General features: G+C 68.3%; 51 protein-coding genes and 2 pseudogenes (1 of these 53 running past the window's edge). 10 read left to right on the forward strand and 43 right to left on the reverse strand.

Going from position 1 to position 56,825, the window contains the following annotated elements; genetic code table 11:
* The first annotated feature begins 709 nt into the window (after positions 1 to 709).
* Positions 710 to 2,827, forward strand: a complete 2,118-nt coding sequence (locus ACIA5G_RS52185) for an NACHT domain-containing protein (protein WP_395937741.1) — start codon at positions 710 to 712, stop codon at positions 2,825 to 2,827.
* Between the two features lie 372 nt (positions 2,828 to 3,199).
* Here ACIA5G_RS52185 and ACIA5G_RS52190 read toward each other — a convergent pair whose 3' ends face one another.
* The 29 genes from ACIA5G_RS52190 to ACIA5G_RS52330 form a co-directional block, all read right to left on the reverse strand.
* Positions 3,200 to 4,021, reverse strand: coding sequence for a hypothetical protein (locus ACIA5G_RS52190; protein WP_395937743.1), 822 nt, complete (start codon positions 4,019 to 4,021; stop codon positions 3,200 to 3,202).
* Positions 4,022 to 4,331: 310 nt separating this feature from the next.
* Complete coding sequence (locus ACIA5G_RS52195) at positions 4,332 to 4,691, reverse strand: hypothetical protein (RefSeq protein ID WP_395937745.1); 360 nt, start codon at positions 4,689 to 4,691, stop codon at positions 4,332 to 4,334.
* 45 nt (positions 4,692 to 4,736) lie between these two features.
* A complete protein-coding gene (locus ACIA5G_RS52200; protein ID WP_395937747.1) occupies positions 4,737 to 5,555 on the reverse strand; it encodes a hypothetical protein in 819 nt (272 codons plus the stop codon).
* Positions 5,552 to 6,040, reverse strand: coding sequence for a hypothetical protein (locus tag ACIA5G_RS52205; protein ID WP_395937749.1), 489 nt, complete (start codon positions 6,038 to 6,040; stop codon positions 5,552 to 5,554). Before ACIA5G_RS52205 ends, ACIA5G_RS52200 begins: the two co-directional genes overlap by 4 nt.
* Positions 6,041 to 6,053: 13 nt before the next feature.
* A complete protein-coding gene (locus ACIA5G_RS52210; RefSeq protein ID WP_395937751.1) occupies positions 6,054 to 6,284 on the reverse strand; it encodes a hypothetical protein in 231 nt (76 codons plus the stop codon).
* Positions 6,285 to 6,323: 39 nt separating this feature from the next.
* On the reverse strand, positions 6,324 to 7,067 hold the full coding sequence (locus ACIA5G_RS52215) for a hypothetical protein (RefSeq protein WP_395937753.1): 744 nt from the start codon (positions 7,065 to 7,067) through the stop codon (positions 6,324 to 6,326).
* Between the two features lie 37 nt (positions 7,068 to 7,104).
* Positions 7,105 to 7,608 (reverse strand): hypothetical protein, encoded by a 504-nt coding sequence (locus ACIA5G_RS52220; protein WP_395937755.1) that lies wholly within the window; start codon positions 7,606 to 7,608, stop codon positions 7,105 to 7,107.
* Between the two features lie 39 nt (positions 7,609 to 7,647).
* Positions 7,648 to 8,037, reverse strand: a complete 390-nt coding sequence (locus ACIA5G_RS52225) for a hypothetical protein (protein WP_395937757.1) — start codon at positions 8,035 to 8,037, stop codon at positions 7,648 to 7,650.
* Positions 8,038 to 8,094: 57 nt separating this feature from the next.
* Positions 8,095 to 8,886 carry a hypothetical protein gene (locus tag ACIA5G_RS52230; protein WP_395937759.1) on the reverse strand — a complete coding sequence of 264 codons (792 nt, stop codon included), beginning with the start codon at positions 8,884 to 8,886 and terminating at the stop codon, positions 8,095 to 8,097.
* 62 nt (positions 8,887 to 8,948) lie between these two features.
* Positions 8,949 to 10,694: a VWA domain-containing protein gene (locus tag ACIA5G_RS52235; RefSeq protein WP_395937761.1), complete on the reverse strand. Its 1,746-nt coding sequence runs from the start codon at positions 10,692 to 10,694 to the stop codon at positions 8,949 to 8,951.
* Between the two features lie 51 nt (positions 10,695 to 10,745).
* A complete protein-coding gene (locus ACIA5G_RS52240) occupies positions 10,746 to 11,906 on the reverse strand; it encodes an AAA family ATPase (RefSeq protein WP_395937763.1) in 1,161 nt (386 codons plus the stop codon).
* Between the two features lie 122 nt (positions 11,907 to 12,028).
* On the reverse strand, positions 12,029 to 12,349 hold the full coding sequence (locus tag ACIA5G_RS52245; protein ID WP_395937765.1) for a hypothetical protein: 321 nt from the start codon (positions 12,347 to 12,349) through the stop codon (positions 12,029 to 12,031).
* A 93-nt stretch (positions 12,350 to 12,442) separates the two neighbouring features.
* Entirely contained in the window at positions 12,443 to 12,772 is a 330-nt protein-coding gene (locus ACIA5G_RS52250) for a hypothetical protein (RefSeq protein ID WP_395937767.1), read from the reverse strand.
* Positions 12,773 to 12,806: 34 nt separating this feature from the next.
* The gene (locus tag ACIA5G_RS52255; protein ID WP_395937769.1) at positions 12,807 to 13,094 is read right to left on the reverse strand and encodes a hypothetical protein; all 288 of its coding nucleotides are present in this window, start codon (positions 13,092 to 13,094) and stop codon (positions 12,807 to 12,809) included.
* A gap of 33 nt (positions 13,095 to 13,127) precedes the next feature.
* Positions 13,128 to 13,292, reverse strand: a complete 165-nt coding sequence (locus ACIA5G_RS52260) for a hypothetical protein (RefSeq protein ID WP_395937771.1) — start codon at positions 13,290 to 13,292, stop codon at positions 13,128 to 13,130.
* Positions 13,293 to 14,227: 935 nt separating this feature from the next.
* Positions 14,228 to 17,200 (reverse strand): BTAD domain-containing putative transcriptional regulator, encoded by a 2,973-nt coding sequence (locus ACIA5G_RS52265; protein ID WP_395937773.1) that lies wholly within the window; start codon positions 17,198 to 17,200, stop codon positions 14,228 to 14,230.
* Complete coding sequence (locus tag ACIA5G_RS52270; RefSeq protein ID WP_395937775.1) at positions 17,200 to 17,616, reverse strand: hypothetical protein; 417 nt, start codon at positions 17,614 to 17,616, stop codon at positions 17,200 to 17,202. Before ACIA5G_RS52270 ends, ACIA5G_RS52265 begins: the two co-directional genes overlap by 1 nt.
* Before the next feature lie 31 nt (positions 17,617 to 17,647).
* Positions 17,648 to 18,097: a pilus assembly protein TadG-related protein gene (locus ACIA5G_RS52275; RefSeq protein WP_395937777.1), complete on the reverse strand. Its 450-nt coding sequence runs from the start codon at positions 18,095 to 18,097 to the stop codon at positions 17,648 to 17,650.
* Positions 18,094 to 18,564 (reverse strand): TadE/TadG family type IV pilus assembly protein, encoded by a 471-nt coding sequence (locus ACIA5G_RS52280; RefSeq protein WP_395937779.1) that lies wholly within the window; start codon positions 18,562 to 18,564, stop codon positions 18,094 to 18,096. The genes ACIA5G_RS52275 and ACIA5G_RS52280 overlap by 4 nt, the downstream gene beginning before the upstream one ends.
* On the reverse strand, positions 18,561 to 19,517 hold the full coding sequence (locus ACIA5G_RS52285) for a hypothetical protein (protein WP_395937781.1): 957 nt from the start codon (positions 19,515 to 19,517) through the stop codon (positions 18,561 to 18,563). The genes ACIA5G_RS52280 and ACIA5G_RS52285 overlap by 4 nt, the downstream gene beginning before the upstream one ends.
* 85 nt (positions 19,518 to 19,602) lie before the next feature.
* Positions 19,603 to 20,013 carry a TadE/TadG family type IV pilus assembly protein gene (locus ACIA5G_RS52290; RefSeq protein WP_395937783.1) on the reverse strand — a complete coding sequence of 137 codons (411 nt, stop codon included), beginning with the start codon at positions 20,011 to 20,013 and terminating at the stop codon, positions 19,603 to 19,605.
* 62 nt (positions 20,014 to 20,075) lie between these two features.
* Positions 20,076 to 20,273 (reverse strand): hypothetical protein, encoded by a 198-nt coding sequence (locus tag ACIA5G_RS52295; protein WP_395937785.1) that lies wholly within the window; start codon positions 20,271 to 20,273, stop codon positions 20,076 to 20,078.
* Positions 20,274 to 20,338: 65 nt separating this feature from the next.
* Positions 20,339 to 21,232: a type II secretion system F family protein gene (locus ACIA5G_RS52300; RefSeq protein ID WP_395937787.1), complete on the reverse strand. Its 894-nt coding sequence runs from the start codon at positions 21,230 to 21,232 to the stop codon at positions 20,339 to 20,341.
* On the reverse strand, positions 21,229 to 22,161 hold the full coding sequence (locus tag ACIA5G_RS52305; RefSeq protein WP_395937789.1) for a type II secretion system F family protein: 933 nt from the start codon (positions 22,159 to 22,161) through the stop codon (positions 21,229 to 21,231). The genes ACIA5G_RS52300 and ACIA5G_RS52305 overlap by 4 nt, the downstream gene beginning before the upstream one ends.
* Entirely contained in the window at positions 22,158 to 23,510 is a 1,353-nt protein-coding gene (locus ACIA5G_RS52310) for a CpaF family protein (RefSeq protein ID WP_395937866.1), read from the reverse strand. Before ACIA5G_RS52310 ends, ACIA5G_RS52305 begins: the two co-directional genes overlap by 4 nt.
* Before the next feature lie 8 nt (positions 23,511 to 23,518).
* A complete protein-coding gene (locus ACIA5G_RS52315) occupies positions 23,519 to 24,433 on the reverse strand; it encodes a carbon monoxide dehydrogenase maturation protein (RefSeq protein WP_395937791.1) in 915 nt (304 codons plus the stop codon).
* On the reverse strand, positions 24,433 to 24,924 hold the full coding sequence (locus ACIA5G_RS52320; protein WP_395937793.1) for a hypothetical protein: 492 nt from the start codon (positions 24,922 to 24,924) through the stop codon (positions 24,433 to 24,435). Before ACIA5G_RS52320 ends, ACIA5G_RS52315 begins: the two co-directional genes overlap by 1 nt.
* A gap of 325 nt (positions 24,925 to 25,249) precedes the next feature.
* Positions 25,250 to 26,269, reverse strand: coding sequence for a hypothetical protein (locus tag ACIA5G_RS52325; RefSeq protein ID WP_395937795.1), 1,020 nt, complete (start codon positions 26,267 to 26,269; stop codon positions 25,250 to 25,252).
* Positions 26,263 to 26,901, reverse strand: a complete 639-nt coding sequence (locus ACIA5G_RS52330; protein ID WP_395937797.1) for a hypothetical protein — start codon at positions 26,899 to 26,901, stop codon at positions 26,263 to 26,265. Before ACIA5G_RS52330 ends, ACIA5G_RS52325 begins: the two co-directional genes overlap by 7 nt.
* Before the next feature lie 18 nt (positions 26,902 to 26,919).
* On the opposite strand from ACIA5G_RS52330, the gene ACIA5G_RS52335 reads away from it, so the two are divergent.
* Entirely contained in the window at positions 26,920 to 27,570 is a 651-nt protein-coding gene (locus ACIA5G_RS52335; RefSeq protein WP_395937799.1) for a prepilin peptidase, read from the forward strand.
* Between the two features lie 372 nt (positions 27,571 to 27,942).
* Here the strand turns inward: ACIA5G_RS52335 and ACIA5G_RS52340 are convergent, their stop codons facing one another.
* The 4 genes from ACIA5G_RS52340 to ACIA5G_RS52355 all read right to left on the reverse strand — a co-directional run bounded on the left by ACIA5G_RS52340 (position 27,943) and on the right by ACIA5G_RS52355 (position 30,432).
* Positions 27,943 to 28,494, reverse strand: a complete 552-nt coding sequence (locus ACIA5G_RS52340; protein ID WP_395937801.1) for a hypothetical protein — start codon at positions 28,492 to 28,494, stop codon at positions 27,943 to 27,945.
* A 417-nt stretch (positions 28,495 to 28,911) separates the two neighbouring features.
* The gene (locus ACIA5G_RS52345) at positions 28,912 to 29,127 is read right to left on the reverse strand and encodes a hypothetical protein (RefSeq protein ID WP_395937803.1); all 216 of its coding nucleotides are present in this window, start codon (positions 29,125 to 29,127) and stop codon (positions 28,912 to 28,914) included.
* A 97-nt stretch (positions 29,128 to 29,224) separates the two neighbouring features.
* Entirely contained in the window at positions 29,225 to 29,731 is a 507-nt protein-coding gene (locus ACIA5G_RS52350) for a hypothetical protein (protein ID WP_395937805.1), read from the reverse strand.
* An 11-nt stretch (positions 29,732 to 29,742) separates the two neighbouring features.
* Complete coding sequence (locus ACIA5G_RS52355; RefSeq protein ID WP_395937807.1) at positions 29,743 to 30,432, reverse strand: hypothetical protein; 690 nt, start codon at positions 30,430 to 30,432, stop codon at positions 29,743 to 29,745.
* A gap of 1,454 nt (positions 30,433 to 31,886) precedes the next feature.
* Here ACIA5G_RS52355 and ACIA5G_RS52360 point away from each other — a divergent pair.
* A complete protein-coding gene (locus ACIA5G_RS52360; RefSeq protein WP_395937809.1) occupies positions 31,887 to 33,077 on the forward strand; it encodes a cytochrome P450 in 1,191 nt (396 codons plus the stop codon).
* A gap of 114 nt (positions 33,078 to 33,191) precedes the next feature.
* Here the strand turns inward: ACIA5G_RS52360 and ACIA5G_RS52365 are convergent, their stop codons facing one another.
* Complete coding sequence (locus ACIA5G_RS52365) at positions 33,192 to 35,474, reverse strand: ATP-binding protein (RefSeq protein ID WP_395937811.1); 2,283 nt, start codon at positions 35,472 to 35,474, stop codon at positions 33,192 to 33,194.
* A 650-nt stretch (positions 35,475 to 36,124) separates the two neighbouring features.
* Here ACIA5G_RS52365 and ACIA5G_RS52370 point away from each other — a divergent pair.
* Positions 36,125 to 38,383 (forward strand): tetratricopeptide repeat protein, encoded by a 2,259-nt coding sequence (locus ACIA5G_RS52370; protein ID WP_395937813.1) that lies wholly within the window; start codon positions 36,125 to 36,127, stop codon positions 38,381 to 38,383.
* A 27-nt stretch (positions 38,384 to 38,410) separates the two neighbouring features.
* Here the strand turns inward: ACIA5G_RS52370 and ACIA5G_RS52375 are convergent, their stop codons facing one another.
* The 5 genes from ACIA5G_RS52375 to ACIA5G_RS52395 are packed head-to-tail and all read right to left on the reverse strand — an operon-like array spanning position 38,411 to position 43,709.
* Positions 38,411 to 39,064, reverse strand: coding sequence for a class I SAM-dependent methyltransferase (locus ACIA5G_RS52375; RefSeq protein ID WP_395937815.1), 654 nt, complete (start codon positions 39,062 to 39,064; stop codon positions 38,411 to 38,413).
* The gene (locus ACIA5G_RS52380) at positions 39,061 to 40,062 is read right to left on the reverse strand and encodes an ABC transporter permease (protein WP_395937817.1); all 1,002 of its coding nucleotides are present in this window, start codon (positions 40,060 to 40,062) and stop codon (positions 39,061 to 39,063) included. Before ACIA5G_RS52380 ends, ACIA5G_RS52375 begins: the two co-directional genes overlap by 4 nt.
* Positions 40,055 to 41,119 (reverse strand): ABC transporter permease, encoded by a 1,065-nt coding sequence (locus tag ACIA5G_RS52385; RefSeq protein WP_395937819.1) that lies wholly within the window; start codon positions 41,117 to 41,119, stop codon positions 40,055 to 40,057. The genes ACIA5G_RS52380 and ACIA5G_RS52385 overlap by 8 nt, the downstream gene beginning before the upstream one ends.
* Complete coding sequence (locus ACIA5G_RS52390; protein WP_395937821.1) at positions 41,113 to 42,585, reverse strand: ATP-binding cassette domain-containing protein; 1,473 nt, start codon at positions 42,583 to 42,585, stop codon at positions 41,113 to 41,115. The genes ACIA5G_RS52385 and ACIA5G_RS52390 overlap by 7 nt, the downstream gene beginning before the upstream one ends.
* Positions 42,582 to 43,709 (reverse strand): BMP family ABC transporter substrate-binding protein, encoded by a 1,128-nt coding sequence (locus ACIA5G_RS52395; protein WP_395937824.1) that lies wholly within the window; start codon positions 43,707 to 43,709, stop codon positions 42,582 to 42,584. The genes ACIA5G_RS52390 and ACIA5G_RS52395 overlap by 4 nt, the downstream gene beginning before the upstream one ends.
* A 437-nt stretch (positions 43,710 to 44,146) precedes the next feature.
* Between ACIA5G_RS52395 and ACIA5G_RS52400 the strand changes: the two are divergent.
* Positions 44,147 to 44,938, forward strand: a pseudogene (locus tag ACIA5G_RS52400) (hypothetical protein); the annotation flags it as partial.
* A gap of 1,927 nt (positions 44,939 to 46,865) precedes the next feature.
* On the opposite strand, the gene ACIA5G_RS52405 reads toward ACIA5G_RS52400, so the two are convergent.
* The 3 genes from ACIA5G_RS52405 to ACIA5G_RS52415 are packed head-to-tail and all read right to left on the reverse strand — an operon-like array spanning position 46,866 to position 49,339.
* The gene (locus tag ACIA5G_RS52405) at positions 46,866 to 48,491 is read right to left on the reverse strand and encodes a DUF4407 domain-containing protein (RefSeq protein ID WP_395937826.1); all 1,626 of its coding nucleotides are present in this window, start codon (positions 48,489 to 48,491) and stop codon (positions 46,866 to 46,868) included.
* Complete coding sequence (locus ACIA5G_RS52410; protein WP_395937828.1) at positions 48,484 to 49,053, reverse strand: RNA polymerase sigma factor; 570 nt, start codon at positions 49,051 to 49,053, stop codon at positions 48,484 to 48,486. Before ACIA5G_RS52410 ends, ACIA5G_RS52405 begins: the two co-directional genes overlap by 8 nt.
* Before the next feature lie 25 nt (positions 49,054 to 49,078).
* Positions 49,079 to 49,339, reverse strand: coding sequence for a hypothetical protein (locus tag ACIA5G_RS52415; protein WP_395937830.1), 261 nt, complete (start codon positions 49,337 to 49,339; stop codon positions 49,079 to 49,081).
* Positions 49,340 to 50,223: 884 nt separating this feature from the next.
* Here ACIA5G_RS52415 and ACIA5G_RS52420 point away from each other — a divergent pair.
* The 4 genes and pseudogenes from ACIA5G_RS52420 to ACIA5G_RS52435 all read left to right on the forward strand — a co-directional run.
* Positions 50,224 to 50,457, forward strand: a pseudogene (locus tag ACIA5G_RS52420) (hypothetical protein); the annotation flags it as partial.
* Positions 50,458 to 51,748: 1,291 nt separating this feature from the next.
* Positions 51,749 to 52,717 carry a site-specific integrase gene (locus tag ACIA5G_RS52425; RefSeq protein ID WP_395937832.1) on the forward strand — a complete coding sequence of 323 codons (969 nt, stop codon included), beginning with the start codon at positions 51,749 to 51,751 and terminating at the stop codon, positions 52,715 to 52,717.
* A complete protein-coding gene (locus ACIA5G_RS52430) occupies positions 52,695 to 53,225 on the forward strand; it encodes a hypothetical protein (RefSeq protein ID WP_395937834.1) in 531 nt (176 codons plus the stop codon). The genes ACIA5G_RS52425 and ACIA5G_RS52430 overlap by 23 nt, the downstream gene beginning before the upstream one ends.
* A gap of 92 nt (positions 53,226 to 53,317) precedes the next feature.
* Positions 53,318 to 55,045: a hypothetical protein gene (locus tag ACIA5G_RS52435; RefSeq protein WP_395937836.1), complete on the forward strand. Its 1,728-nt coding sequence runs from the start codon at positions 53,318 to 53,320 to the stop codon at positions 55,043 to 55,045.
* 26 nt (positions 55,046 to 55,071) lie between these two features.
* Here the strand turns inward: ACIA5G_RS52435 and ACIA5G_RS52440 are convergent, their stop codons facing one another.
* A complete protein-coding gene (locus tag ACIA5G_RS52440) occupies positions 55,072 to 55,203 on the reverse strand; it encodes a hypothetical protein (RefSeq protein WP_395937838.1) in 132 nt (43 codons plus the stop codon).
* 3 nt (positions 55,204 to 55,206) lie between these two features.
* Between ACIA5G_RS52440 and ACIA5G_RS52445 the strand changes: the two genes are divergently transcribed.
* On the forward strand, positions 55,207 to 56,825 hold the 5' portion of the coding sequence (locus tag ACIA5G_RS52445) for a hypothetical protein (RefSeq protein ID WP_395937840.1). Its footprint extends 274 nt past the window's final position; only the first 1,619 of its 1,893 coding nucleotides appear in the window; the start codon lies at positions 55,207 to 55,209; its stop codon lies off the right edge, out of view.

Genomic DNA, 56,825 nt, shown 5'->3' on the forward strand with positions numbered 1-56,825 from the left:
GGAACTCACGGGGGTAGGGCTTGGGCACGATGACATCCTTCCAGGCGAGGCCGAAGCCTCACACGTGAGGTGTCAACCAGACCCTGGGCAGCCCCCTTCGATGTAGGGTGCCGCCGGAAGCCAAACATGGATCCGGTTCGAAGAACTCACGCAGCAGGTAACTGTGCACGCCCAGCCGACCACGCAAACCGACCGCATCGTACCGATCGCTCAGCCTAACAGCCTCGAGCGATGGCATGTGCCGACCTGCGCGTCGCCGTCCCGCCGCCCAAACCCCGCAGCCAGCCGGCGGCCGGCGGCCGCGCGGAGGATAGCACACCGTGATGGCCACCAGCGGTCACGTCGTCTCCGACGCGGGGAGGTGAAACCAGGCGGAGGTGGTGAGAACGGGATTGTCGGTGGAGGACGGACATCGCGATCGCTGTTCGCGTCGCTGAGGTGATCACCATCAGAGCGCGCCACTGGCGAGCAGGTCGCCTGAGATATGAGCCTTCGGCGTTCCTCTGAGCCTCTGTATCAACGCACTGACCTGGGATTTTCGCGCGGACCGGTGCGGGCCGGCACACGACCGACAGCGCTGCAGACAGTCCGCCGGTCCGCCTTGGAGCGAGCCAGATGCCCTCCGCATCTTTCCAGACGTACTCGCCGCAGGGAGCGACTCGATTCATCACCTCGCGGTGCCTGCCACCACGACTGCCAGAATGTCCCGATGAACTCGCGCGTCTGGTCGACGAAGTCAGCCGTCTTGGCTACATCCGGCTTCGCGGCCGTGACCGGCAGTCTCATCTGGTTGACGTGGTGGTTGCTGGGCAAAGGCAACGACGGAGCCGGCATCGCGAACGTCCTGGCGCTGCCGTTGACTGCGTTCGGCTTGATCGCCACGGCTTGGGGAATCAACGCACGGCCGCGAGCCGACAACCCGGAAGTGCTTGCTGCCGAGGCACGATCCGCCCTCGCGAAGATCATTACTGCCGAATCGCGCGCGCTGCAGCGTCTGCTCGGGGACAGCGGGGACACTCGGGCCGCCGACATTGGGTTCGCCCAGCCGGTACCGTCCGACATCCACTGGCGGACCGACGGCGGCGGTGCCGCAGGAACGTCAGCCACGATCAAAGATTTCTTCACTGGCCTCGCACGAGGTCGGTTGGTCATCCTCGGCGGACCCGGTTCGGGCAAGTCCGTGCTTGCTCTCCGCCTGCTGCTCGACCTCGCCAGGGCAGACCACGAGAAGGTGACGAGCCCCAGCTCAACGCTTCCGCGGATACGCCTTCCGTTCCGGGTGAGCCTCTCTGCCTTCTCCGCTGCTGCGGCCACCACGCCGGCCGACGTTCGCGATCGTCTCGATGAGTGGCTGGCGAACCAGCTCCAGGTCGTGCACGGAGTGCGGCTCGCCATCTCCCGTGAACTCGTCCGCGCCGGCTGGATCCTGCCGATTCTGGACGGCCTCGACGAAATGACCGAAGTCGGGGATGGCGTCGCAACTGTGCTGCGCGCGCTCAACCTCCCTCAAGGTCCCGATCGCTGGCCAGTCGTCCTCACCTGCCGGTCGGAGCGCTACACCCGAACCGCCGAGGACACCTGGCTGCAGGACGCGACGGTGGTGACGCTTCGTCCGCTCGAATCGCGTCAGGTCATCGAGTGGCTCATGTACCGCTTCCCCTCCCCCGGCAGACCCGACGGCGTACAACAACGCTGGCAACCTGTCGTCAACCGGATACGCCGGCACCCGAGGGGACGACTGGCGACCTGTCTCAGTTCCCCGCTGCATCTGTACCTCGCGACATCCGGTTACCAAGCCGCCCGCAGCAAGCCGCAGGAGCTGCTCGGACTCACGAGGGAGCAACTGGACAACCACCTGTTCGGTCAGCTCCTGCCGGCCGTGGTCGCACACCACCCGCGTCCGGACGGCCGCCACTACGCGGCTGACGACGCTCATCGCTGGCTGCGTACATTCGCCCAGCACCTTGCCCGTCTGGGCGCAAGCGGGCGCTCGAGCTCGGATTTGTACCTGGATCAGCTGCCGTTGGCAACCCGCAAGCGGCACACGAAACCGTGGTGGGTTGGCGTGACCGCGTTGTGGGTCGCCGGCTTCTTCCTCCTGACTCGGCTCTTGGACTCCGCCCTGCAGGTTTCCGGCACTCCGGTGAAGGAACTCGAAAACGCCGCCTGGATCGGCTTCCTGACAACGGCGGGACTCGGCGCCCACTACGCGTTGTACGGCACAGTCGGGCAGTGGCGTTTGCTGCGGATCGAGCCACGACAGGCGCTCACGCGGCCCGGTCTGCGCTCGCTGGCTCTGGGCATGGTGGTCGGTCTCACCGGGGCAGCCGTCTTCGCCCCCGGCGCCAGCGAGCTATTGGGCACAGACATCGGTGTGCCTCTCGGCCTTGCCGTCGGATTGGCGCTGGGCGTGACCCGCGGACTCAGCGCGATCCCGGCGGCCGCAGCCCGCCCGAGCGACCCGGTACGCCAATCGATGCTGCACGACCTGACTTTTCCCGCACTGTTCACGATCATCGTCACCATCTCGGCGGGGCCCGTGATCGGCTTCAGTTTCAGCACGATCGTCGTCGTGTTCCTGGCATTCGGATCGCAGTGGTCCCACTACCTCCTCGTCGTGGTGATCTTGGCTCGTCGAGGCGCGCTGCCGACGAGGCCTGCACGTTTCTTGGACTGGGCATACGAGGCCGGGCTGGTCCGGATGTCGGGGATCGCCGTGCAGTTCCGGCACCACGCGCTCCAGACCTATCTCCTGGCCGCGACCCGCGCACAACGAGGAGCTGCGGAGCCTCTCGAGCGCGGGGACGGATTAACTTCCGAGCGCTGAAAGGTCGCGTAATCGACCAACGAGCGCGTCGGTAAGCCCTTCACCCCGTGCGCGGTGCCCGGGAGTGTTCTCGCGCAGCGCCTTTTCCAATCCCACGGGTGCCCGCGACGGCGCCCAGCATGCTCGGCCGTCGTGAATAAAAAGCGCAAAGCGGCGGTGGCGCCGTACCAACTCCGGCGTGGGGCAGCTCTGCCAGCAGCACCCAGCTGTGTTTGCCGCGGAGGCGCTCGGTGACCGCGTGGGAGCGGACCGCCGAGCGCAGGTCCCGCACGACCCGGACGCGCAGCCTGTCGGCGCCGTGGCGGTAGAGGCGCTCGAGCATGTGGTGCTCGCCGTTGGTGGCGACTCGCTCGTCGACGCAGCGAGGTGCGGTCAAGCCTGCGTCCCCACGCCCGGCCAGGTCGGCCGGAACCCGTGCACCATCCCCTCGGATTTTCCGAGCGCAGGGCGGAAGATCCACTCGTCTCCATCGACGCGGTACGCGCCGTCCGAGCCCGGCTCGATCCGCCACGGCAGATAGCCGTCGCAAGCTCGCCGATGCTGGTGCACATGGACGAGGGTGTCGCGGTCGAAGTAGGCCAGCGGATGTTCGTCAGGGGCTCCCTCGTGGGCGTGGGCACAGAATGCGGCCACGGCCTCGGCGACTTCGGGCCGGAACACCGGGATGCACCGGTCGCCGTCCTGGTGGGGCTCGATGCGGGCGGGGAACGCGCTGCTGGGAAGGGCACTGGGAGCGCAGGTCACCAAGGTTTCGTTCACGCGGCGGTGGTAGCGACGCTCGAGCAGCACCGCGCGCTGGCGGGATAAGTGGGCGGGGGTGCGGGTAGGGCCGGACAAGAACCAGCGGCCCAGCTCCCCGAGCGGGTAGCGGCCATCGACGTCGGGCCCGATCTCGTGGCGGTGGCGCGCGGCGTTCCCTGTGAGAACAACCAGCAAGTCGCCTTCAAAGCGGGCCAGCGGGTACCAGTCCGGGTCGACGGGGTAGACCAGGTTGAGCCAAGCGCACATCGCTTCGGCGACCTCGCGGCGCAGTCGGGGCCGAACCCACAGGCCGTGGTGGCGGCGAGGCTCGATCACGGCGGGAAAGCTGGCTTGGCGCGGTTCGGCGTGGGCGGCGGGGACGAGTTCGATCCAGTACTCGCCGGCGGTGAGCGTGATGGCCGCCGACGAGTCACTGGTGGCGGGCGTGATCATCGAGCATCTCCTTCGGTGGCGGGGAGGTGGTCCTCGGGGCGGGTCCAGCGGTGCCTCGCGGGATCCCACGTGGCGGTGGCCATCAGGCGGTTGAGGTCGGGCATCCCGGATTCGAGCATCCAGCCGAACTCCTCGCACTCGACTTCCCCGGGCCACCGACCCGTCCAGACGTCCCGGGGACAGCGGCACGACGCTTCGCGCTGGTGCCCGGTGGCCAGACAACGGGCCACGTCACAGGCCTCGCGATGTGCCTGTCCGATGCCGACCCAACAGCTGGGACAGATCGGCTCCGGTGGCGTGCGGTGCGGTGTCACGAGGTGACCTTCGGCGTGTCGTGCAGTTCGGCGAGCATGTCGCTCCACTGGCGCGCCTCGGATCCGATGTGCACGTTGTTCAGCCGGAAGTTGTCGCCTTTGAGTCGGAGGTGGGTGGCGCTGAGCTCACCCCCGGCGATGAGGACCTCCGCGCACCGCAGATGGATTCCGGCCCATTCCAGGCATCGCCGGTAGTCGTCCATTTCGACGCCGTGGCCGCCGAGATCGAGGTACATGGCGCGGGCGCGGGCAAACAACGTCTCGGCGGCGAGATAATGCTCGGCCGCGCTGCGCGGTTCCGACCTCGCATCAGCCGTCGTGGCAGTCAGCGTCTGTAGTGAGTTGTCGTCGGTCATGGTGTTCTCCGTGATCGTCGTGGTGCAGAGTGGATGGCCGGGGCGTCAGCGGACGGTCAGGGCCGCCGTGGTGTGGCGGTCGGCCAGCGTCGGGTGGTTGGTGTGGCGGTCGTGGTCGGCGATGAGCACCCGCACGCCGAAGCGTGGCGGGCCGCCGTCGGGGTCGGTCCATCCGTAGAGGGCGGGCAGGCTGGTCAGGGCGTCGCGGGCGAGGTCGGCGGCGGGATCGCCGTCGCGGAATCCAAGGACCTCGATCTCCAGCTCGACTTCCGAGAAGTCGGCGGTGACGGCGTAGCGCAGGTCCGGTGCGAGCCGCTGGTGGAGCGCGGCGAGTTCGGGTGGCGTTCCCGGCCCCGGTGGCAGGGTGAGGTCGGCCAGGATCCGCATGCCCAGGTCCTCGATTTCGTCGCAGTGGGTTCTACCCAGCAGCGGCCCGTAGCGGCGGGTGACGGTGTCGGCGGCGTCGATCCCGGTGTAGCCGCAGGTGTCCCGGCCGGGCGGGAACACCACCGGGGACTCACCCGGTCCGGGCGGGATGTACTGGCCCGCGCGGGCCGACCATCGTTGTCCGCGCTGGCAGGTCCAGACTGCGCCGTTGTCGAAGGCGTAGGTCAGGTCGGTGCCGTGGCTGGTGGGCCACAGCCACGACCAGATCGAGAGGGGTGGGCTGGTGGCGTATCCGATCTCGTCGCGGTGGACCGCGTCGCCGAGGCGCTCGACTCGCCGGCGGAATTCCTCCGCGGTGCCCACACGCTCGATGCCGGCGAGGCTGGTGCAGGCGCAGTGGTTGAGGTCGATCGAGGCGACCCACTCGGCGTCCGCGCCGCGGCCGAGGTAGAAGTCGTGGGTGGTTGCGCAGCTCATCGGACGTCACCGCCGAGGGTGGGCATGGCGGCGGGTTTCTCCCGCATCAGCGGCATCGGCACCGACGGCGGGGCGACCGGGTCACGAAGCCACGCATGGATGTCGGGTGGCCCGAGCGGGTCATCGCCCTCAGGGAATCGCGGGTCGAGCGGGTCGATGCGGTGCCAGCGCACGCCGCCGCCCACGGTGACGAACACGGCCTCGGCAGCAGGATCGAAGGTGATGACCCAGCTGCTGTTGTGGCTGCTGCACCAGAGCCACGGCCAGCCGGATTCGCGGCGATAAGCCCGGCCGAGGCCTTCGTCCTCCCAGACGTCGAGGGTGTCGGTGACCGCCGCCCGGAAGGTGAGTGCCTTCGTGGTGGTCAGTGCCAGCCGCCGCGGCGCGACGGCGAGGAAGTTGTCGGGATAGCACTCTCCTTGCAGAGAACCGATCCACTCGGCATTCTCGCCGCGTCCGACATAGAAGTCGGTGTAGCTCGACATCGGCCGTCCTCCCTTATCGTGGTGGCGCGTAGGGGTTGGTGTGAAAGTTGAGGCGTGCGGGTGCCGGAACGCACGCATAGGGGTCTGGCGGCCGGTAGGGCGGGTCCCAGGCGTAGTGGGCGGTGTCCTGATCGCGCTCGGCGGCGTGGCCGAGGAGGCAGGCCAGCACGATCACCGGAGTCCACGGACCCGGCAGGAGCACGGCCAGCACGGCCCACAGAAGCCTTTTCTTCCTGTTCTGCATGGTTTTCTCCTCAGATAGGGCGCGGAGGGGAACCGCCGATCACGTGATGGCGGGCTCGGAACCCTCGGGCGTGTTCGGCGGTCGGTCGCGATCGTGCTGGCTCGGTGCCTGGAGTCCTGCGGGCGTGGAATCGGCAGCGGCGTCTGGGGATTGCGCCAGCGCCTGTGCGATTCGAGGTGCGCAGGCGATCGCGTCGTTGATCGGCATGGTCAACTCGATGCGCATGAGATCGTCGAACCCCAGGTAATAGACGCTCACTCGTTCGGGCCACTTCCGGTCACGGCCCGTCTCCCCGGGAAACCGGGCTTGCAACTGCGTGGCGACCTGCTCGCGGACGACTCGCTGCCGTTCACGCGCGTCGATGCGCTCACGCTTGATCGTCCGGGCGCGAGTCAGCAGCTTGTGGAAGGTCGGGATGAGGTGCTGGTGAATGTAGGACGCCACCTCGGCGGCCGGGGTGCCCACCGCGAACCCGGAAAAGGGATCCTCCTCGCCGCGTTCCTGCCACACCCAGACGTCCAGGAGCTCACGCGGTACCTCCCCGGGTATCAGGTGATAGCCCCACGCCCGCTGCTGCCAGACCGCCAAGCCGATGCTGAACCCGGTGCTCAGGCACAGCAGATCGGCGACCTCACCAGAGTCGCGGCCACGGCCGACGGTCCACTTGCCCGGCAGCGCCGCGGCGATCTGGATCGCCTCGAGCGCTACCCGGTCGTGCTTCGTGAGACGTGGAGTCGACGCGGCAGGGGTGGTGGTGTCCGGTGTCCTGATCGTCGTCATCACCGGTGTTCCTTTCGATGGTCGTGTCGAAGCCCGGTCTCTAGGCACCCGCGGCATGGAGACAATGCGGGTGGTGGCCGGGGTCGCCGTGAAATTCCACGGGTGCGGTGTCGGTGCCGTGGTGGTCGGCCTCGGGGTCGAGGTGCGCGCCGAGGTCGGCGAGGCCGGCGACGCGCGCGACCGGGACCCCCGGTGCCTCGCAGTGCGGGCACGGACCGAGCAGCAGCCAGCCCCACGACGGTTGAAACCCGGCCAGGTCCGGGATGAACTGCCAGCGGAGGCTGCCTTCGCCCGTGACCTCGAACAGGTCGCCGGGGGTGACGCTGGTGTCGATGCCGTAGCGGCGGTGCGGGTCGTCGCGCGCGAGCACCGTGTCGGCGGGAATCCCAAGCGCAGCGGCCAGGTTCGCCGCCGATGCTGCGCGTCGCGACCATCGGGATGCGACGGCGTAGCGCTCGTCGAATTCGCGGGGCGCGGCATCGCGGTAGCGGCGGGCCATGGTGATGGCTCGCTCGGCCAGTGAGGTAACGGCGGCGCTGGTCATGGTGGAACGGTCCCTTCGTGTCGTGCTGGCGGGTGGTCTTCAGGCGGGCGACTGGTCGGCCAGGTCAGGAAGCGGCACAACCACGGGACCTCCGAACGCGATGGCGAGGCGGCAGCCGAAGGAGTCGGGGGCGTGCACGTCCCAGAAGCCCCGACAGATCGCCTGCTGCCCGGTCGGGATCCCGGCGTCGGGCAGGGTCGTATGGCAGACGATCCAGCTGCCGCGTCCCAGTGCCGCCCGGACCATGTCCTCGCGCGCGCCCTCGTCGAGGTGCATCAGGTTGCCGGGGCGGAAGATGCAGGTCAGGCACTTGCCCTCCAGCGTGCGCGGAAGGCCTGTGGCGCCGTCGACGACGTCACCACACCGCGACGCGTCCCCGTCAACCGCCATCGGTGTCTGGAAAAGTAGTTCCCGCGTGGGTTCGACCATGGCGTTGCCGTCCTGTGTGGAATCGCGGATGGGGTTAGTTCGTCATGGGGCAGGGATTCACCGCGGGTATCGGTCCCTGCCCAGTTCGGCGCGCAACTGGGCGAGGGTGTGGCCGCTGCGCAAGTGGTGCCACAGGTGCCAGCCGTTGACCGTGACCGGGGTGGCAAGACTGGTGGCCAGCGTGGAGACGGCGGAGCTGCTCACGTGGCGGGGTTCGGTCCCTCGGGCCAGGGATCCGCTGTGGCAAACGGTGGCGGTGTGTCCATTCCACGTCAGGTGGTCGCCGACCGCGACCAGTCCGGCATCGATCAGTGTTCCGAGTGCGTCCGGGGTGTTGGGAATCAGTCCGGACGTGGCGCGCTCGATCTCGAGGATCGAGCCGTACGTCCGCCACAACAACGCACGATTGGCTTGCTCAGCCAGCATCCGCATCCAGGACAGCACGGTGGTCGCCACGTGATGCGGCCACCGCGCGTCCAGACCGGACAGGGTCCGCACGCTGCACCACTCGTCTGCGTGGGCGGCGAGGACCTCGACGTCGACCCGGGTGGGGTTGAGATCCGCATGCGGGAACAGCTGTACCACGACATCGCCCCGGTTCAGGGTCGCGGGTGGCGGCCCGGGTAGCCATGCCCCGGCGAACAGCGAGGCGGCGTCGGTGTGGGCCGGGTCGGGGCTGGGGGCCGTCGGACCGTGTCCGCGCCCGTGGGTGGTGAGCCCTACCGTCGTGATGACGAAGGCCCACGTGCCCTCGGGGTTGCGCAGCGGCACCGTGCCCGGGGCGGCGGGAACCAAGGGCACCGCATCAGGCGGGACGGTCGGGTCGACGGCGGTCGATGTGATGCTCATGGCGTTGCTCCAATCGTGCGGGGATGGTGGTCCCGGGGCCCTCGCCCCGGGACCGGTCGCGGTCAGCGGGTGGCGCGCAGAGCGGCGGTGGCGGCCCGCCCGATGGCCCGGGCGGTCGTTGCCGGGTCGGTCAGGGTGTGCACGGTGACGCCGTGCATCGGGTCGGCGTTGGGGGTGTCGGGTGCCAACCACAACACCCCGCACCCGTTCTTCCGCAACCGGTCGAGCATCGTCTGGCCCTCTTTCCGGTACTCGATCTCGAACCTGCCGTCGGAGATGATCACCAGCAGCCGCGCGGCGGTCGGGTGGGACAGGTCGAGGGCACCGTCGAGTGCGCTGATCGCGGTGTCGATCACGTGCCCGCCCAATCGGGTGCCAAAGGTGGTCACCCGGGCTGGAGTCGCCCCAGGGCGGATGATCGGGGTGACTTTGCCCGCGCCGAAGACCACGGTGGCGGTGGTGGCGGGCACGGTGGTGTGGCGGGCAGCGTGGGCGAGGATCCAGGCAGCCGAGGCCACGGGGCCGGTGAAGGCGCTCATGGAGTCGGTGACGTCACATATGATCCCCAGCCGCAGCGGTGGGGCGGGCACGGCGTGGCGGGTCGTGCGCATGAACGGTTCGGCGGTGGGGACCGCGCCCGCCGCGCGTTGCGCGTCGGCGGTCATCGCGCCGCGCATCCGCAACCGTCCCGGAGGGACCGACGACCGGGTTTTCGTGGCGGTGCGTTCCCGGTGTCCGGCGGTCGTCAGCGTGCGGGCGAGGTGCCGCGCGGCGGTCCGTTCGGTCGCGCCCGGCGCGCGCGTGCCCTGGATGTGGCGGGCGGTCGGGTCGTGCCCGGTTCCGATGCCGCCGAACACCGAGTCCGCCGCGGCCCGCGCGGCCGCGCGTGCCTTGTCGTCGGCCGCGCGGGCCTCGATGGCTTGCGTGACGGGGTCGGTGGGTGCGGGTGTGGCGACGACCGCGCGCGCGATCGCGGCGGCTGCGCTGGTGATCGCGCCCGCCAAGGGCGACGGCGTACCGGTCCCGGTGGCGTTGGGGTCGGGCGTGTCAGGTGGCTGGTTCGGGTCGGTACCGAGGGCTTCGCACCAGCGACGCCCGAGTTCGATCATGCGGGCGGTGTCGTCGTCGGCGGTGCGGTGCGCGGCGCGCCAGATCCGGCGCAGTTTCGCAAGCGTGCCGGTGCCGAGGATGCCGCGCACGACCCGGGCAACAGCGGCGACTTCGCGGCGGGTCAGGATCCCCGCGTCCACCCGTGCCAGCAGTAGCGCAGCACTACGGGCGGCGTCCTGTGTGGTCATTTGGGGTGCGGCGGCGGGGTCGGCCGCTTTGGTGTCGGCGAGGATCAGGTTGGTGGCGCTGGCGCGCAGCCAGTACCGGTCACCTGGGCGGTACTGGACTTGCCGCGCCTCCATCCGGGACTCTTCCAACGCGTCGGCGGCGGCCGCCGCGCTCGGGGGTGCGTCGGCGGGCGCGCGCCAGCGGGAAAAGTGAGCGTGGCCCGCCTCGTGGGTCAGCAATCCCCAGATGGTCCGGTAGCGCTTGCGGTCCCCGACCCGGTGGGGTGCGACCGTGGCGGGATCGACGCCAGGGTCCAGGTGGGTGCCGTCGACCTCGATGGTGGCGAGGTCCGGGAAGAAGCAGGCCGGCGCGCCGTGTCCGGCCCCGGGGGCAACGGTGACCACCAGGTCGTTCCGGTCGGCGATGGCGGGGACCTCGTCCCCGAACGCAGCGGACAGGGTCAGCCATCCGGGGTCGGCAGGGAACACTGCGGTCGGGGTGGACGTGGCGGCGGCAACGTGGGCGGTCATGTGGTCGGTCCTTTCCGGGCGGCGCGCGCGGGTCGGCAGTGGTGGGGCTGGTTAGAACTGCGCGCCCAGGGACAGCGGGGCGACGTTGGCACCGAAGGTGTTGCGCACCGCGGTGGCGACCGCTTCCCGGTCCTCCTCGGGTGCGATGCCGATCAGGTTTCCGGCGGCGGCAGTGAGGCCCAGCGCGTCGGCGATCCGGTTGAACGCGATCAGCTCCCGCAACTGCGGTGCCCATCCGATCTCGCCCTTTTCCTGCTGTGCGGCGAGGTTCTTCGCGACCCGCACCGCCTTGTCGTTGATCTTGAGTTTGGTGGCGAGCTCGTAGTCGGTGGACACGTGGATCTGTGCGGCGAACCGGGAGGAGAGCGCGTCGGTCAGTACCGCGCCGTGGACCCCGGGATTGTGTCCGGCTACGACGTAGAACCCGGGCGCGGCGTCGACCACCTCGTTCTGGTGGGCCTTGATGGTGATTTGGCGGCGTCCGTCCATCGCGGGATACACCACCGCGAGCACGGTCGGCGGGATGAGGGTGGCGTCGTCGATGAACAACGCGCGCCCCTCACGCATCGCGCGGACCAGTGGCCCGTAGGCGAACTCGTAGCGTCCCTCCGGGGTTTGGGTGTAGGACCCCACGAAGTCGTCGGTCACGGTGTCGCTGTCGCCCTGAATGGTCACGAGGTCGTCGAACGCGGCTTCCACCACCGACGTTTTCCCGGTTCCGGGCGGGCCGTACATGAGCGCGGACACGCCCGCTTCCCGCAACCGTCGCAGTGCGGTCACGTCGGACAAGCCGGACAGTTTGCGAGGGTGATACATCTGGCCGTTGGGGCGGCGTACCGGCCCGGTCACCAACACAGGCGGTGCTGGCGGCGTGGCGGGCGCGGGGGCGGCGGTGGTCGCGGTGCCGCGCGGGATGACCGTGGCCCGTCGCGCGGCGTCGGCAGTTTTGGCGGTCGCGCGGTAGGTAAGGGGGTTGGTGCCGACCTTTTTGGCTTCCCCGCGCGCTTCCAGGGTCGCCAGCGCGTTGCCGACCGCCCCAGACGACTTCCCGCCGAGCTTGCTGGCGATGGTTCCGGCGGTGAGCGCGGCGGCGGGGTCGTGGGTGAGCTGTTCGGCCACCATGCGGCGGAGTTCGCCGTTGCGCAGTCGGTTGGCCGCGCCCGGGGCGGCGGACGCGCTGCCCGTGGCCGGAGTCGTGGCTGGCGTGGTCATGGTGTCGGTCCTTTCAGGTGCGCGGCGGTCATGGGCCGACGTCGCGGAGTTGGGCGTCCGTTGACTTCGTCAGCGCTATGTGGCGGGAATCTCGGTAAGCGCGGGATGGAGGTTCAGAGGTCTCACACGTAGTCCAGGTAGACCGACACCCACACGTTCCCGGTCTCCTGTAGGACATCGGCCACGACATACTCGTAGCCGTTGTGCAGAATTCGGGTGCCGAACGGGGGCAGTGCGGCGAGCTCGACAAAAACCCGGCCTTCGTCGGGGGCCACGTCGTTCGGCATGAACAGTCGCGCCCTGATCAGCGGGATGACCCGGACCACCGTCTCGGCCAGCTGTTCGCCGACGATGCGCCGAAAGTCGTTGTCGCGGGTTCGGGTTGCATCACCCGGGACTGCGGGCGTCGCGCGAGGGATCACACTGGTGGGTGGCGTGGTCATCGGTGGTCCCTTTCGTGGCTGGGTGCGGGATGCCGGGGCGGATCGGGCGGTGGTGCTGGTCCTTAGTGGACGAACCAACACCACGCGCGGGGTTCACGCCGTGGCGAGTGTGTGGGCGAGCGTGGCGACGGCTTCGGCTTCGCTGTTGGCGTGGTAGTGGGTTCCGTCGGCGGCGACGATCCGCCACTGGTCGCCGCACACGGTGTCGGCGGCGTAGAAACTCCCGACGAACCCGCCGTCGATGTCGCGGGCGACCGTGCCGTACAACGTCATTTGGGCGTCGGCGGGGTCGACGATCACGGCCGTGATCGTGCATCCGTTCGCGGCGGATTTCCGAACGACGATGTCGGGAAGGGGGCCGGGGTCGGCCATGGGGTCGACGACCCGCACAACGTCCGGGTTGCCGCTGTTGTCGTGGTTCATGGTGTTCCTCGTTTCGGGGTGTGGTGTCGTCGCGCTATAAGGTGATACGGCCGATGACCGCCACCGTGTGCGCCGTCGTGTCGACGGTGTCGGCGTCCATGACGAGTCCGCAGTTGTTGCACACGTACAGCGGTTCGGGCCACTGTTCGGGCGTGGGGTCAACGCTGTTGCCGGTGCGGTCGACCGGGTCAAACCCCCCGCTACTGGGGATGTTTCCGCAGCGGCACCGCCACCGGTCGATTTCTTCGGCGATGATGGTGGCGACGTCGGCGGGTGCCAGCGTCGGCGTTGCGCGGTGCGTGTCCTGGTGGTTGCCAGTCATGGCGGGCCCCTTTTTCGTTGCGGGTGTTCGTGTTCAGTGGGCGGCCGCGAACTCGGCTTCCGTGGCGTCGGCGTTGCGCTGGTGGTTCGTGGCGGCGGCGTCGGCGGCGTCGCGGGTCGGGTGATCTTCGACCCAACCGCAGTAGCAAAACGCTTCGGCGGTTCCGTCTGCGTTGTCGGCGGTGTCGGCGTAGTGCATGACGGTCCCCATTCACGAATTACTGTCGGTGGCCATTACCGGCGGCTTAATTGCTGTCCCGTCGGTTTCGTTTGGCGCTTCCGGCTTTCCCGGTGACACAACAAACGTAACTCGACCCCGGGCGGTCGCGCAATAGATTCCCGGGGCCAATTTCGGGGAATTTCGGCGGAATTTCGATGCCGACAACGGGATTGGAACCATATTTGCACAGGTCAGCGAATTGCAGCAATGCACGGAATGACGACGCCGGCCGAGAACGAAGCCGTGCATTAGCGTAGATATTTGAATAAATAAAAAAGGGAAGCGAGACGGGCACAAGGTGACCGGAAGGGCACTGGTAAGGAGCCGCTGAACGTTGACGAACGCGGCTGACACCGTCGCCGGGCCCGATGTGCTTACCTGCTTGGTGTCAAGCGAGTCTGGGACACCGGTGGATCCCCCCGAAGGGGTCGTGAGCTGGAAGAACGGCTGACACGAGGGGATCCGCCTTAGGCGGATACCGGAGAACGAGACTGATCGGCAGGCGCGGCGGCCCCCCGGTTGGCAGTCACCCTCTGCGCAGATCCCGTGTGCACTGGTGGCAGTGGGTGATTGCCGGTGGGTGTCGGGATCGACGCTAGAGGTGCCGGCGTCGCGGTCGAAGCGGTGAGCACGCGCGCGGAACCGAGCCGTGGACATGGCGTGCGACGGTCGTGCGCCACGCTCGATGCGCGGCGGTGGTGACATTGCGATGAAATAGCGGGGCGTACGCACGGGTTTCTTTTTCTTAGGCGTCGACGATTGTGCTGCCACCGTCGACGCTAGCATCGGCGAGACAGAGATCCCGGCACGATATCGAGGTAATCTCCTGTTCCGTCCAAATACCTTTGAGTCGTTCGAGTTATGCCTCGTTGGACACAGCGCCGAGATGTGCGTGAAACCGTCGGAGTGTGTGTTCATGGCGTAGTGGATCGGGTGCCCTCGTCGAGGGGTATGCCGGTCTCGCGCTCGCGTAGGCGGCGGGCGAGGTCGACGGTGTCCGGGGTGGGTTTGAGGTCGACTTCGGCGAGGCGGGTCCGTAGCAGAGTGAGTGTGCGGGAGATTTCGTCGTGGCGGCCCAGGGTGTGTTGCATGCGCATGATGTCGCGGTAGAGCAGTTCGTTGTGAGGGTCGAAACTGCGCGCGGTTTCGAGCAGGTCCAAGGTGTAGTCCGGGTCATCCTCGACTCGGGCGCGGGCGAGTGCGGCAACGGCTTCGAGTGCGTCCCGCCGCGTGGATTCGCGGGCGGCGACGAGCCACTCGGTGTCCAGGCCCTCGGCCAGCGGCCCGCCGTAGTGCGCCACGATGGCCTCGTAGGCGCGGGTGCGCCGCTCGGGTGTGGTGGCAGTGCGGCGGGCGGTGACCGCGTCGGCGAAGCCCCAGTAGTCCACCTCCACGACGGCCGGGTCGAGCCGGTAGTGACCGTGCTCAGCCAGGATCGGGTCGCTGACGGCGCCGCGGGTGGCGGTGTTGAGCGTGCGGCGGATCCGGGAGACGACGGTGCGCAGCACGCTGGCGGGGTTGCGGGGTGGCTGGTCCGGCCAGAGGGCGTCGACGATCCCGTCCCTGGACGCTCCGCCGGGGTGTACTGCGAGAAATACCAGCAGTTCGACCGGCCGGCTGCTCAGCTCGCCGGACAGGTCACGCGCGTCAGCGTCGGGGAGGGCCGGGTCGTGGCGCCAGTGCAGGGCAGGAGTGCCGAACACGGTCAGCGTCAGCGGCGCGGGTCGTGTCGGATCCGTGCCCTCCGTCGCCGGCAGGGCCCGGGACTCACGGCCGGACGCGCCGGCGTCGGCCGAAGCCGGCTCCCCTGGGGGCGGGCCCGAGGTGAGTTCCAGACGGTGCGAGGAGGTTGCGCCGGTATCCGGCTGGGCTGGGTCGACACGTGGCGGTGTCGCCGCGCGCTCGGACCCGGGTTCTCCACTGCGCGATGCGGGATCGTCGTGCGGGTTGCCGCAGCCGTCGGGGGCCTGCGCGGTGTACAGGAGGTTCAGCAGATCGCGGGTGGCGGTTTCGGGCAGGGTGAAGCTGCGGGTGCCGCGCAAGGGTTCGCCGAGCCCGGGGTCAGTCGCAGAGATCGTCCCGCCGGCGGCGACGTAGGCGGTCACCCCGGGCCGCCATTGGCCCAGCAGCAGGGCTGTGACGCCGAGGTGGGCGCCGTTGTCGAGCAGGTGCTGCAGCCGCGCCTGCTGCTCCGGTTCGGGAGGTGGTGTCGTGATCAGGACGGCGGGCCGGGGCGCATCCGGCGCCTCGAGGGCGGCCAGCGCGGTGTCCAGGTCGGCCACGATGCGCAGCGCTCCCGGTAGGCCAGTAGCCGGCGTTGGGACGCCCAGCAGGCGAGCCAGGTCGGTGGCGGGTGCGAGCACTCTCGGCGACGGTGCTCTGTTGCTTTCGTCGGTGAGGATGGTGAGCAGCAGTGCCCGGGCCGCGGCGTAGCCGCCGGGACCGACCAGGCCGAGGCCGTGCACGCGAGCCAGGTCGAGGGCGAGCTGGGTGGCCTCGCCAGCTGTGGCGCCGGTGATCCTGGAGCCGGGAGGTGTGGTCGTGTGAAGGGCGATGTCGACCGGCCACGAAGGCGTCGCCGACCCGCTGCCGGAGCCGGTGGGGGCTGCGGCGACCACGCGACGGCTGTGCGGAACCAGCACTTGCACCTGCCCCTCGCTACTGCGGTGGGCCGGTTCGCGACGGTGCTGCCGGATGGCGGGGACGTCGGCTTCGGTACCGCAGGCATCGGGACCGCTGGCGTCGTCGCACTCGCTGTCGACCTCCAGTGCAGTGTCTTCGTCGTGGTGCTGGGCGCGCAGGTGAGCCAGGCGCAGCTGATACACCACGGGCGCGGCCAGCAGGTCCTCGTCGCGTCGGCCGCCGCCGGGCCGGTAACGGACCTGGCGGCGGCGGCGCGCGAGCAGGAGTAGGCCACTGACCGCCGCGGCGAGCCCCAGGCTGACGAACACCTCGCCGCTGCCCCAGGTCACTGCGCCCCCGGCAGAACGGTCCGCAGCAGTGTCGGTACCGAGGTTCGCAGCGGAAGGGGCAGGGGCCGCAGGCCGTGGCGCGATCGTGCCGGGCGCTGGAGGCGCCGGTTCGGTGGCCGGGGCCGGGATGGTGCGGCCAGGATCCGCGGGTGGCGGTGCTGAGACGGGAGCGGCGGGTACTGGGCCGGTCGTGGGGATGTGGAGCGTGTCGCCTGGGTGGATCAGGTTCGGGTTGGTCAGCACACGCCCGCCGGGCTGGGTGCTGCCCTGATTGAGAGCCCAGATCTCGACCCACCGGTCCCCGTCGCCCAGGCAGCGTTGCGCGATGCGCCACAACGAGTCGTGCACGCCGTCCTCCGGCGGCCGGACCCGTTCGGTGCCGGGCTGGGCCGGAGACGGGGACGGTCGGCTGACGGGGTGCTCGTCGGCGACCGACATGGCCCCCGCACGAATGTTCGCGGCCGCCGATGAGGCGCCGACAGACTGAACGGCCCCGGCCGGGATGGTCGCTGGTGCGGCGGTGGCGGTGCGGCCCAGCACCGCCACGAGCAGGGCCCCGACGAGCACGGCCGCGACGCGTCGCACCGGACCGGCCTGCCGGCGCAGGGGCGACTGCTGGGCGCCTCGGGCGATATCGACGACGCAGGCCGAGACATCGAGGACGAACACCAGCCACAGCACCCACAACACGCACGCGAGAATGTCGAGCAGGAGACGTGTCGACATCGGTGCCATCAGCACCGCACCGAGCTCGTCCAAGCTCGGCAGATGATCCGGCAACGGCCACCCGACGCCACAGACAAGCGCCCAGGGCAGACCGGCCACCAGCACGGCCAGCAGGCCGAGCGCGAGCAGCCCCCGCACGCCCACACCCAGCAGCCGGACGGCATGCGCGATCGGCGTGCGAACGGCCATCAGCTGTGCGCCGCCCCGGCCGCGGCTTCCGCTGACTCGGCCGGCGCCTGCGCCGCGGTCCGCGCGGCAGGCGGTTCGGTGGCTGCCTTCGAGCGGTGGCCACTGGCGCCGTGGGTCTTCGCGCGCGGCCGTGCGCGCTTGCCGCTACGGGAGGATCTGGTTGCGTCCTCGAGCCAGCGGGTGAGATCGGCGACGGGGATGTCGGTGACCTGCGCCAGCTCGGCCGCGTCGATGACATCGCCGGCCTCGGTCAGGACCGTCCCGAGTTCGCGTTCGAGCTCGGCGACCTGCCCGGCCAGTTCGGCGCGCCGGCGAGCCAACTGCCCCACAACGGTGGCCGCCTGGGCCCGGCGGACGCTGCGTTCGGAATCGCGTTCCTCGATGCGGCGGGTGATCTCGTTTTCCGAGGTGACCATGCGGTCCCTCCTTTCGTGGTCCTGCACCTGTTCAGGGCTCGATGCCGGTGATGCCGAGTTGCGGGTGGGCGGTGGCGTGCCCGTGGGTGTGGATGTCCTCGACACCGACCAGCGAGAGCAGCTGGGTGCGGTATGTGGCGGTGACCTCGACGGTCACGGTGTCCCCGGTGACCGCGACGGTGCCGGTGGCGCCGATGCTCGCCAGATACCGCTGCGCGAGCTCGCGAGCCGCCACAGGATCGAGCCGGAGTGCGCCGGTGGCGCGATAGGTGGCGAGGTCAAGGGCTTGGGCGCCGGCCCGGGCGGCGGATTCGGCCTGTCCGCCGGCGCGGACCTTGCTCGCCAGCGCGAGGCCTCCATCCAGGCTCAGGCCGGCCATGGCGAGTAGCCCGATCAGCAATAGCAGGACAAACGCTGACAGCTGGCCCTGCTCGGCGCGCCACCACATGCCCCACCTGCCGGCCCTGACGCTGCGGGTCATCGCGTTACTCCGGCGGCAGGAGCGGAGCGGTGGGCGTCGACCACCTCGCTGGCCGACGATTCCAAGGTCCTCGCTGCGGGCACGGCGAGAACCAGCGCCTGGCCGAGGTCGACGGTGCAGCGCACGCGGACCGTGACCGTCCCCGCCGGATCCAGCGAGCCGGACATCGTGGTGAGGACATCGCGGCAGGCAACTCCGGCGTGGGCGAGCGCGGCGCGGGCCGTGCGCTGCGCGGCGGTGACGGCGGCCGGGGCGCTGCGTTGCAGCGTGGCCGCGCGGGCTGCCTGATGCGCAGCGTCGTCGAGCCGTAACCGGGCATCGACACCGCGGTGCACCACCACGGCCACGAACACCAGGAGCATCACCAGCAGCGGGGTCAGCAGGACGGCCTCCACGGTCACCGACCCCCGCTCGGCACTCCACCACCGCCGGCGCGCCAATTCGCCGGTCGGCGCCTGCGCAGTCACGACATCCTCGTCGTGTCGGGCTCGCTGCCGCGGAACCATCGGAAACGAGCAGTCGTGACTGCTCCCCTGGCCGCGTGGCTGCCAGGAATCTGCAGCCACGACGATGCCGGCTGTTCCCAGGGGAATGCTCCGGCTCCCGTGAGATCTCGGGCGGCGGTGAGGTAGGCGTGCAAGGTCCACGGCAGCGCGTCCGCGGCTCGCCCCAGCGCCCGCACACGATCGTGCCCGGGCAGGGCGGCGAGGGTGTTGTCGGTGCGCGTGGCCAGGTCGGCGTGCCGGAGTTTCGCCTCCCACGCCCGCGACAACGCGAGGCAGCCGCGCATATGCGACATGACCTCGGCCAGGCCTTCGTCGATCGCGGCGACCGCCTGGCGGGCCGCGGCGGCCAGTTCGCCGACCTCGGCATCCGGGTCGCCCGCGAGTTCCCTCGCCAGGCTGCGGGCCTCGCGGGTGCGGTCCAGCACCGACACGGTTTCCCACGCCACTCGGTGCACCTCGTGACACAGCGCAGGGTCGAACCAGGCTCGCGCCGGGCTGCGGTGCAGTTCGTCCACGCCAGAGATCAGCTCCCGCACTGCCGCGGCGGCGTGCGGGCCGAGGTCGGCGAAGTCGCGGCTGCGGAGGAAGAACTCGCCGCGCACGCGGTCGAGCCGGCACGGGCAGGCCGCGCCATGTCGGTGATCGATCAGCATCCGGGTGGCCTGGCGCCAGCCCACTACCGCGCTCGCGCCGATGGTGAGGATGCCGAAGGCGAGCGCGTCTCCCGCAACAGCACCGGCGCCGGAGCAGGCCGCGAGCACGGCGAGCACCGCGATGGCAGTCCCGGTCAGTCCGGTAAGGACAACCCGGAGAGGTAGCCAGGAACGCGCATACTCTGTGCGCCATCGCCGGTCGGGGATGGCGGGATTCACGAGCAGGGAGTCCGGTCCGTCGGGAAACAGGCCCGTGACCACGGGCGTGGACGGTCTGGTGGGTGTGTGGCGTGTCATCGGGTGTCCTTTCGGCCCTGGAGCCAGATCTCCTGTGTGAGAAGGAAAGTCAGGGTGCGGAGGCTGCGTTCGGCATGAAACGCTCGACTTCGCCTGATGCTTCGGCGTGCACGGGCAGGTGCACGCCCGGCAGGACGGCGGCGGCCTCGCCACCGATACTCACCGACACCGTGTCCACGTCGCGGGACACCTCGATGCCGGGGTTGCGCAGGGGGCCGGCGGAGAGGTCATCGAGCAGGCGTCGGCCGGCGGCCAGCCCGGTCTCGGTCGTGCCGTCTTGGGTGCGGGCGGCAGCCAGTGCCTCGGAGGCGGCGGCCTGGGCGACGTGCGTGGCGTGCGACCACACGGCAAGCTGGATGATCGCCAGCAAGGCCAGCAGCAGCAGTGGCGTTGCGATGACCAGTTCGACGGTGACCTCGCCGCGGTCTCCGTCCACGGCACTCCGCAGGCGTGCCCGCATCCGCTGAGCACGGTCTCGTGGTCGCCGCTTCCGGTGATTTCGGAGGGGGCGGCTGTGCATCGTCAGCCGAGCCCGAGGTCGATCGATTGCGCCTTCGCCGTGAGTTTGGCGACGATGATCGCGACGATGACGATGGCGGCGATGGCCATCAGTGCGGTTACGATGACCGTGGTGGTGATCTCCCCGCGCTCCGGGTCAGCGCCCAACAGGGTGATGCGCGCCCGCATCAGTGCCCAGAGTCTACGAATGTGGTGCAGCATGGCATCAATCTCTTTCCCTTGTCTCGGAATACCTTTCGTGCGACGCGGCGGGCAGCCGAGCCCGGTTAGAGTCCATTGAGGACTTGAACTACCGCCGGGTAGGCGATAAATCCGAGGAAGCCGAGGAACAGCAGCGTCACCGGCAGCGCCATACGTTCGGTGGCCGATTGGGCCTCGGCTTCGGCGTCGGTGACCTGGTGGGTGCGCAGCGCCTGTGCCTTCGCTGCCAGGGATGCCCGCACTCGAGCACCTTCGGTGCCGGCCAAGGAGATCGACGCGGCGAGTTCCGACAATTCGGCGATGTCGAGTTCCTCGCCGAGCCGGCGCAGCGTGCCCCACGGCATGGTGCGGGTCAGCTGCGCGGCACGCAGGGCGCGGCGGATCTTGCTGAACGCCACTCCCGTTCCGACGGCTGCGGCGTCGGTGAGTGCGGCCTCGACGCCGGCGCCTCCGGCGAGGGTGATCCAGACGAGATCGAGGAACGCCGACAGCGCGCTCCGGAAGTCGCGTCGCAGCCGGGTCGCCTTGGCCCGGACGTCGAGATCGGGGGCGAGGAAGCCCAGTGCGGCAAGCACGAGCCCGGCCAGCAGCGGAGCCTCCGCACCCAGCGACAGCCCACCCAGGGTCAGCAGGGCCTGCAGCAGCCACGGCGCCAGCAAACCGGCTGCGGCGAGCAGGGCTTTCGCGGCGAGGTGGGTGTCGGTGCCGCGGCCGGTGATCCGCAGATCGTTCGCGGTCGTCGTGCCGGGCAGCCCGAGCATCCGCAGGGCGGGCACGAATATCCGGCCCCACGCCACGACCCACGCGACATCCCGCGGAACCACGATCGGCGCGGCCGGCGCTCGTGTGCTGGCGTGCGCGAGCCGGTCGCTCAACGCCGGGCGAGGCGGCAAGGCCCAGGTCAACAGGAGCCACAAGCCGACGCCGACGCCGGCACCAAGGACGAGAACGGGAATCATGAGCGCCCGCCCGTCCCGACGTTGGCTTCGCCGCCGTCACGTGCACCTGTCGCACCCGCAGCGCCCAGCGCCAGGACCCTCACGGGGTCGCCCCCGGCGGCGATGCGGGCGAGCCAGGTGAATCCAGCGGCGAACAGCCCACCGATGGCGAGCAGGACGATTTGGCCGGTCGCGGTGTTGTAGACGTCAAGGTAGGCGCGGTTGATCACCACGATCCCGACGGCGAACGCGAGAGTGGTGGCGGCGATGACCCGCACCGACGTGCGGGTCCGCGCCCGCCCGGCCTCCACTCGCATCCGCATTGCGGCCTGGCCGCGAGCGGTGGTCGCCAGCGAGCCGAGCAAGTCGCCGAGCTGGCGGGCCTGGTGCTCCGCGGCGAGGATCAAGGCAGCGAGGACGAGGTCGGCGCTCGGGTCGTCCAGCTCGCGCGCCAACGCTCGCAGAGCCGGCGCCAAGCGCTGCCCGCTTTCCAGCCGCGTCGTGAGCGTGGTGACCTCGGCGCGGATCGCTGCGGGTGCGAGCGGGGCGGTGGTGAGGATGGCTTGCTCGAGCCCGGCCGCGGCCGAGAGCACGTCGCGCAGCATTTCCGTCCAGGAGGCGATCGCCTCGATCCGGGCGACCCGCCGCGCGTGGGCGCGGTCCGGGCCGACCAGCCAGGGCAAGAACCACACCGCAGCGGCGGCCAGCACCGCACCGGCAATCCACCCGGTCGCGGCGCCGGTCCCAGCGCCCGCGGCGATCGCCGTTGTCAGGCGAGCCAGGGCACGCCGGTCGCCGGCCCGGCTGCGAACGGCACGAATCAGCCGTGCGCCGCGCGAGGGTGCCGATGGCGGCGTGGTTCGGCTCCAGGCAGCGACGATCACGAGCACGCCGACGGCGTTGCCCAGCCCGAGCGCGGCGGCGATGATCGTGGTGGTGGCGGGGCTCATGGCGTCCACCAGCCCTCCGGGCGGCACAGCAGGTCTGGGTCGAACCCGGCCGTGACCAGGTCATCAAGCGTGTCCGTGCGTAACGCCCCGGCCACCGGTACCGCGCGGCGGTCCGGGCCGCGGCGGTAGACCTCGTTGGAGATCACCGCCCCGGCCTCGGCGTCGACCACCTCGCGAACTGACGAGATCACCCGCGTCGTCCGGTCGGCCGCGCGGTCCAGGTGCACGACGAAATGCACCGCGCTCGCTACGAGAAGCGCGGTGGCTTCCAGCGGCAGCCGTTCCGGGCCTTGCGCGGCGTAGGACGCGAGCCGGGTGAAGGCGATTTTCGAGCTGCTTGCGTGCAGGGTGGCCATGGAGCCGTCGTTGCCCTGGGACATGGCGTTGCACATCGGAATGACCTCGGGCCCGCGGATCTCGCCGACGATCACCCGGTCCGGGCTCATCCGCAGGCCCCAGCGGACCAGCTCGGCCTGATCAATGGCGCCCTCGCCCTCCACGTTGGCTTCGCGGGCCTGCAGTGCGGTGACGTCGGCGTGCAGGTCGGGATCCAGCCCGAGTCCCAGTTCGAAGGCGTCTTCGATGGTCACGAGCCGTTCCAGCGGCTCCATTTCGCCGGCGAGCGCCCGCAACATGGTGGTTTTTCCGGCGCTGGTGCCGCCGGTGATCAGCAGGTTCTTGCGCGCCCGCACCAGCGCGCGCAGGAACCGCTCCAACCCCACGTCGAGGGTGCCGCGGCGGCGAAGCTGGGCGAGGGTGGCCGTGAGGTAGCCGTGCCGGCGGATGGTGCACGCTGTCACCCCGCCCGCGGTCAGGCCGAGGACCGCGAACAGCCGCTCACCGCCGGGCAGTTGCAGATTCAGCGCAGGTGACCCGCGGTCGAAGCGGCGCTCTTCCGAGGACGCCCGCGCGGCCAGGGTGCGGATCAAGTCGGTCAGTTCGTCGTTCGAGGAGGCCACCGGTGCGGCCTGGGTGCGACGGCCGTCGGTGTACTGGACGAACACGCGGTCGTAGCGGTTGACTGCAATCGTCTCCACCGTCGGATCGGCCAGTAGTGGCTGCAGGCCGCCGAGGCCGAACACCTCGTCCAGCACCTGCTCGACAAGCCTTGCCTCGGTGCCGGAGTCGGCCAGTTCCCGGCCGGCGACCAGCTCGGCCTCGCTGTGCGCGGCGAGGGCGCCCGCGAGGACCTCGCGGGCGATCTCGCGCCGCCGCACAAGCGGCAGCGTGCCTTTGTCCGGTCGGGTCATCGCCTCGACACGTGCGGGCAGGTCGGTGGTGAGCGCGTGCCGCAGGCGCGTGCGGAGCCGCCGCGCAGCGTCTGCCGTCGACGGTGGCGTGGGGTGCATGTTCGCGGTCACGTGCGTGGCTCCGTCCCCGCTGGTGGCGACGGGCGACCGCCCCCGGACAGATCACCGACCGGTGGCCGCATGCGCCCGGGAGCCAGGTCGGCCCGGGACGGTGCAGCCGTTGCGCTTCCGCCGGCGCGGGGGCCCGCCGTCGTTGTGTCTGCGGTGCTCGCGTCGGCGGCCGTTGGCGGCGGGACGGCGGAGGTGGGTGTGGCCAGGGTGCGAGCGAGTGCGGCGACATGGTGGGCCAGTCCGCCGGTCCGGCGGCGGCGCGCAAGCGGTGGCCGATGGCCCGTCACGGCGGATGCGGCCGCCGGATCGTGGGGAAGGCGCCCGATGGTCGGCACGCCGAGCTCGCGCTCGACCTCGGCGGTCGGATAGCCGTCGCCGGTGAGCAGCAGTCCGGGCCGTGGCGTCCAGCGGGCCAGCTCCCTCAGCCGTGCTGCGGTGTGGGCCAGGTCCTCGCCGTGCGTGCCGCTGATCAGTACGAGTGCGTCCGCGTGGCGCGCGATTGCCTCGGCTGGTGTGCCGGGATCGACCCGGCCGCAGTCCGCCAGCACCGCTACGCCGGATTCGCGAGCGGTGGCAGGCAGCAGCTGGGGCTGGGCGCTCGTCAGGAGATGCAGTGCGGCGCGCGTGTGCCTGCTGCCGGGCGGGGCGAGGAGCACTCGCACGCCGCCGGGCAGCGCGTGGGTATGTTCCCAGACGACCTCGGGGCGAGGCTGCCGGCGTGCGGCGGCGGCGAGGCTGGCCAGTCCGGGTGTCATCGGCAGGTTCAGCCGCATCGCCAGGTCGCCGCCGGCCGGGTCGATCTCGGCGATCAGCCTGCGGGTGTGTGCGGCGCGGGGCCAGTGTGTGGCGAGGGCAACAGCCAGGGTGGTCACGCCCGGCGAGCCGTGGACCGAGCACAAGGCGATCAGCATCAGCGGTCACCGCCCGCGGGCTGCATCACCACGGCGAGCTGGCCGGCCGGGACCTGTGCCAGCTGCTCGGCGTCGGTGGAGGTGAGGTCGAGCGAGACCACCGTGGTCTGGTCCGTGCCGGCCGGTGCGACACCGAGCACGGTGGCGCGCCAGGTCGTTCCTGCCGCCGGTGCCGGCACGGTGGTCGAGGGCTGCGTCGTGTCGGCGGTGACGATCACGGTGATCGGGGTGCCGGCGGTCAGTTCGGGCGGGAATTGCCCGGGCTTCACCCCGACGGCGACGATCGCGCGGCCGGCGGCGGGCAGCCGGGCGGAGCCGATCGAGTCCGGGGTCAACAGGGCGCCGGGCCCGAGGGTGGTCGCCATCGGACGGCCGAGGACGCTTGCGGCGTCGGCGGCCGGGACGAGTGCGGTTCCCGGCGATGCGGAGACGTCGACTGTGCGCAGGTCGGCGTTGGTGAGCACGTGCCCGACGGTGACGGTCCTGGCCACTGCCAGGGTCGGCGTTCGGTCTTGGGTGCTGGTGGTCCACCAGACGGTTCCGCCGACGCAAAGGAGGACGAGCAGCGCACCGGCAGCCAGGTGTGGCACTTTCCGCGGGCCCCGCCGGGACGTCGGTGTGGCGGGTTCGCCGGTGCGGTCCAGCCACGACGCCGGCATGGATGGGTCAGCGGGCTTCTGGCCGTGTCCAAGACTGTCGGTGCTGGTCACGAGACTCCCCTCCAAGGTGCAGCTCGCCCGGTGGCGCGCTATCGGCAATGTGCGCGAACACGGGATCAGGAAACGAATGTGGGTGGTGCGGGGGCGGCCAGTGGGCTTACCCGGTGCCGAGTGCCTGCGCTTCCGCGACGCGCAGGGAGGCGACGGCGCTGCTGGTGAGGTCCGGGAAAACGCCTGCGGCGCCTCCGCCGGCCCAGGTGATGCGCCACGACACCGTTGCGGTGATCGGGAACCGTTCACTGGGGCTGCCGGCCGAGGATCTCTGGTAGGTATGTCCGCAATCCGGCGATGCGGTCTGCGCAGCGCCGCCTGCGGGGAAAGGTGTTCCGGCACCGGCGCAGGTGACGGTGGTTCCGTCGCCGGTGGACCAGGACACCGAGGTCGGGGTCGCGGTCGCGGTGACCGAGACCGCGGGCACCGCTGCCGTCGCCGAGTGCGGCTGCCACATCGTCCGGTCCAGCCACAGCCACGTCGGCAGCCGGACCAGCTGCGTGCCGGCCGGGCTCGACGCGATCACCGGGCTAGGGAGCCGCAGCTGTGAGCGGGCCTGCTCGGCCAGCTGCTGAGGTGAGGGTACCGGGGCTGCGCCGGGCGCTTGCCCGTCGGCGATCCACTCAGGCGCCCGGAATAGCGCATCGCGCGAGCCGGGCCCGGAGCATTGGTAGACGTACCACGCCCCGCCCTGGCCAGGCGCCTGTACCAGCCGAGAGACGTCGGAGCGAGCCTGTGCCAGGGACGCGAATTGCATGCCTTCTGCTCTCGAGCGGTGCAGGCGATGGCTCGCGGTCTGGATTCCGGTGGACGGTGGCTGGTAGTCGCTGCGGACGTACGAGCAGTCCGCCCGGGTGTCCTCGCCATCGACAATCCGGTCGCCTGGCGGCGTTGGCGTGGTGCGCTGCCCGCGCTGGGGCTTCGACGCGTCCGGGTGGGGGTCTGGCCGGGGTGCGGGCGCGTCACGGCCGCGTTGGCCCGCGCCGAGCTCGCAGCCGGGGTAGGAGTTCTGTCCACAGTCGATGTCGCCGTACCAGTCACCCGCGACCGCAGGCGCGACGCTCGCCAGCATCACCGCAGATGCCGAAGCGGCGACGATGCCGAAGCGGCGGGCGGTGGTCAGCATGATCCGGTGCCTTCTACGGCGAATCGGGTCACGCGCCAGGAACCGTCGACGGCCAGCTTGACTTCGGCATTGATCCGGTGCCTGCCGCCCGGTTCGTCATCGGCCGGTTTCCCGTTGTCCGCCCGGTACTTCAGCCAGGTGCTCGCGTCCGAACAGTCGCTGATCACGACCGTTTTCGGCTCGTAGGGCGAGTCGACGGATTGGGCGACCGGGGAATTGCTCGGGGTGCCTTTGCTGATCAGGCCGTTGTAGTGATCGGCGTAGAGCTGACGCGAGAGCACCGAGAGCGCGTCGCCGGTAGCGTGCTCGGCCAGCCGAGGCGACCGCCAGTCCGACGTAGTCGCCACAACGGCGACGTCCCGCCACATACCCAGGTAGGCATCGACCGCTTTTTGCTTCGCCGTACTGGCAGGCGACGCGGTCGTGGCGGTCGGAACCACCGCCGTCGGCATGCTTGCCGAGGATGCCGGAGCGTCGGCGCTGCCCGAGCTGCAAGCGCTCACCACGAACCCGAGTACCGCAGCGGCAACAACGGCGAGGCGCCGGCCACTGCGCGCCGGCGCACTCCCCCGCCGGTCGCGCGTGAGCCGGATGACGGTGCAACCGGGCAAGATGGCGGGCAGAGTGATCACGCGCGAGCAGGAGGGGTCATGCAGCTGTCGATGAGCGGCCTGTGGTGGGTCCTCGGCACTGCTGTCGTCGGGCTGGGGCTCGGTGCCGCCTCGAGCGCGCTCACCCGTCGGCTGCTGCGGGACACGAGCGAGATCGTCAGTTCGTGGTGGCTGGGTGCCGTGGTCACCGCGGCGCTGCTGGCGCTGTTGGCCTGGCGGGTCAGTGATCGCGGTGAGTTCGCGGTGTACGGGTTCGCGGCGGTGCTCGGCGTGCCGTTGGCGGTCGTGGACTGGTGCGAGCATCGCCTGCCTCGGCAGCTCGCCTGGCCACAGCTGGCGGGCGTGGTCGCCGGGTTCGGGGCCCTGTGTCTGGCTCGTCACGACGCTGAACCGGGGGTGCGCGCGGTCGGCGCCCTGCTGGCCGCCGGTGCGCTGCTTCTCGTGCTGGCCGTGCTCACCAACGGCGGCGTGGGGGCCGGAGACATCGTCGTCGCGGCCGTCGTCGGCGCCGTGACCGGCTGGACCGGCTGGCCGCAGGCGGCAGGCTCGCTGGTGGTGGCCTCCGTGCTGGCGTTGCTGATGCTCGTCATCCCCGGCGCACACCGCAGCGCCACGCAGGGCGATTCCACGGTGCCGTTCGGACCATGCCTGTTCGGCGGCGCACTCGTCATGATCCTCACGAGCGGCTGAACCGACCGCAGCGACCACGCCCCGCGCGTTCATCCGCAGCCGCAGGACGTGCAGATGCCGCACCGTCACGTGAACGATGCGCAGGGCGGGCCCCAGAACCGACGCTTGTTGTCGCGGTGCCTTCGGTGCGGCAAGCACGGATTCGGTGAATCGCGTCAGAGGCTGCTGCGCGGAAGTGGGATGGCTGCGTGGTTGGTTCATGACTGCGCTTTCGCTGGAAGGGGTGAGGGGAGGCGACCGGCGGTTGAGGGTGGTTTTCGCCGGCCGCCTCCCGGGGAGGCGGCCACCATCGACGTGGGGAGAGGTGGCCGCCGGGCTCACGAGCCCAGAGGTGATGTCACCGTGGCCGGTGGGTCATCGACCTTCGCGGGTTCAGCACCAGGGCAGGTTCGTCGGGTCGCCACCACCGCCGGGGTAGGTGTGCTGGGTGATCGACCACAAGTCGTGGCGCATCCAGCCGGATCGCCAGCCAGCCGAGGTCTGCACGGTCAGCCAGCCCCACACCCAGCCGTCACTGCCGTGGATCTGGCAGCCTCCCCATGCGGTCTGGCCGGGGTAGGCCAGCGCAATCACGGAACCGCTGGGCACCGAGCTGCGGAGCCGGGCGCCCGAGCCGCGGATGTCCACCTCGATCGAGCTCAGCTTCGTCTGCGCCCGCCCGTCCTGTGTCGTGCCCTTGGCCCGGGTGGCGTGCCCTCCGAACGGGAGGGCCGTCAGCCCCCAGATCCGGGTACCGTCCGGCGCGATCGCCGGTGCCGAGGAATCGATCTCGCTCGGGACGCCGACGTCCCGGTTCGCGCTGGACGCGGCGGGCGACGTCCCTGGCGCCGGGGCGGTGGCCGCCTCGGCAAGACCAGCGCCCCCGGCCACTGTTGCCGCCGCGACGGCGCCGACGATCCCGAGACGGATTCGATGAGACAACATCATTTTTGCTCCTCTGGTGGAATTTCTTGACCGAAATTCGAGGAGTCCCACCCGAGCCTACGGTTCACGGAGAACCGATTCTCTTTTCCGGTGGATGAGAGTTGCGATCCACCGTCGATCGCGTGCATCGTGCTGCCAGGTTCCCCAACCTGTCGACACACGCAGAGGCTCGGACTTACTGTGGTGACCCCACGATCAGCGCCTGTGGTTGCTGATACCGCCTACGCTGCCCAAGAAAACAATCGAAGTCAAGAGGCATTGAGGCGGATATTTAATTTTGCCGGGCCGCCCGATGTAGGGCAGCGTTTATTGCCAGTCGACGCGTGGATTGCGTGACGTGAATCGCCAGTGGTTCGATTTCTCCGCCGCGACCAGCGGACGGGAGATTCGGCTCGCGGTGCAGGTTGGCTCCGGCCGTTACGACCAGATCCGGGTGCCGTCGGGAGCCACTGCCGGCGCCCCGGCGGTGGATGCGTCGGTGATCGAGCCCTCGCGTGTGTCGGGACTGAGCGCAGTGGCGGCCGAGGTGGACAGGTGCGTCGTCGCGGCGGACGCGGCACCCGCTCCGGCCACGATCCCGGCGACGATGAATGTTCCGGCGAGGATGGCCCGGACGACCTGGGTGTTCTGCATGACGGTTCCTTTCCGTTGGTGCGGCTGCGGCCGCGGTGGAGGTGTGTTTCCGATGCCCGCACGTGACTGTGCGGGGGCTTGTGCGTGGCCGTGATCGTCACCGGGTGACGGCGTGCACGGACGGGATGGCCAACTGCGCGTCGCAGCGGCCGAGGAGGTACTCGCGGCGCAGCTCGGTGACGCGGTTTTCGGCGAGCGCGTCCAAGCCGGGGGTGCGGACCACGTCCGCGTTGAACGCCGGATCGGTGCGGAACTCGACCAGGTCGGCAGGCTCGTATGGATCGAGGTTCACGCCCGCATGCTCGGTCCCTGGTGCGATGTAGAGCAGTGAACCGGGGCCGTGCAGGATCGGTGTCAGGTCCGGGCCGACCAGGGAGGCGATCTTGCCGCGGACGACGTACACCTGAATCTCGGACTCGGCGTGGATGTGCGGTAGGGCGTGGTGACCGCCGGCCATCCGCACCGTCCCGGACGATAAGGTTCGGATCGGGGCCAGGCCGGAGTGCACCGCGACGGTGAGCTGCTGTCGCTGTGGTCCCATGACGGCCTCGCCGAGTTCCCCAACATCGATCCGGACGTCACGATGCGACATGAGTTCGGTCATGATCGTTTCCCCTACCTGTGAGTTTTCGATTTGACGTGAATGGCCGAAGCCGGCTGGTGTCGTGCGCTCGCGCTGCGGGAGTTGGCGGGTTGCGTGCGCCGGTGACGTTCGGTTCCGTTGCGAGGCGCGGGATTGGCAGACCTTGACGAGAGTCCCGGAAGACGGGCAGCGAGGCATCGGAGATAGGAGATGAGCGGACCCGATCCGGCTGCCATAAGCAGAGTTCCGGGTGCCAGCGCTCCGAGATGTGTCGCGTTCGCGGGCCCGAGCAGAGCGACGCCACCGGCGACGCATGTTATGTCGATGCCGATGCGGGCGAGCGCGAGGCGCCGCGGTTCTGCCTGGGTGATGTCTCGCGCGCCAGCCAGCACGAGCATGAGTCCATCGCGCGGAAGCTGCCCCAGGGCGGCCGCGAGGTAGGCGGCGACGCCGGCGCAGAAGAGCAGTCCGCCGAGCAAAAGGGCCAGTGCTCGGATCAACAATGCCAGCGTCTCGGGCAGCGGCAGTCGATCGACAGACGGCATGATCGAAAGAACGGCGTCAGCTACGATCGCGGGGATGATGAAGGCGACGACTGTGGCGATGCCTGGTCGGATTCGCAGCGGCAGGAACGTCGCGGCCAGGATGAACTGGCACACCAGGATGCTGCTGCCGAACGACCAGCCGAAGGCGTGACTGAACGCGGCGTGCAGCACGTCCATGGGAACCATCCCCAGTCGTGACCACACCAGCAGCGCGATTCCGCCGCCCATGGCCGTGGTGCCGCCGACGAGCGCGGTCAGCCGCCCTCGCAGTTGGGGTTCGCTGAGGCTGATTGCCGGGTTTGCTCGTAGGGATTGTATTGCCATCTTCAGTCTCCAGACGCGTTCGGCAGCTGCCGATGAGGAAGAGCTGCGCGATTTCGTTGAGCCACAATGAGTTGAGCGACCCGTCCGGCAAATCCGTCGTGTCGCCGAGTAGGCGTCAACCGCCGATCGACCACCGGAGCACACGGTCGATCGGACGACGCGAGACGCCCATCGGCGAGCCGAGAAACAATTCTGAACGCCGTAATGCGACGGCAGGCTGACCGCTTACCGCACCAAGTGCAGCGACCGCCTCGTGCACGCGGCCGGAGCCGCACCCAGGTCGTCGCCCGCGGCGTGACTGCGGGAAGGCTTCGGCGTGGTTGCGACGCATGCGGCGGCTCGCTCGAAGAGAAACGCAGTCGAAGACGAATCCACGCGGTATGCGGTCGCCAAGCGGAAGCCGGCCGCTGTCATTCCCGTTAGCAGAGCGCGCTCGCTGTCGCACAGGACGAACCCGGCGGTTCGCGGTTTTCGTCGCGGGTCGATGTCGTAGGCGACGTGCGCCCACCCTGTCTCGTCGTCTCGAACGACAAGCACCGTGCTCACAGCGGGACACTCATACGCGTTGCCATCCGAGTTAATCATGTGATCCTCAATTCCACTGAAGATTTGTCCACGCTGATGCGCTCGGAACGAAAGAGCTGATACCAGTCCGGCAGAGTCGTTTCCTTACGCCGGTCCCGGCTGGGCAACCGCCTCTATCAGATCCGATCCCGACAACCCGCGTCGGGCTTGGCGACTGGAGAAACGATAGACCGATCGGGGCACGTGCCGTCAATGCGCGAGCGCACGTATTTATCACTCAGCGTGGCATACTGACACGGATGCAGTACGGGTCTGCACGTACCTGCGCCGATCAGGTGCACGTGCCCTACTACACAGAGCAGCACTTGTGGCAGGGAACGATCTTGGCGGCGACTGAATCCTTCGATGCATCCGGGTTTCTTGAGTTTCAATTATTTGATCGATATTCGACCCACCTGCGGACTGCCACTCGCCAGTGAGTTGTCGGGCTTGTCGACGGGGCGACCGGGCTGGGCGTACGTGTCTGCACGTACGTCTAGGCAGTGGCTACGTGGTCGTGTCGGGACGAGCTACGTGTTTGCGCCGATGGCTGACCGAGGCAAGTCCACCATGCTGAGACGTGGGAATGTCGTCGGTCGGCCGACGGGGTACGGCACTCGGCGAGTCGTGACAGCGGTGGATTCGTCTGCCGCGCACGGCGGTGCGGAGTCGTCAGGTCACGTCGGTCGCGGCCGTGCGCGTGGGGCTCGCTGCCGGACGACGGAGAGGGCTGGAGGGCAACCATGACCTCGAAGATCTTCGATTGGGAACGCGCCCATGAAGCCGCGAAGGCACAGCGGGAGCAGGGGTCTGTACATCAGGCGACCCTGCCCAGCGGTGTGACCGCATGGGTGATCGGAGACCACGCTGATGCGCTGGCCGCGCTCACAGACGAGCGCCTCAGCAAGGACAGCGCGGGCATACACCGCATTCTCGGCGCGCAGCTTGAGCGCGTAGGCGAAACTCCCGAGCTGTCAAGGATGTTCGGCTCGTCGAGCATCCTATTCCTGGACAACCCTCGTCACGATGAGCTGCGCCGACGGGTGTCCAAGGTCTTCACACTCCGGCGGGTCCGGCAGCTCCGCCCGGACATCGAGCGCCTGGTCTCCGAGCTAATCGATGACTTGCCGCGCGACCGCCCCGTCGACATGATCGAACACCTGGCGTTCCCTCTGCCGCTGGTCGTGATCTGTGAGCTGCTCGGCGTGCCGCTGGACGAGCGTCATCAGTTCCGCGACTGGACGACCGCGATGATGGAGGACACCCCGGACCGCGTGCTCCCCGCCTCGCGCGCCATGGAGGACTACTTCAGCAAGCTGATCTTCGCCAAGCGCGCGAGCCCTGACAACGGCTTGCTTTCGGCGTTGGTCGAGCTCGCCGACTGTGGCGAGCTGACCTCTGACGAGGTGATGGACATGGTGTTCCTGCTGTTCGTCGCGGGCCACGAGACATCGACAAACTTGATCGGGAACGGGATTTACCACTTGCTGGCCGATCCACAGCGCTGGCATTTGCTCGACCGTCGCCCGGAGCTCGTTCCGGGTGCTATCGAAGAGATACTGCGAATCGACAGTCCCGTCCGCGTGGCGACGTACCGCTGGACCACGGAGCCGGTTCAGTACGGCGGGGTGGTGATCCCCGCCGATGAGATCGTGCTTGTGTCACTCTTGAGCGCCGGTCGCGATCCGCAACGGTACAGGGACGCCGACAACCTCGACGTGAGTCGCAACGCCACCCATCTCTCATTCGGACACGGGATCCACTACTGCCTCGGTGCTCCTCTGGCACGCCTGGAGGCCGAAGTGGCGTTTACCGCATTGACCCGCACATTTCCTAACGCACACCTAGCCATTGGAGCCGCTCAGCTGCGCCACAATCCCAGTGTCATCATGAACGGTTTCAGCGCATTGCCTGTGATACTCGGCGGTCGTTGAGCGGCAACCTACCGCAACCGCACAGCCACGCAGCACAGCCCACCTACGGACCAGGACGCGATCGCCGCCGGCGGTCCCGACGCGCCCGACGCGCCCTCCTATGCTCCGCGACCGTCACGACTCCAGCGGGGCGACGGCACGCAGGTACCAAACAGCGATATCCGTTCGGGTATTCAAGTTGTACTTGGCGAGGATCCTCTGTACGTGCTTCTCCACCGTCCGTTGGCTGATCCCGAGTTCTACAGCGATTTCTTCGTTGCTCAACGGCACCGAAACCAGCTTGGCAATCTGCAGTTCACGCTCGGTCAGCTTGTGCGCGGCCGGCGGTATGGTCTGGACCTCGTCTGCTGTATCGAACTTTTGCAAGGCCAACGCGTAGACCTCGTCGATCGACGCTGCGTGGTGTTCCCCGACCTTGAGTTCAACATCGAACCTGTCACCGAACCTCTGGCGTGCGTATGATTCAATGCCACGCTGGACGCGCAAGAATTGTGACAACCCCAGCACGCTGGTTTGGGTCACTCGCTGAGCGACGCGCGCTCCTCCGAGCAGACACGCACCTTGCTCGAACTTGGCCATCCGCAGCAGGACCAGTGCGATCAGCCACAGCGACCAGGGTGGTCCCCATCGATCCTTGATAGTTAGCTGGATCCGCAGCGCTTCCTGCGCCAGCGCAACAGCGGCCTGGAGGCTGCCGTGGAGCAGTTCCGTCAGACCACAGGTCCATTTGGCCCACGAAATGCACCACTGTGCATCCGCTACGGTGGCCAACTCCAGTACCCGAGCACTCGCTGCGAAGGCAGCGTCCGCGCTGCCCAGGAACGCTGTCGCCATCGCACCGTACAGTGCCGCCATGTACTCGTTGCCGTGATCTCCGGACTCCGCGAAGGCCGCCTCCGCCCGGGCAAGCAGGGTGATGCTGTCGCGCGCACGATACTGATCCGGCTCTCCCAGCCACAGACGGCAACCCCGGGCATACAACAATGGTCCGAACGATTCCTTGCAGCCAAGGCGAGCGGCGAGCTGCTCAGCCGCCTCCAGGGCAGGGCCAGCAGCGTCACTGCCCTGGATCTGCGCAATCCAGGCGATCTGGCTGAGCGCTGCTACCTGCACCAAGCCTGGCGCGGCCCGGCGTTGCTTCTCAAGCCCACGGGTCAACATGCGCCGGCAGTCGGCCAACACGCCCGCGAACACAAATGCGCGCGACGCTGTGATATCGACGGCCAGCTGGAGCCCTTCTTCAGCGGTGTGAGCCGAGCACAGGAGAAATTCTTGGGCAGCGCGCGAGTTAGGGAGCTCGGCTCGCATCCGCAGCAGCAGAGCGGGCTCCTGCTCACCGAACCATCGTTCTCGGATACTTGAGGCGAAATCGAGCACGTATCGCGCATGGGTAGAACGGAGTTGACGCTCTTCATCGGCTTCAGACACCAACTGCAGGCCGAACTGGCGGATAAGCTCGAGCATGCGGTAGCGGGTGCGCCCTCCGGTTTCCTCGGCCAGCAGCAGGGACTTGCGAGCCAGGCTTCGCAACAGAGCCGGAACCCGCGACGCGCTGACACCGGATTTCGAGCAAACCTCGATGGCCGCATCGAGCTCAAATCCGCCCTCAAAGATCGAGACGATGGCCAGCACACGCCGTTCCTGCTCATCCAGCAGGTCGTAAGACCATTTGATGGTCGCATACATCGTGCGGTGATGGCGTTGTTCGGACAGCCCGTCAACGAGAAGGCGCAGCAACTGCGGATGCTCGGCCACCTCTGCCAGCGTCATCACATCGAGTTGTCCGGCCGCAAGCTCAATGGCCAACGGCAGGCCGCCCAACATCTCGCACAGGCGTTCTGCGGTCGGCAGTTCAGCTTCTGTGATCGTCCTGCCGGTGGCCTGGGCGCGGTCGAGGAACAGGTTCAGCGCGTCGGCAGATGACAGTGGTTCGATGTGCAGCAGGTGCTCGCCTGCTACTCCCAGCCGAATCCGACTGGTCGCAATCACGCTCACCATCGGCGCGGCCGGCAAGAGTGTGTGCAGCAGCTGGGACACCTGCCCTGCGCCGATGGCTCCCTCTGTTAGATGTTCGCAATTGTCGAGCATCAGCAGAGCGCGTCGATCCCGAAAGAAGTCCCGCAACCGAGCGTCGGGCGAACCGTCCGCGTTGTCCAGCAGGCCCAACTGGTCCGCGCATGCTGCCGCGACCAGGTCACCTCGTACCGGCACGTCGACCAATCGGACGACCCAGACTCCATCCGGGAAAGCCTTCTTCACCTCCGGGTCGGCGGCCAGCCGTAGCAGTAGACGACTCTTTCCCACGCCACCCAGGCCGAGCAGGGTGATCAGGCGTGCGTTGCGGAGCCGGTGCTTCGCTTGAGCGATAAGGTCAGATCGGCCGACGAAGCTGGTCATCTGGGTATCCCCGACTGCGGCCGGCAAGCTCACCGCCCACTCATCCGGGGACGCGTCGCTGCTACCAGCGCCGAAGTCGGCTCTAGGGGCGCCCTCGGTCATGCTGGCCCCGCTCCCTTACGTCAAGTGCGGTCGCCAACGTCTCGCAACGCCGACCGTGGCCGCCCTCCCTTGCCTTTACAACCGACATAGGACCACTCACCTACCTAGCCTCCTTGCCGCTGCCGTCTGCCCGCCGATTTGCTCCGGCCGGCCGCGGCGATGAGCAGTGCGCTGAGGTGGGTCGCTGCGTCCGACATCGGGTCCTCGCGCGGCCTGTACTCATCCATGATGATCTCCCATCCCCCTCTCAATTCTGCTGGTACGTCCGCTGTTGGCGCCACAACGCGGTGTTTCAAGTTCATCCGAAACATCGACGCGGGAGGTGACGCCAGTCCTGCGTCGTCGACTTCGACACGTGCGCGAGAGGTACCGACGCAACAAGATTCCCGCTCGGGAGAGCGGTCGATCGCCGCTTGACGTCGTTCCACGGTCGCACGCGTCGGACTCTCCGTGTTGATCTCAGATGTGGGACGATTGACCTCAGAGAGCCAGCGGGAGGGGCAGGGATGGTCAAGGGGGCTGAGGCTGCGAGAAGCCGTCCGCAGCCCTTGACCGCCGCTCAGCAGTTCGGCATGGCCATGCGACGTCTCCGCGGCCTTCGGAAGTTGACCTTGCGTGCGCTGAGCGAAAAGGTGAATTACCACTACAGCGTTCTCAGCCGCATCGAGCTCGGCCAACTCCCGCCCACCATCGAGGCCGCCAGGGCGATCGACGAGGCCCTTGACGCCGGCGGCGCCTTGGTCACCCTGGCCGAATTCGCCCGGTCGGAACCGTACGCAGCGCTGCCTCCCCCACCCCCGCTGTTCGTCGGTCGCGAGCACACCCTGGCTGCGCTGAGCAGCGCGCTGATCGAGGAGATTCATCCCGATCGATCGACCGTCGCGTTCGTCTACGGCCCGCCCGGCACAGGTAAGACCGCGCTCGCCCGGTGGTGGGCCAACCTGCACCAACGCGATTTCGACCATGTTCTCTACGCTGACCTGCGCGGCTTCGACCCGCGTCAGCCTGCCGAGGCCGGCGAGATTCTCGAGCGCCTGCTGCGCGGTCTCGGTGTGAGCGAGGAACGAATCCCGGCCCAGCCCTCGATGCAGCTCGATGTTCTGCGGGGGCATCTCGACCAGCGGGCAAGCGTCGAGCACCGCGTGCTCATCGTGCTCGACAACGCTCAAGATTCCCGCCAAGTCGCTCAGGTCCTGCCGGGTTCGCAAAACACATCGGTCCTGATCACCAGCCGCCGGCGGATGTCCGGTTTGGTAATCACAGCCGGTGCCGAGGCCATCGCGCTGCAGGCGATGACGAAGGACGACGCGGTGGAGCTGATCAGCGGGTTCGTCGGCAAGCGCCGCGCGGAGGCGGAGCCGTCGGCCGTCGCGCGACTGGCCAGCCTGTGTGCCCGGCTGCCGCTTGCACTGAACATCGCCGCCGAGCGGGTCGCAAGCAACGACACGTTGACGATCGAACAACACGCGGAGCTGCTGGCGCACGGCGCTCTCGAACTGCAGGTCGCCGACGATGAGTCGATCGGCGTCCGCGCCGCCTACAGCTACTCCTACCGACAGCTGACCGACGACCAGGCCCGGGTCTTCCGCCTGTGCGGCGTGCACCCGGGTGTACAGCTCACCGCCGACTCAGTGGCTGCGCTCGCCGGCACGACCATCTCCGAGGCGTTCCGGCTCATGGAGCAGCTGGTCCAGCTGTCGCTGATGCAGGCGCTCCCCAAGCGCGCGTTTCGCCTGCATGACCTGCTCCGGGATTACGCGGCGGAGGAGGCAGCGCGGCCGGATCACGACGAGGAGCGGGAGCCCGCCATTCGAAGGCTCGTCCACTGGTACCTGCACACGGTTAACGCCGCTTCCTGGGCCATCACACCGGAGCGGCCGGATCACCACATCCATCTCGAGCTTGCGCCGGACGGCGTCACGCCGCTCACCTTCGACTCCTTCGACGCGGCCTACAGATGGTCTGTTCGCGAGCTGCCCAACTTTGCCAGCGTCGCCGAACTTGCCTTAAAGCACGACATGTTGTTCGCGGCTTGGCGCATTCCTGTCGAATGTTTCGACTTCTTCATCCATCACCGGCCAGTCAGCATGTGGATCGACTCGTTCGAGGTCGCCCTCAATGCAGCAGTGCAGGCCGATGACTACCTGCGGGTCGCGCAGGCCGCCGACGAACTCGCTGAAGGTTACCTTCGGCGCGGCGGGCCGGACGCACTCGAGCGGGCCTTCACGCTGGCAAAGCGCACGATCGAGGTCAGCCGCGGGCACGAGCCGAACCGCTTCATGGCATTCGCCTACATCGAGCAAGGTGAAGTCGCGTTTCTTCGCGGAGATTTCGCGCTGTCCGCTCAGCTGTGCGAGCAGGCACTGGTCATCGCGCAGGAGGTCGGGACGAAGGTGGGAGAGAGCCTGGCGCGAACGCACCTGGGCAGCGCCTATCGGGAACTCGGTCGGTTCGACCTCGCGGCGCAGCACGGCGAGATGTCGTTCGCTCAGCTGGAAGCAGCGGACGATCCACACGGAATGGGCTACGCGGCGGTCCCGCTCGCCCGCACCTTCCGAGCGTCCGGTGATCTGAAACGCGCGCTGCATTACTGCGAAGAGGCTGTACGGGCCTTCGACCGACGCGACGACTTCCAAGGGAAGGCAGAGGCGCTGGCGGAAAAAGGGTTGACTCTGCTGGCGCTGGGGCAGCGGGACGAGGCACGCACGACCTTCGACAGTGCACAGGACCGGCTTCGCCAGATCGATCAGAGAGTGGCCGAGACCTACGCCGCAGAATGGGACGGGCTGACCACCGCGGAGCAGTAGCTCGTCGCGCCCGCGAACCGGGTGGGATCAGGCGACTTCCGGCTTGCGGGCGATCAGGTAGACCTGTTCCTCGGCGTTGGCCTTGTCGTTGTTCGGCACGAAGGCCACGACCTCGTCGTGCAGTATCTGCAAGCCGGTTTGGACGAGGTGCGCTTTCAATGCCAGTGCCGGAAAGCTATAGGTGCGGACACGATGTCCCATCCACTCGCTCTCCCGGCCAGGGCATCCGGCCGGGTGCGGCACGGTAGCGACGAGGACGTAACCGCCCGGCGCCAGCCACCGCGAGATGCGTGTGAGCATCTCGAGCTGATCTGCGTGAGAGAGCTGAAGAAGCGAGAAGACCGTGAGTACGGCATCCCAGCTGTCCCCGTCGAAGTTCAGCGACCGCATGTCGTTGACCTCGAATGTGGCACCTGGGACGTGTGCCTGCGCGAACTGCACCATCCGCTGTGACACGTCGTAGCCGGTGACCGTGTGGCCTGCCGCGGCGACGGTCGCCGCGACGGGGCGACCGGTGCCGGATCCCAGATCTAGCACACGCGCGCGAGGCGGCAAGGCTGACACCAGCAGATCGAGGGCGCGTGTCAATCCCGGCTGCTGCTGCCCGAAGGCGGCTTCATAGGTTTCGCCGATGGCGTCGTAGAGCTGGGCGGCTGTTGTTGGCGAGCGGGGATCGGTCATTGCGAGCGCCTTTCACGCCGTGGGCGGCTGACATCGTCAACTGTTCCGGACTGGTGGGTCGCGGATCCCGCTGTCATCGGCGGAGCGGGGCCCGCCGCGTGCACGATCTTGTCGCGGCGGCGGGTGAGCCACCGCGCGTGGGCGCACAAAACGATGAAAGCGGCCAGGTAGGGCATGGCGTGGTATGCCTCGGGCGGCATACCGAGGTCGCGGGTCTGGGCGAGCAATGCCAGCCCGTCGAGTCCGGCGAACAGCAGCGCGCCGGCCACCACTCCGCCGGTTGTGCGGCGACCGATGATGACAACGGCGAGGACGAGGAATCCACGGCCGCCAGTCATGAGAGGGGTGAAGCTGCCGATCGTCCCGAGAGCCAGGACGGCTCCGGCCGCGCCGGTCAGCGCCCCCGCAAGCAGTGCGGCGACGAGTCGGTACTTCGGCGCGGAGATTCCGCGGAGGATGGCAACGTCGGCGTCCGCAACCGCCCGCAGCCGGAGCCCTAGCCGGGTGCTGCGCAGCATCCAGGCGGTCACGGCCGCGCCGCCGAGCGCGACGAACAGCCCGACCCCGACGGCGCGGAACGGCTCCCCCACCTCCGGAAGGGCCGACAGGCCGGGGACGGCCACAGTCGGCAACAAGGGCGCGCTGATGTTCGCGTGTCCGGCGGGGGCGATGACCTGGAAGGCGTAGCTGGAGATCCCTGTCCCGAGGATGGAAATCGCGATTCCGACCAGGACGACATCGACACCGAAAGCGGTACCACCGGCATAGAGCAGCCCGCTGCACGTCCCGATCGCCATGCCGACGAGCAACCCGAACCACGGGCCGCCGAACGCCGACCCAAGCACGCCAGCGAGTGCGCTGAGCAACAGCATGCCCTCGATTCCCAGGTTGAATCCGGCGCCCGAGCGCTCGAGGATCATCTCGCCGAGGCCCGCAAGGATCAGTGGTGCCGCCGACACGAACGCGCTTCCCATCAGCAACACCAAGAATTCAGTCACTGGGCCTCCCGAACCGTACGCGTCCGCGGGTCAGCGCGAGCGCGAACGCGACTGCAAGCAGCAGGATTCCCTGAGTAACTACGCCAATCGACGATGGCGTGCCAGACAGCAACTGAACACCGTCAGCCCCTGTGATCAGCGACGCCATGACCAGGCCCGCGACCACGATCCGGACCGGCCGGTTGCCGCCGAGAACGGCCACGACCAGGCCGTTGAAGGCGATTCCGCCGGCTACGCCGGGCGTGAGCCGTCCATCAGGTCCGGCGACTTGCATCCATCCCGCGAGTCCGGCGGCCGCGCCCGAGACCGCGGTCGTGGTGAGGATGGCCTTCGCGGGGCTGAGGCCCAGCCGGGCGGCGAGCCACTTGTTCTCGGCGAAGATGTCCAGAAGCCGGGCGGCGCGGCTGTGGTGCCACCAGAATCCGACCGCCACCAGCACCAGCACCAGCAGTAACGCGGCAGTAAGCCGACCAGGGACAGGCAAGAACGGGATGCGGGTGGGGTCGGGCAGGTCGGCGCTGCGTGGGACTGAGTACCCGCCTGGATCCCTTAACGAAGTGCGCAACAGGTAGGCCAGCAGCTGCACGGACAGGAAGTTGGCCATCAGCGCGGTGAGGATCTCGCTGGCCTGCCAGCGCAGCAGCGGAATGGCCGGGATCATCGACCACGCGGCGCCGCCGAGAATGCCGGCGAGCGCGCCAATCGGGAGGGCGAGGAGAGCAGGCAGCTGGCCGATAGGTGACAAGGCCGCAACGGTCGCGGTGATCGCGCCGAGATGCATTTGGCCTTCGGCGCCGACGGCGATCACGCCCGCGCGCAGAGCAGGGGTGACGCCGAGGGCGACCAGGACCAGTGGAACCGCGTATGCCGCGGTTTGCGCGGCGGAGTATGGCGTACCGAATGCGCCGTGCATCCAACCGGTCACCACGTCGGCGAGGCGACCGCCGGTCGCAGCGACAACTGCGGTGACCAGGCCGAAGCCGACGAACAGGCACGCGCTGACGATCAGTGCAGTCCGCGCGGCGCTCGGCCGGCCTTGGCTGCGAGCCCTCAGCACGGCGCGCTGGTTCCGTCGGGCATTGTGTCGACCAACTGGTGGACAAGTTGGGCGTACTGAGTCGCGGTGTACTCCGCGACGATGCGGCCGCCTCGTAGGAGCAGGACGCGATCTGCGAGTTCCTGAGCCTCTTCGTGGTCGGTGGACAGCAGCAGCACGGCGGCGCCGGCTGACGCCGCGTCCCGGATCCGAACTCTGACTGCGTGGGAGGCACGCAAGTCGAGACCTTGGGTGGGCGCGTGCAGGACAGCGACGCGGGGTTGCGATGCCAGCTCACGTCCCACGATGAGCTTCTGGGCGTTGCCGCCGGACAGGGCGGTGGCAGGCAGCTCGGGGTCTGGCGGTCGCACGTTGGCGCGGGCGAACAGATCACGCGCGGCCGCGGCGACTTCGCGGCGACGCAGGGTCCCGTACCGGGAGAACTGTCGCTGATGCAACTGCGGAAGCACGGCCGACCACTTGATGGGCAATACCGAAAGCAACGAGGCCGCGCGGTCTTCGGGAACGTAAGCGACCGGGTCATCGGCATGGCGGCGCCCGGCGGATGGCCGGATGACCCCTGCGGCGACTTCGGCAAGAACGCGTTGCCCGCTGCCGACCGTACCGACGACAGCCACGATTTCGGCTGGTCGCACCTGAAGGCTGATGTCACTGACCGGCACGAGATCTTCGGTGGCCGCGGAAACGCCGTCAAGAATCAGCGCCCCCGGGGCGCCAGGTTCGACTGCGGCCCGACGTTGAGGCGGGCTGAGATGGTGCTCGCCGATCATGGCGGCCGCGAGAGCGGTGTCGTCGGTGTCGGGCACGCGGCCGTGCCAGGTGACGTGCCCGTGGGAAAGCACGGTCGCGACGTCGGCTACCGCGCGCAGCTCCGCCATACGGTGAGTGATCAAGACTACAGCGACCCCGGTTGCGGCGAGCTCGCGGAGCCTGGAATGGAGACCGCGAGTCTCACTCGGGTCGAGAACTGAGGTCGGCTCGTCGAGCAGCAGGATCCTCACTCCTTGCGCGAGGGCAAGCGCTACTTCGCCGAGTTGTTGCTGCGCACGGCCCAGCTGCCGGACGGGCGTGGTGGAGTCGATCTCGACACCCGCGGCAACGGCGGCGTCCTGGAGTGCCGCGCGGATCCGGCGGCGCCGGATGACGACGCGCGGCTGGGTGAGTGCGAGGTTTTCCTCCAGAGAGAGTTCGGCTAGTAAGCTGCCGGTCTGGGGAATCAGGCCGATGCCGTGACGGATGGCCGCCTCACGGGAGCGCAGCCGCAGCGGCGTGCCGTTCAGTTCGACGGAGCCGGAGTCCGGCTGGTCAAGACCGGCCAGGATACGGATAGCGGTCGACTTGCCAGCGCCGTTCTCTCCGAGCACCGCGTGTACCTGGCCGGCTTCGATCCGCAGGTCCACCTGGTGCAGGGCCTGGACCGTACCGAACTGGCGGGACACACAGTGTAGGGCGAGCGCCGCGGTCACGGGCCGATTTTCACGGTTCCGTCGGCGAGCTGCTGGGCGAGCTTCTCGGCCCGGACCTGGATGTCGTCGGGCAGGCCGGGTGCGGCCGGGACCTTGGTGATGGTGTCTAGCACGAGCGACTTGTTGGCGATGGTGCTGATCGATGTCTGGTTGCCGAAGGTGCCGTTCTTCAGCCGGTCGATCATCGGTCGAAGGATGGGGAGCAGGTCGAGGCGGGCACGACCGACGTTGATCTTTTTAGCGGTGTCGCTGGTCGCCGAATTCATGCCGACGGTCGCGACGTTGCGAGCGGCGGCCGCCGAGGCGATGCCGGGCGAGAAGCCTTCGGAGTTGGTGGCGATCAGGTGAGCCCCGGAGTCCAGCTGGGCCACGGTGGCCTGGTTGGCCTTGGTCGCGTCCTCCCAGCTTCCGGTGAAGATGGGCGAGCGGACGGCAGCGGCGGGGTTGACCGCGTGGACTCCGAGTTCGAAGCCTTTCCACTTGCGAACCTGTGCGGGGATGGGCTGGCCGTCGATAATGCCGATCGGGGCCAGCTTCGTGTTCCCGGCGATCCAGCCCAGCAGGTAGCCGTATTGGATGTTGTCGTAGTTCCAGGTCTCGATGTTCGCGGCTGGCTTCTGCTTGTCGCTGGCGTCGCCGGTGACCAGGAAGCGAGTCTTGGAGAACGCCGGTTCAGTGGCGACGTGGTACACGGCGTCGGAGAAGCTCGCTGACCAGCCGATCACCAGGTCGTACCCGGCGTTGGCATATTCCCGCACAGCCGTCTCGGCGTCGCGGGCGTTGGCCACCGACTGCCGGATCTGTGCGCTGATCTTGCCCTCGCGCTGCAACGTCTCCACTGCGGAGGCGCCGGCTTCGTTGAACCCGCCGTCGTTGGCCACGCCGCCGAGGATGATCGCGACTCGGGTGGTTCCTGTGCCCGTTTCCGGTTGCGCATCGGATCGGCACCCGGCGATCGCTACCGCCAAAAGCATGACTCCCGCAACAGCAGTCGCCGTTGTCTTCCGCCCCATGTACCTGGCTCCCCACTCGCTTCGGCGGACATAGTGTGCCACCGCCCGGCTTGTTGCAGAGAAACTCGAAACAGCCGCACCGCGACGACGGCGCCTCACGAGCCCGTCCATCGGCACCGCAGCAAGGGAGTGCTGGACTGCAACGTCGATGTGAGTCTCCTCGACGAGGCACAGAGCCGCGGGCTCACAAGCTTCGCGCGACGCGGCCCTCGCACGGCGTGCCGTGCTAAAGCCCGAAGGACGTCATCCTGCGACGGGAAGGGTTTGCCGGGCCCGATCCCGTTCACGGTACGACCTCTGCTTGCAGGCGACGGGCACCGGCCGTCGCGATTCCGGATCAGCGCTGAAATGCCCCTGCGCCCGGAGACCTACACTCCGACATAGTGGCCTAAGCGCACAGCCACGACCCGATACCGGCGATCGATGAGGGACGCGTGAACGACAGTTCCGAAGCGGTAGTTCCAGACGCTTTGACAGCCGCCGTGCAGCGATGGCGAGACCGCGGTGAACCGCCGCAGCCGCCTTCGAGCTAGTCGCGCCCATCGTGGCTCAGGTACTTCCCGCAGCACCACGCGTTCCTCAGTGCCCTGCCCGAGCCGATCGACCGCGCCGAAGCCGCACGCCACGCAGCGCACGCCAGGACCACCGAGGGCGCTGAACAGGCGTTCCTGGTCGCCATGATCTGGGGCTACGGACCGGTCGGGTACGGCCCCTGGCGAACAGCCCGCGTGCTGACCGACAACACCCACGCCGCCGAACGACTGGCCGAGGTGGCACGCATCGCCCAAGATCACGGCGGAGCCGCGGCCTTCCGCGACCTCGCCAACAAGCGGCTGCGCTACCTGGGCGTCGCCTTCGGCACCAAGTACCTGCGGTTCGTCACCGCCGCCGAATCCTCCCAGCACGTCACTCCGATCCTCGACGCCGTCGTCCGCCGCTGGCTGATCACCCACGCACGTGAGCGCCTGAACATCGACGACTGGCGGCCATCGACCTACGACCGGTACCTCGCGCTGCTGACGTCATGGGCGGCACAACTCGACCTAACAGCAGACAAGGTGGAGGAGCTGATCTTCCGCTCGGCCATCAGCCAGGCCGGGTCCGCCCTGTGGGGCGAGGAATGGTTGAGGGCTGCTGAGCCGGCGCCACCACAGCAGGCCGCCAGCCAGGCGCACGCCACGCTCCTCGAACTCGATCGGCTCTTCGAGACCGCCGACCCCCAGGCCGCCGCCGACGCCCGAACGTACCTGGACGCACTGGCGACCATCATCCGTGAGCGCTGGGACGGACCGGCTACCCTGCACGGCAGCGCGGAGCCGTCTGCCGATCATCTGGAGTGAAGGGCACGGAATGGTCGTGACAGCCGAATCAGGCCAGCACGACAGTGCTAGCAGGCAAGGCAGCACTAAGGGTGACCCCGCCACCAAGATCAGGGGCCACGCCGGCAGAACGGCCGGAATGCGCATCCTCAAGCCTAACGAGGTCTTCTCTACCTCGAACCGCGGACACGGAGGGGTCTTGCAAGCAACCGGCGCCAGCTGGATGTTCACGACCTTCGTGGAGCCCCCGAGTACAGGCGCCAGCGCCATCCTGACCTCGTCGTCGATGTCGTCCGCAACGTTCAACGTGATCATGCTCGTCATCTCCATGGTTGCAGGACCGAATCTCTGTCTACCTGATAGCCCCGACAGGACCGCCCAGCGACCAGAAAATTTCGGAATCGCCCAAAGCCCGCACCGCGCGCCGGACTCGCCGCGGTCGGGGCGAACGAGCCCTGCCGCCGGTTGGCCTGGGTCCGGCGCGAGGTCGTGGGCCCGAAGGTGTGCTGCCCGGCGGTCAGGTTGTCGACCAGCCGCTTGAACGTGCGCTGCGACGGCAGCGGCGCCACCGCGGCCAACCGCACCCGAACCCACGCCGCGCGCCTGAGCCACAGCAGGCTCCCTGCGGCGCCATACCGTGCGCGGGCGGAGGCCCCGACGAACCCCGCGCCCGCATGGACAGCCGAGCACGCCGGGAACTCGCCGGAAAGCTGATGAGGCAGCCGACCGGCCATTGGAACGCGATCGCGCTCATCCTCGACATCCAAAAGATCAACAGGCGTCTCGACCAAAGAGGGTGAAGTCGTCTCTGTTCGAGCGCATCCTGGAGCAGCCGTACCTCGTGCTCGCCGACGACATGGTCGCTGGCGAGCTGATCAGCTGGGGCGAGAAATACCCCTGAGTGAGGGACGACTCGACCGCCGGGCCGGACGCTTAGCGCACTGGTCAGCCACCCCCCGGCGCCGTGTCGGTCGCCGACGTCCGGGCACTGCTTGCCCGATAGAACCCCTGTGTGGCGTACCGCCACCGGGCTGAGCTGACCGCCGCGGACGCCCCGGCGATAGCAACACCGTGTTACGAACACCCAATGCTACTTCTCCATAGCTCTCGGTTAGAACAACGTTATCACCCAGCCGATTAATCTTGCCTGAGCTGCGCGAATGCTGAATTCGACACATTGTGATCCCACGTCTTGGGATGTGTTGCGATCGCAGGTGGGGATATGAGCCCCCGACCTCGTAATCTGGTGCGCATGGCTACCCGGTTGACCTGCCACATCGGTGGATCTGGAGCTAACGGGCTTGGTGGCCAGCTGGCCACCAAGGAGAGTGCCCCCTCTTCGGGGCACCTGCCCACAAGGAGGCCCTCGTGGGCATCCAAAAAGAGGAGAGCGGGGCGACCCGTTGGATCAGCCCCGCTCTCAAGGTGCTGAAGGCGCTGGTTGAGTTGATCGACCACTTACTCCGGCGCTGACAGCGGACGCAAGGCGAGTCGCCCCCCGGTCGCCACCGGGGGGCGGCTCTGCGTCAGGGCTGATGATACGCGGCTCCTGGTTCTTCGACGAAGTCGTCCGGCGTCCTTTTCGATCGAACGAACCACCCCATCCTGCATCGAGTGGGTTCCCATTCAGTACATAACCTGCTTTGAGTACTGACCTGGCCAGCATGGGTGCAGCGACTTCGCTCGACGGTGACGCACTGTCGAGCGACAGCTGAGCTGACTGGACACAAGGCGCTGACAAGCAGCGGGACAAATAGCCTGACGCGCCCCCTGCGTGTCACTATCCGGCCGTCTCGTGGGTGCTCGGCCCGGCGTCGGTCCGGCGTGGCCAGCTTCCTATGAGCGGTTGCGCAGGTAGTCGAACTCGCGACGCCGCGCCCCGTTACATCTCGTCGTCGTGACCGCCGGTGCGGGACGCACCGGTCACCGCGCCCCGCACCTGGTCTGCTCAGTCCGAACCGCCGACGACGCGCCGTAGCCGGCCCTCTGGGTCGGACGGCTTCCGGCGGCCTCGTTCACCACGCTTCCTCGTCTCAGCGCGGAACAGGAAAGTTGCCATCTGCTCGTCGCTGTAGCTCTTGAGTATCCGGTCCCAAGACTCGAGGCTCTTCTCGATGGTTTTTGCTGCTGCGGCTTCCGCCGCCTTCTCCACATCAGCCGACCGTTGCCGCAACATTTTTTCCTCGTCGGCCAAAACTTCTTCGTAAAGGGTTTCACTTCCGGAGATCGACAGCAGCTTAGCCGCCACCGGAAGGATTTCGATGGTCATGAACAAGACCATGAGCAGCAAGGTTGCATAGCCGATCGCGCCGTTGCTGTCCGTCAGGCGTTCAAGAGCTTCGACCTGGGTCAGCAAGCCATCGTTCCCCATTTCAGCCGAAGTGGCCGCCGCCAGAGCCTGCTCCTTCTGCTGCTGGCGTTCGGCGAGGCGTTTCTGCACGGAGGTCAGTTGCTGTTGCGCGGCGGCACGGCTGGATGCCGCGCCTTCGGAAATACGACTTTCGGCCCGGTCTATCGCGGTATTGAGGCGCCCCTGCGCAGTATCGAGCTGAGTTTTGGCCAGATCGGCCTGTTGCTGCCTGAAGCGTAACTCTGGACCGTTTCCCGGCCTCCCGGTACCGCACGTGCCACTGAGTTCACATTCGACCTCATGCGAGGCCGCGGAGTAAGCCGCTTGAGCGGTCTCGACGTCTTTTCTGGCTGCTGCGACGTCCGGATCGGTCGCCACCGCTGGCTGGTCCATCCCGGATACCGTGTCCTTGAGCTTCGACAACTCGCTCTCGAGGGCGCTGATATCTGGAAAGGCCGCATTAAGCGTCTGCGAGCTGCGCTGGATCCCTTCGGCACTCATGATCTGCATCTCGCTCTGAATCGCCGGTTCGAATATCCGTAGCACCAGCGGCACGGAGATGACGGTGCCCATCAGAAGGGCCAGCGCGATCCGCGGCACCGCAGCAAAGGCGTTTCGCCACCATCCGCGACTTCGGGTCATGCTGATGATGAGCATTCGGTCGAGGTTGAAGATGGCGATTCCCCACAGTACACCGCCAATCGCGGCAGCGACCGCAGAAAAGTTTACTGCGTTGTGAAGTGCGAACGTCGCGGAAACGGCGGCCATGGCCGCCGTCGTGAGGAGCACACCACCCATCGCCGTGTACCGGTCGCCCTCGATCCCCGCCTTGACGAGAACCTCCGGCTGCGCACCCGCGAGCCGCGCGAGCCACCACGACCACCGGGACCTGCGACGGCGACGGCCCTCATCCGGCGCCGCCGAGCGCGCGATCGCGGCAACGGTTTCCGCAAGCCGGACGTCGATCGAGCCGGCAGCAAGGGAAGACGACGGCTCGTCTTGTGACATTCGGGCAGACTCCCCCTCGACAGCAGGAGAATTTACGCCTTTACTCGCCCAGAAAGACGCCATGAACTCTCGCGGATCCGGGGGCGGCGGACCACCTAGCTGCGCCTGGAGGCCGGCTTTGTGCAGGACCTCGTCGACGACTGGGTCACCGGTCACCTCGGGCGTCGACGAGGACGCCTCCCACGAGGGGCGACGGTCCGCCTCATCGTCAGTCATCCGTTCCACCCTCCCGTGCTTTTCCGTCACCAAAACCGAATTTGTTCAAAAAATTGCGCAATTTTTGACGCATCCGCGAACGTCTTTGCCGGACAGTCGGCAAAGAGACCTGCAGTTCGACAGCGATTTCCTGGTCGGTGATGCCGGACATCATGAGCTCGAGCAGTAGTCGATCGGATTCGTTCAACTCGCCGACCGCCTCTTGAAAGATCGCGAGCTCGACCTGGCTCATGACGTGGCCCACCGGACCGGGATCGCCTGCGTCACGGTCGTGCACGAGCGTGAGCTCAATGTGCTCGCTTCGCTTCGTCAGGTCCCGGCGTTGCTCATGCACCACGTTGGACATCGTCTGGATAAAAAAGGCCATCAGGCCTTCTTCATCCCGGCAGCCCACTATGTCCGGCCACCTGGCCAGACACCGGGTGAGCGTCTCCTGAAGAACGTCGTCCACGTCCTGGAGCGGCTGACGCCTGCGCGACAGCATCATCTTGGCGGCAGGCCACAGGAAACCTCGCAAGTGCTTGACGACGAACGCGTCGAAACTGCGATATTCGTCGTCCACTACTTCCTCTTCTCCGTCGGCGACTTCATTCCCGCCCCCGCATCAGCAGTGTCTGGATCGGCGACGGCGCGCCCCTGGATCCCCGGTACACGACGATCTTCCGCCCATGCCGGGTGTTATCGATCAGCAAGGTCTGCGGTTCACTCCTCGACAAGAGCACTTCGTACGTCCGGCGGCGGGCGCGTTCAGCGACGAGCCTAGCCAGAACGAGCAGAGCCAGAAATCCGCTCGCGGCCAGCCACGTCGGCCATGACACGTGGTCCAAGACGCCGAGCAATTCGATCATCGCCGTCTGCCTTCTTCCGGGGAGCTGACGAACACACCTGATAACTGACATTGCGGCGGCTGATGTGACAGTCGATCATGAAAGTTCACCGCAGGTTAGTCCGTTTGGGTGCTTCGTCCTCGAATGCGAGCCCCGGCGACGCCCACGAATGACTGGCGCTGTTCAACGTCGTCGCGCCCGAGCAGACGACGCGGAGGCCCGCGGCTGGACCCGGCGCAGCCGCGGCCAGATGCGCATCCCACCAGGTCGGGACGTTCGGCATGGGACACTAGGCGGTCAGCCTCGAGTTATCGCCGCACCGACAGCGCCGCACTCGTCAGCCGGCCACGCGCCGCACTCCGGACGCCACAACCGACCAAACCGACAACGCCACCTCAGCGCAACGACTGCTGCGCCTGATCACGCTCGGTGGCCCACCCCGGGGCTGAATGGCCAAGTTCAATGTCGCGCAGCCACGGGAGTGATCAGAATGCCTGTCGGATGACCAACTAGCTTGTTGTCAGGCGGCGCTGAAGTTGACCCGGACGCTCGCGGCGACCTGCGGCCATGCCAGTCGCGGTGACCGCTCCGGAGCGGAGGTGGTCGTTCTATCTGGCCTTTTTCGAGCCCGCCGCGGTCGACGAACCCGACGCGGACACCCGTGGCGAGGCCAGATCGGCGTCTTCTTTTCCTCCAGCACTGCCGCCGCGGCGGCAGGACCAGGGTCATGTCGGCCTCGACGTCGACCGGCGGGTCTTTCGGGCACACGGCCTCGCGCGCCCACCGCGGCTACCACTGAGGTCGTGGGCGCGCCACGGACACACGTGGGCGCCAGGTGTGACCCGGCTACATGCCGAGACGGTACCAGCGACCGATCGCTGGACGCCACACCGGACTCGCTTCTCACCAACACGTTTCCGTCTTGGCCGCTTGCGCACTCGTACCGTTACGCCGCGCACGCCGGGGAGATCGACACCCCGCACCTCAACCGCAACTGGATGGACTGCACAGCACTGAAATGCGACCAAACAGTACCAAATCGATTTCGAACATATCACAAAAAGCAAACTTCGACAAGACTACGTGCATTTCGACTCGACCTCGGATGCAATGACAGAGGTGCACCGAGGAGTCACTGAGGCCAGCCTAATGTGGCAACCTCCGTTGCCGTCGGCCGCGCTCGCTGACGGCATATGCTCACGAAGGGAGACTAGGTAAACCTACAAAATTAGATCTCGAAATAATAACGGCGCCCGAACTGACGGAACAGCTCGAGCGCCCGAATCAAATCCCCACGGTCAAGTAAGGAATAGATCCATGGACAATCTTACCAAACGGGCGCATCCAAAGTGGCGCGGGTCAGGCCGCCGACACGAGGTGACACAGCTCGCCGCGACCATCGTGAGCAGCCGAGACGCACGGCGCGACCTCGTGCGACTCGTTGTCACTGTGGCAGTGACAGCCGTAGTCATCGCAGCGCTTGCCGCAGCGGTCCTGATCGTCCGTCCCGAGTTAATTACCGCGTTCGCGGGCTTCGCGGTTTCGCGTTAGCGGAACGCGGGTCGACTCGCTGAGGGGGAGAGTGCGTCGACCCGCGGACCTACGCGGCCGGGCTGCGGAGAGTTTCCGAAGGCCGCGGTCGAGCTGCACGAAGAACTCTCGTCACTACCCCGCCCGACCCCGGTCCGGGCCGGACGTGGAAGCCAGGCAGGCCGATCGCCACGGCTACGCCGTCGGCGCCCGGTGCGCCGATCCGGATCGGCTACGCCCGCCGCGGGACCGCGACCAAGGAGCTGGCCAACCAGCTCGACGCGCTCGCGGCTGCGCATTGCACCCCGGGTGTTCCCCAACAAGATCAGTACCCGGCCCAAGGTTCGGCCCGAGTTCGACTAGGCTCGCCGTCGCCCGCTCGGACTACCTGAGATGACACTCACCACAGCCGGTTCTCGATCGACGAAATGCGCCCACTGTACTGGCGCAGTAGCCGATCTCACGGGCGAGGTGAAGGCCAACAGGATGTTGCGCTGCTCGGTGCGTCGCCACATCTAATGTCGCAAGCGCCAAGTAGGCGCCAACTCGAGTGACGGTGCGCCAGCTCCACTGTCGCTTAACAACAGTTCGACACCGTCGATCTCCCGCCGCCACACCTTCACGATCAGCCATTCGGCCTATCATGCTGCGACATCCAAAAAGCCCCAGAGTAGTTTGCAGCGACCCACCACTGTTCCGCGCGTTCGCCCTCTAGCAGGGGTTATCGACGTCACGCCGAGTTGACAGCGCGCGCCCGCACCCGCAGGATCAGAGCCAGGATCGTACTTGTGTTCGAATTGTAGTCGCTGACTTCCCCACAGCGATCTGGCGTGGTGTGGGAGCTTGTCGTGGCCTTCAACTTGTGTGTAGGCGGTCACTGACCGCACCATCGTCGATCTGATGACGATCTTGGAACGATGGCGGGTGCACACGACGCCCGCGCAGATGGAAGGGGCCACTGTTGGCGGCCACCGGGCGGGCGTCGACTGGTCCGCGTGGCTCCGGTCGGCGCCAGTGGTGGCGGGCGCACCGTTCGTGTTGTCGCCCGAGTTCGAGTACGACGTCCGACTTAACGGCTTCTTCGCGAGCGCGCGGATGCGGTCGCTGGCGGAGCGGACCCAGCATGGCTACGCGCGGGACCTGGCCGCGTTCCTGACCTTCCTGTCGTCCGCCCGAGCTCGGAGACGCTGGAATCAGGCACGCGAAGAGGACCACCTGGCCTACCTGCACTGGCGCCGCCACGACGGACAAGGGCCACGCGTGTCAGGGGCGACGTGGAACCGAGAACTGGCCGCGGTGAACCAGTTCTACCGCTGGGCTGTCGCAGCCGGGTATCTCGAGGTCAGCCCGGTCCCACAGCACTGGCGCAGGCCGGGTGCCGCTCGTGCCGGTTGGGCGTCCCGGTCAACGTTGGACGAACACCGCCCGGCGACGTACTCGCGTGACATCGGCCCGGCTGGGGTGCCATGGATCCCGATCACGGGCTACCGCGTCTGGCGTGACATCGGCGTCCGAGGATTCGACACGAACGGGTTGCCGCGCATTGATTTCCGGGGCCGATGGAGCTCACGAGACGCGGCGTTCTGTGATCTGATGATCCGTACGGTCCTGCGGCTGGGTGAGCAGTCCGCGCTGGCCGTGGCCGAGTTTCCGCTGGTGCGAGACGAGATGGCGTACCGGCCGTTCGAGTTGCCGGCCGCGATCGCGAAGGGCGGATCGGGTCGCACGGTGTACGTGCCGGCCGCGATCGCCGCGGAGGTCGCCGCGTACGTGCGGTGTGATCGCGCCGAGGTGGTCGAGCAGGCACGATCAGGGGGGACGCTACGCGCGGATCCGGGACCCGCTGGTGATCGACCAGCGCAGCCGTGACGGCTTGTTGCTGGCGCGCGATCGGAGTGGGCGCGCGGTGCGGGTGGCGAACCTGCACTGGGAGGTACGCCGGCAGCTGCTGGTCGAGACCGAGCAGGGCCTCGAGCCCGCGGCGTTGTGGCTGGGTGAGCATGGTCTGCCGTTGTCTGTGGCGCGATGGAAGAAGATGTTCGCCGAGGCCAACGCGCGCTGCCGTGCTGTCGGAGTTGCTCTCGCGGTGCACGCGCACATGCTGCGGCACTCGTTCGCGGTGATCACCCTGGAGCAGCTGCAGCGCGGTCACCTGGCCGCGCTGGGATCGCTGGATCCGGCGCAACGTGGCCAGTACGTGCGGGTCTTCGGTGATCCGCTCGACTGGGTCCGGCGACGGCTGGGCCACCGGTCTGTGATGACCACGCAGATCTACCTACACACGCTGGCCGAGCTGGACATGGAAACCCGGCTGGCTCTGGTGCCCGACGACTGGACCGACGCCGTGGTGCAGCCGACGGAACAGGCTCGTCCGTGACCGGCCGGGGCAGCACCGGACCCAGCCGGCCGGCCGCGATGCCCAGCGGAGACTACGCAGCCCCGGCAGCGGCGACCGGGCACAGCGGACAGTTGAGCGTGCCGTTCGTCGGTGATGACGGGCGCTCTCGGGCGTGGCCGGTCGGGACGTTGCCGTTGCCGGGCTGGCACGCTCCGATCGCCGAGGCGCTGGCCGCACGCACCGGCCCGGCCGGCGGGCTGCGCACGCGGGAGTCGGCGAACAACGCATGGATCGCCGCCGCTCGCCTGCTGCGCTTCCTCGCCAGCCTGCCCGAGCCGCCGACGGATCCCCCTGCCCTGACCGCCGGGCACCTGCACCAGTACCGCCTTCATCGACGCGCCGCGGCTTCGAGTGCCGTGGTCACCTCCGAGCTCGCCGAGCTGCGCCGCCTTCTGCGGCATCTGCCCGATCCCGTATCGGTCCCGGCAGCCGCCTGGGATGTGCTGGCGGTACGCACCCGCGGTACGACACACCGCAGCCTGCCGGGCTACTCCGACGGCGAGTTCCGTCGCCTGGTGGCCGCAGCCCGCGCCGACGTCGCGGCCGTCGCCGACCGGATCGACCGGGGCGAGCACATCATGCAAGCCTGGCGTACCGCACCGGAGGACCTGCAGCAGCAGGACCGCGCGCTGGGAGCCGCGTTGGCCGAGATCACCGATACCGGCGTGGTTCCGACGCAGGCAGGTAGCGCCGGCGTGCCATGGCAGGAGGCGCAACGGGCGCTGGCGGGGAACCTGTTCGTCACCCGCGCCGACCTGCCGGCGTTGCTGGTGCTGATGGTGGCGGTCTCGGCTCGCAACATCGAAACCGTCAAGGAACTGCCCGCCGAGCACCAGCTCGTCGGCGACCGCGCGCTGGGGCTGCAGCTGGTCAAACGGCGCCGCGGCGCGCAGGGCTGGCTCGACTCCGTGAACTGGGAAATCGGACCCTCCCATCGCCGCTTGCACACACCGGGAGGGCTGTATCTGCTGCTGCACCGGCTGATGAAGCGTGGACGCGGCTTCACCGGCAACGACACCCTCTGGTCGATCTGGGCAAGCCACACTCGCAGCACCACCGATGGCCCGCAGATCCGGAACCCGTTTGCTCGGCGCCTGGGCAGCGCCGTCCCGTTCACGCAGTGGGCCGCCAAACACGGTCTCCTCGTCGACGCTGCCGACCCCGACGACGTCCCCCGGCCGCTGCCCGTCGATCTGCGCCGCGTGCGCACCAGCGCCGAAGTTCGACGCACCCGCGCCGTCGGCGGGCACCTACCCTCGGCCGCCCGCTCGAACACCGTGCCGGTGCTGTTCTCCCACTACCTGCGCGGCGACCCCACGACGACGGACTGGGCCGAGGAAGTGATCGGGGACGCGGTCGCCGACGCCGAGACCGCAGCGTTGACCGCGCACCGCCGCGCGCTCGAACACACCGGTGCCGCCACCCTGGCGGTCGACCCAGCCGGCTCTCCGGGCCGCAGCGCCACGGAAGGACCCTGGTCGGCGTGCCGCGACCCCGAGCATCGCCCCGACACCGGCCGCGCGTGCCGCCCGATCACCATGCTCGCGTGCTTCCACTGCAGCAACTGCCTGATCACCGAGGCACATTTGCCGGCGATCACCGCGCTCACCGCAGCGTTGAACCGGCGGCGCACGACACTGTCCGAACAGGACTGGTGGGATCGCTACGGCACCACGTGGGCAGCCATCCAGCACGACGTGCTGCCACGTTTCACCCCGGCGCAAGTCGCCCGGGCGCAACACGGCCCACCCGCCGAGACGATGCTCGACCTCGCCGAAGCCCCCTGGGAATGGTCGTGACCACACCTGCGACGGCTCCGTCGCCATCACCGGGCGACGACGATGTTCTCGTGCTGGCCGGTCGCCCCCTGCGCCCGAGTGTGCAGCTCGAGGAGACCTGCCGCTTCGGCGACGACAGCTGGGACCTCACCCCCGCGGTGCTGCAACACCATAGTCACGCCATGATCCTGAACTTCGCCACCATCCCGGCGCCCTACCGGCACACCGCCAAGCAGCTCTGCCACGGGCTGCTGTCCGGCCCGCATCCCGACGGCGAGCGACCCTACGCCATCGGCACGATCCGCAACATCGTGTCGCGGCTGCGGCGGTTCTTCCTGTGGCTCGCCGAACACATGCCGCGCCGATGCCTTGCCGACCTCACGACCGCAGACCTGTGCCGCTACAACCAGGCCTTGGCCTCCTCGCCCCTGACGCCACTGGCCGCCGGCAACGTCAGGTCCACGATCGGGCTGCTGTGGCGCTACCGCCACCACCTCGACGACGGCCTGACCGTCGACCCCCGCCACGCCGAGGGCTGGTCCACACCGGCGGGCACCGTCGCGGAGAACCGCACCGCCAGGATTCCAGAACAGGTGCTCGCGCCGCTGCTGGCATGGGCGCTGCGCTTCACCGACGACTTCGCCCCGGACATCCTCACCGCAGTACGCGCACGTCAAGCCCAGCTGCAGCGGCTCGCCGGCCCGCTACTCACGCGCCAGGGCGACATCCTCGCCCAGCTCGACACCTACCTGCAGCAGCATCTTAACGAGGCCGCGCCGCTACCCGGGCTACGCGGAAAGCCCAACGCCTACTTCATCGGCTCGCAGATCGGCTGCCAGCGCAGCCGACTGCATGCTCCCGCACCGGCCAGGATGATCCACGAGACAGCCGCGGTCGTCGGCGTCACCGACCACACCTGGCTCGTTCCCGCGATCACCGGCCAGCTCGCCGGACAACCCTGGGTCGACGGGATCGCCACCCACCACCCCACCCAGTCCGTCGCAGTCCTCGCCCGTCTGCTGCACACCGCCTGCTACATCGTCGTGGCCTACTTCTCAGGCATGCGCGACTCGGAGATCAAGCACATCCGCCGCGGCGGCGTCACGACGCTGCGCGACAGCACCGGCGCCGCCTACCGATGGCGGCTGACGAGCAGAGTCTTCAAAGGACAACACGATCCCGCCGGCACACCCGAAACCTGGATCATCGGAGCACCCGCCTCGCGTGCGGTGGCGGTCCTCGAGGAACTTCAGCCATCGGGTGAAGACCTGCTCTTCCGCCCTCTCAGCCGCACCCAAGGCCGCGCGGCCGACGTCATCAATACACCATCGACCAACCGGCAGCTCAATGAATTCGTCATATGGGTCAACGCCTACTGTGCCCGCGCCGGACGCGCCGACGTCATCACCAACGCCGACGGCGGCGTCTTCCGCCTGCGTAGCAGCCAGTTCCGCCGCACCCTTGCGTGGTTCATCGCACGCCGCCCCGGCGGCTCGATCGCCGGTGCCATCCAGTACAAGCATCACGGCATTCAGATGTTCGAGGGTTACGCCGGCACCTCCCGCTCCGGCTTCCGCGCCGAGGTTGAAAGCGAGCAGGCCCTGCTGCGCGGTGACCACCTGACCGACATCGCCACGACCTACTACCACGACTTGGCCGGCCCGGCCGCCGAGGAAGCGCGACGACGTCTCGACGTCCTCACTGCGAACCCGGACTTTCCCGGGCTCGTACTGGCCGACCCGGTCCGAGCCCGCCGGTTCCTCGCTCGCCACGAACCCGACATCTACCCTGGCACCTACGC

It is taken from the genome of Amycolatopsis sp. NPDC051758 (assembly GCF_044453095.1).
GTDB lineage: Bacteria > Actinomycetota > Actinomycetes > Mycobacteriales > Pseudonocardiaceae > Amycolatopsis.

Bases quoted from the DNA above. Each gene is read 5' to 3' on its own strand.
- ACIA5G_RS52275 (WP_395937777.1), bottom strand. From the start codon at position 18,097: ATGACCCGCAGCGTCAGGGCCGGCAGGTGGGGCATGTGGTGGCGCGCC.
- ACIA5G_RS52395 (WP_395937824.1), bottom strand. From the start codon at position 43,709: ATGGACGGGCTCGTGAGGCGCCGTCGTCGCGGTGCGGCTGTTTCGAGT.
- ACIA5G_RS52265 (WP_395937773.1), bottom strand. From the start codon at position 17,200: ATGGCCGTTCGCACGCCGATCGCGCATGCCGTCCGGCTGCTGGGTGTG.
- ACIA5G_RS52315 (WP_395937791.1), bottom strand. From the start codon at position 24,433: ATGCTGATCGCCTTGTGCTCGGTCCACGGCTCGCCGGGCGTGACCACC.
- ACIA5G_RS52230 (WP_395937759.1), bottom strand. From the start codon at position 8,886: ATGAGCATCACATCGACCGCCGTCGACCCGACCGTCCCGCCTGATGCG.
- ACIA5G_RS52360 (WP_395937809.1), top strand. From the start codon at position 31,887: ATGACCTCGAAGATCTTCGATTGGGAACGCGCCCATGAAGCCGCGAAG.
- ACIA5G_RS52225 (WP_395937757.1), bottom strand. From the start codon at position 8,037: ATGGTCGAACCCACGCGGGAACTACTTTTCCAGACACCGATGGCGGTT.
- ACIA5G_RS52355 (WP_395937807.1), bottom strand. From the start codon at position 30,432: ATGGACGTGCTGCACGCCGCGTTCAGTCACGCCTTCGGCTGGTCGTTC.
- ACIA5G_RS52295 (WP_395937785.1), bottom strand. From the start codon at position 20,273: ATGCTGCACCACATTCGTAGACTCTGGGCACTGATGCGGGCGCGCATC.
- ACIA5G_RS52365 (WP_395937811.1), bottom strand. From the start codon at position 35,474: ATGACCAGCTTCGTCGGCCGATCTGACCTTATCGCTCAAGCGAAGCAC.
- ACIA5G_RS52245 (WP_395937765.1), bottom strand. From the start codon at position 12,349: ATGACCACGCCACCCACCAGTGTGATCCCTCGCGCGACGCCCGCAGTC.
- ACIA5G_RS52190 (WP_395937743.1), bottom strand. From the start codon at position 4,021: ATGATCACGCCCGCCACCAGTGACTCGTCGGCGGCCATCACGCTCACC.
- ACIA5G_RS52200 (WP_395937747.1), bottom strand. From the start codon at position 5,555: ATGAGCTGCGCAACCACCCACGACTTCTACCTCGGCCGCGGCGCGGAC.
- ACIA5G_RS52260 (WP_395937771.1), bottom strand. From the start codon at position 13,292: ATGCACTACGCCGACACCGCCGACAACGCAGACGGAACCGCCGAAGCG.
- ACIA5G_RS52325 (WP_395937795.1), bottom strand. From the start codon at position 26,269: ATGCTGACCACCGCCCGCCGCTTCGGCATCGTCGCCGCTTCGGCATCT.
- ACIA5G_RS52240 (WP_395937763.1), bottom strand. From the start codon at position 11,906: ATGACCACGCCAGCCACGACTCCGGCCACGGGCAGCGCGTCCGCCGCC.
- ACIA5G_RS52415 (WP_395937830.1), bottom strand. From the start codon at position 49,339: ATGATCGAATTGCTCGGCGTCTTGGACCACGTGTCATGGCCGACGTGG.
- ACIA5G_RS52255 (WP_395937769.1), bottom strand. From the start codon at position 13,094: ATGACTGGCAACCACCAGGACACGCACCGCGCAACGCCGACGCTGGCA.
- ACIA5G_RS52220 (WP_395937755.1), bottom strand. From the start codon at position 7,608: ATGACCAGCGCCGCCGTTACCTCACTGGCCGAGCGAGCCATCACCATG.
- ACIA5G_RS52305 (WP_395937789.1), bottom strand. From the start codon at position 22,161: ATGAGCCCCGCCACCACCACGATCATCGCCGCCGCGCTCGGGCTGGGC.
- ACIA5G_RS52205 (WP_395937749.1), bottom strand. From the start codon at position 6,040: ATGTCGAGCTACACCGACTTCTATGTCGGACGCGGCGAGAATGCCGAG.
- ACIA5G_RS52250 (WP_395937767.1), bottom strand. From the start codon at position 12,772: ATGAACCACGACAACAGCGGCAACCCGGACGTTGTGCGGGTCGTCGAC.
- ACIA5G_RS52335 (WP_395937799.1), top strand. From the start codon at position 26,920: ATGCAGCTGTCGATGAGCGGCCTGTGGTGGGTCCTCGGCACTGCTGTC.
- ACIA5G_RS52300 (WP_395937787.1), bottom strand. From the start codon at position 21,232: ATGATTCCCGTTCTCGTCCTTGGTGCCGGCGTCGGCGTCGGCTTGTGG.
- ACIA5G_RS52185 (WP_395937741.1), top strand. From the start codon at position 710: ATGAACTCGCGCGTCTGGTCGACGAAGTCAGCCGTCTTGGCTACATCC.
- ACIA5G_RS52375 (WP_395937815.1), bottom strand. From the start codon at position 39,064: ATGACCGATCCCCGCTCGCCAACAACAGCCGCCCAGCTCTACGACGCC.
- ACIA5G_RS52405 (WP_395937826.1), bottom strand. From the start codon at position 48,491: ATGACTGACGATGAGGCGGACCGTCGCCCCTCGTGGGAGGCGTCCTCG.
- ACIA5G_RS52310 (WP_395937866.1), bottom strand. From the start codon at position 23,510: ATGCACCCCACGCCACCGTCGACGGCAGACGCTGCGCGGCGGCTCCGC.
- ACIA5G_RS52235 (WP_395937761.1), bottom strand. From the start codon at position 10,694: ATGACCGCCCACGTTGCCGCCGCCACGTCCACCCCGACCGCAGTGTTC.
- ACIA5G_RS52425 (WP_395937832.1), top strand. From the start codon at position 51,749: ATGACGATCTTGGAACGATGGCGGGTGCACACGACGCCCGCGCAGATG.
- ACIA5G_RS52270 (WP_395937775.1), bottom strand. From the start codon at position 17,616: ATGGTCACCTCGGAAAACGAGATCACCCGCCGCATCGAGGAACGCGAT.
- ACIA5G_RS52195 (WP_395937745.1), bottom strand. From the start codon at position 4,691: ATGACCGACGACAACTCACTACAGACGCTGACTGCCACGACGGCTGAT.
- ACIA5G_RS52340 (WP_395937801.1), bottom strand. From the start codon at position 28,494: ATGTTGTCTCATCGAATCCGTCTCGGGATCGTCGGCGCCGTCGCGGCG.
- ACIA5G_RS52345 (WP_395937803.1), bottom strand. From the start codon at position 29,127: ATGCAGAACACCCAGGTCGTCCGGGCCATCCTCGCCGGAACATTCATC.
- ACIA5G_RS52210 (WP_395937751.1), bottom strand. From the start codon at position 6,284: ATGCAGAACAGGAAGAAAAGGCTTCTGTGGGCCGTGCTGGCCGTGCTC.
- ACIA5G_RS52290 (WP_395937783.1), bottom strand. From the start codon at position 20,013: ATGCGGGCACGCCTGCGGAGTGCCGTGGACGGAGACCGCGGCGAGGTC.
- ACIA5G_RS52350 (WP_395937805.1), bottom strand. From the start codon at position 29,731: ATGACCGAACTCATGTCGCATCGTGACGTCCGGATCGATGTTGGGGAA.